At 56.6% G+C, this 41,533-nt stretch carries 39 protein-coding genes and 1 pseudogene; 17 read left to right on the top strand and 23 right to left on the bottom strand.

Translation table 11 applies throughout. The features are described from left to right. Positions 1–170: 170 nt before the first annotated feature. Entirely contained in the window at positions 171–638 is a 468-nt protein-coding gene (locus JSY17_RS24950) for a TlpA disulfide reductase family protein (RefSeq protein ID WP_117167907.1), read from the bottom strand. A 118-nt stretch (positions 639–756) separates the two neighbouring features. Here JSY17_RS24950 and arsC point away from each other — a divergent pair, with 118 nt between their 5' ends. The 4 genes from arsC to JSY17_RS24930 all read left to right on the top strand — a co-directional run bounded on the left by arsC (position 757) and on the right by JSY17_RS24930 (position 2,927). Next, complete coding sequence (gene arsC / locus JSY17_RS24945) at positions 757–1,110, top strand: arsenate reductase (glutaredoxin) (protein WP_206403291.1); 354 nt, start codon at positions 757–759, stop codon at positions 1,108–1,110. After that, positions 1,107–1,712, top strand: a complete 606-nt coding sequence (wrbA, locus tag JSY17_RS24940) for an NAD(P)H:quinone oxidoreductase (RefSeq protein WP_117167905.1) — start codon at positions 1,107–1,109, stop codon at positions 1,710–1,712. The genes arsC and wrbA overlap by 4 nt, the downstream gene beginning before the upstream one ends. Then, positions 1,705–2,121 (top strand): DUF2069 domain-containing protein, encoded by a 417-nt coding sequence (locus JSY17_RS24935; RefSeq protein WP_206403290.1) that lies wholly within the window; start codon positions 1,705–1,707, stop codon positions 2,119–2,121. The genes wrbA and JSY17_RS24935 overlap by 8 nt, the downstream gene beginning before the upstream one ends. A 134-nt stretch (positions 2,122–2,255) precedes the next feature. Then, positions 2,256–2,927 carry a DNA-3-methyladenine glycosylase I gene (locus JSY17_RS24930; RefSeq protein WP_206403289.1) on the top strand — a complete coding sequence of 224 codons (672 nt, stop codon included), beginning with the start codon at positions 2,256–2,258 and terminating at the stop codon, positions 2,925–2,927. Between the two features lie 6 nt (positions 2,928–2,933). Here the strand turns inward: JSY17_RS24930 and ttcA are convergent, their stop codons facing one another. After that, a complete protein-coding gene (gene ttcA, locus JSY17_RS24925; protein WP_025261351.1) occupies positions 2,934–3,758 on the bottom strand; it encodes a tRNA 2-thiocytidine(32) synthetase TtcA in 825 nt (274 codons plus the stop codon). Positions 3,759–3,985: 227 nt separating this feature from the next. Here ttcA and JSY17_RS24920 point away from each other — a divergent pair, with 227 nt between their 5' ends. Both JSY17_RS24920 and JSY17_RS24915 read left to right on the top strand, forming a co-directional pair. Beyond that, a complete protein-coding gene (locus tag JSY17_RS24920) occupies positions 3,986–4,585 on the top strand; it encodes a Yip1 family protein (protein ID WP_117167902.1) in 600 nt (199 codons plus the stop codon). A 122-nt stretch (positions 4,586–4,707) separates the two neighbouring features. Next, complete coding sequence (locus JSY17_RS24915; protein WP_201015401.1) at positions 4,708–5,202, top strand: SprT family zinc-dependent metalloprotease; 495 nt, start codon at positions 4,708–4,710, stop codon at positions 5,200–5,202. Positions 5,203–5,274: 72 nt separating this feature from the next. On the opposite strand, the gene JSY17_RS24910 is transcribed toward JSY17_RS24915, so the two are convergent. The 4 genes from JSY17_RS24910 to JSY17_RS24895 all read right to left on the bottom strand — a co-directional run bounded on the left by JSY17_RS24910 (position 5,275) and on the right by JSY17_RS24895 (position 9,306). Then, a complete protein-coding gene (locus JSY17_RS24910; protein ID WP_117181079.1) occupies positions 5,275–6,618 on the bottom strand; it encodes a dicarboxylate/amino acid:cation symporter in 1,344 nt (447 codons plus the stop codon). 309 nt (positions 6,619–6,927) lie between these two features. Next, on the bottom strand, positions 6,928–8,271 hold the full coding sequence (locus tag JSY17_RS24905) for an ATP-binding protein (RefSeq protein ID WP_117181078.1): 1,344 nt from the start codon (positions 8,269–8,271) through the stop codon (positions 6,928–6,930). Continuing rightward, positions 8,268–8,945: a response regulator gene (locus JSY17_RS24900; protein ID WP_117166158.1), complete on the bottom strand. Its 678-nt coding sequence runs from the start codon at positions 8,943–8,945 to the stop codon at positions 8,268–8,270. Before JSY17_RS24900 ends, JSY17_RS24905 begins: the two co-directional genes overlap by 4 nt. 10 nt (positions 8,946–8,955) lie before the next feature. Further along, a complete protein-coding gene (locus tag JSY17_RS24895; RefSeq protein ID WP_117185130.1) occupies positions 8,956–9,306 on the bottom strand; it encodes a hypothetical protein in 351 nt (116 codons plus the stop codon). A gap of 176 nt (positions 9,307–9,482) precedes the next feature. On the opposite strand from JSY17_RS24895, the gene JSY17_RS24890 reads away from it, so the two are divergent. Together JSY17_RS24890 and JSY17_RS24885 are read left to right on the top strand one after the other, a co-directional pair. Continuing rightward, complete coding sequence (locus JSY17_RS24890) at positions 9,483–10,271, top strand: dienelactone hydrolase family protein (RefSeq protein WP_122370671.1); 789 nt, start codon at positions 9,483–9,485, stop codon at positions 10,269–10,271. 126 nt (positions 10,272–10,397) lie between these two features. Beyond that, positions 10,398–11,123: a 4'-phosphopantetheinyl transferase family protein gene (locus tag JSY17_RS24885; protein ID WP_205417921.1), complete on the top strand. Its 726-nt coding sequence runs from the start codon at positions 10,398–10,400 to the stop codon at positions 11,121–11,123. A gap of 1 nt (position 11,124) precedes the next feature. On the opposite strand, the gene fhuF is transcribed toward JSY17_RS24885, so the two are convergent. From fhuF to JSY17_RS24870, 3 genes are read right to left on the bottom strand one after another with little or no spacing between them, the layout of a single operon-like run. Continuing rightward, entirely contained in the window at positions 11,125–11,850 is a 726-nt protein-coding gene (gene fhuF / locus JSY17_RS24880; protein WP_117181074.1) for a siderophore-iron reductase FhuF, read from the bottom strand. Beyond that, on the bottom strand, positions 11,808–13,418 hold the full coding sequence (locus JSY17_RS24875) for an ATP-binding protein (RefSeq protein ID WP_117181073.1): 1,611 nt from the start codon (positions 13,416–13,418) through the stop codon (positions 11,808–11,810). Before JSY17_RS24875 ends, fhuF begins: the two co-directional genes overlap by 43 nt. A gap of 3 nt (positions 13,419–13,421) precedes the next feature. Beyond that, entirely contained in the window at positions 13,422–14,159 is a 738-nt protein-coding gene (locus JSY17_RS24870) for a response regulator (RefSeq protein ID WP_206403293.1), read from the bottom strand. A gap of 681 nt (positions 14,160–14,840) precedes the next feature. On the opposite strand from JSY17_RS24870, the gene JSY17_RS24865 reads away from it, so the two are divergent. Together JSY17_RS24865 and JSY17_RS24860 are read left to right on the top strand one after the other, a co-directional pair. Further along, complete coding sequence (locus JSY17_RS24865; RefSeq protein ID WP_117181071.1) at positions 14,841–17,753, top strand: ribonucleoside-diphosphate reductase subunit alpha; 2,913 nt, start codon at positions 14,841–14,843, stop codon at positions 17,751–17,753. A gap of 184 nt (positions 17,754–17,937) precedes the next feature. Next, entirely contained in the window at positions 17,938–19,185 is a 1,248-nt protein-coding gene (locus JSY17_RS24860; RefSeq protein ID WP_117166150.1) for a ribonucleotide-diphosphate reductase subunit beta, read from the top strand. 178 nt (positions 19,186–19,363) lie between these two features. On the opposite strand, the gene JSY17_RS24855 is transcribed toward JSY17_RS24860, so the two are convergent. From JSY17_RS24855 to speB, 6 genes are all read right to left on the bottom strand, one after another. Next, on the bottom strand, positions 19,364–20,971 hold the full coding sequence (locus JSY17_RS24855; protein ID WP_206403288.1) for a 5-guanidino-2-oxopentanoate decarboxylase: 1,608 nt from the start codon (positions 20,969–20,971) through the stop codon (positions 19,364–19,366). Next, positions 20,968–22,485: an amino acid ABC transporter permease/ATP-binding protein gene (locus tag JSY17_RS24850; protein ID WP_206403287.1), complete on the bottom strand. Its 1,518-nt coding sequence runs from the start codon at positions 22,483–22,485 to the stop codon at positions 20,968–20,970. Before JSY17_RS24850 ends, JSY17_RS24855 begins: the two co-directional genes overlap by 4 nt. Before the next feature lie 144 nt (positions 22,486–22,629). Then, positions 22,630–23,427, bottom strand: a complete 798-nt coding sequence (locus JSY17_RS24845; RefSeq protein ID WP_206403286.1) for a transporter substrate-binding domain-containing protein — start codon at positions 23,425–23,427, stop codon at positions 22,630–22,632. A 32-nt stretch (positions 23,428–23,459) separates the two neighbouring features. Further along, positions 23,460–24,497: an isopenicillin N synthase family dioxygenase gene (locus tag JSY17_RS24840; RefSeq protein ID WP_122370669.1), complete on the bottom strand. Its 1,038-nt coding sequence runs from the start codon at positions 24,495–24,497 to the stop codon at positions 23,460–23,462. Beyond that, positions 24,494–25,354, bottom strand: a complete 861-nt coding sequence (locus tag JSY17_RS24835; protein WP_206403285.1) for a sugar phosphate isomerase/epimerase family protein — start codon at positions 25,352–25,354, stop codon at positions 24,494–24,496. The genes JSY17_RS24840 and JSY17_RS24835 overlap by 4 nt, the downstream gene beginning before the upstream one ends. A gap of 165 nt (positions 25,355–25,519) precedes the next feature. Next, positions 25,520–26,479 carry an agmatinase gene (speB, locus tag JSY17_RS24830; protein WP_117185291.1) on the bottom strand — a complete coding sequence of 320 codons (960 nt, stop codon included), beginning with the start codon at positions 26,477–26,479 and terminating at the stop codon, positions 25,520–25,522. A gap of 189 nt (positions 26,480–26,668) precedes the next feature. Between speB and JSY17_RS24825 the strand changes: the two genes are divergently transcribed. From JSY17_RS24825 to JSY17_RS24815, 3 genes are all read left to right on the top strand, one after another. Then, positions 26,669–27,559 carry a LysR family transcriptional regulator gene (locus JSY17_RS24825; RefSeq protein ID WP_206403284.1) on the top strand — a complete coding sequence of 297 codons (891 nt, stop codon included), beginning with the start codon at positions 26,669–26,671 and terminating at the stop codon, positions 27,557–27,559. Positions 27,560–27,971: 412 nt separating this feature from the next. Next, positions 27,972–28,775, top strand: coding sequence for a hypothetical protein (locus JSY17_RS24820; protein ID WP_206403282.1), 804 nt, complete (start codon positions 27,972–27,974; stop codon positions 28,773–28,775). 46 nt (positions 28,776–28,821) lie between these two features. Next, positions 28,822–29,700 carry a DUF1848 domain-containing protein gene (locus JSY17_RS24815; RefSeq protein WP_232849643.1) on the top strand — a complete coding sequence of 293 codons (879 nt, stop codon included), beginning with the start codon at positions 28,822–28,824 and terminating at the stop codon, positions 29,698–29,700. Between the two features lie 138 nt (positions 29,701–29,838). Here the strand turns inward: JSY17_RS24815 and JSY17_RS24810 are convergent, their stop codons facing one another. From JSY17_RS24810 to JSY17_RS24790, 5 genes are all read right to left on the bottom strand, one after another. Next, positions 29,839–30,915 (bottom strand): DUF262 domain-containing protein, encoded by a 1,077-nt coding sequence (locus tag JSY17_RS24810; RefSeq protein WP_206403278.1) that lies wholly within the window; start codon positions 30,913–30,915, stop codon positions 29,839–29,841. Further along, positions 30,912–31,652 carry an FRG domain-containing protein gene (locus tag JSY17_RS24805; RefSeq protein WP_206403277.1) on the bottom strand — a complete coding sequence of 247 codons (741 nt, stop codon included), beginning with the start codon at positions 31,650–31,652 and terminating at the stop codon, positions 30,912–30,914. The genes JSY17_RS24810 and JSY17_RS24805 overlap by 4 nt, the downstream gene beginning before the upstream one ends. A gap of 109 nt (positions 31,653–31,761) precedes the next feature. Then, positions 31,762–32,190, bottom strand: coding sequence for a very short patch repair endonuclease (locus JSY17_RS24800; RefSeq protein WP_206403275.1), 429 nt, complete (start codon positions 32,188–32,190; stop codon positions 31,762–31,764). Between the two features lie 5 nt (positions 32,191–32,195). Next, positions 32,196–33,296, bottom strand: coding sequence for a DUF3883 domain-containing protein (locus JSY17_RS24795; RefSeq protein ID WP_206403273.1), 1,101 nt, complete (start codon positions 33,294–33,296; stop codon positions 32,196–32,198). Positions 33,297–33,298: 2 nt separating this feature from the next. After that, the gene (locus JSY17_RS24790; protein WP_206403272.1) at positions 33,299–34,759 is read right to left on the bottom strand and encodes a DNA cytosine methyltransferase; all 1,461 of its coding nucleotides are present in this window, start codon (positions 34,757–34,759) and stop codon (positions 33,299–33,301) included. 528 nt (positions 34,760–35,287) lie between these two features. Between JSY17_RS24790 and JSY17_RS24785 the strand changes: the two genes are divergently transcribed. After that, on the top strand, positions 35,288–35,854 hold the full coding sequence (locus JSY17_RS24785; protein ID WP_206403271.1) for a BRO-N domain-containing protein: 567 nt from the start codon (positions 35,288–35,290) through the stop codon (positions 35,852–35,854). Positions 35,855–36,049: 195 nt separating this feature from the next. Here the strand turns inward: JSY17_RS24785 and JSY17_RS24780 are convergent, their stop codons facing one another. Next, entirely contained in the window at positions 36,050–37,084 is a 1,035-nt protein-coding gene (locus JSY17_RS24780; protein ID WP_408636126.1) for a methyl-accepting chemotaxis protein, read from the bottom strand. A gap of 249 nt (positions 37,085–37,333) precedes the next feature. Further along, positions 37,334–37,603 (bottom strand): annotated as a pseudogene (locus JSY17_RS26200) (PAS domain-containing protein); the annotation flags it as partial. Between the two features lie 377 nt (positions 37,604–37,980). Here JSY17_RS26200 and JSY17_RS24775 point away from each other — a divergent pair. Both JSY17_RS24775 and JSY17_RS24770 read left to right on the top strand, forming a co-directional pair. Next, complete coding sequence (locus tag JSY17_RS24775; RefSeq protein WP_206403270.1) at positions 37,981–38,373, top strand: topoisomerase DNA-binding C4 zinc finger domain-containing protein; 393 nt, start codon at positions 37,981–37,983, stop codon at positions 38,371–38,373. Between the two features lie 78 nt (positions 38,374–38,451). Beyond that, positions 38,452–39,039 (top strand): DcrB/PsbP domain-containing protein, encoded by a 588-nt coding sequence (locus JSY17_RS24770; protein WP_206403269.1) that lies wholly within the window; start codon positions 38,452–38,454, stop codon positions 39,037–39,039. 64 nt (positions 39,040–39,103) lie between these two features. Here the strand turns inward: JSY17_RS24770 and JSY17_RS24765 are convergent, their stop codons facing one another. Beyond that, positions 39,104–40,012 carry a LysR family transcriptional regulator gene (locus JSY17_RS24765; RefSeq protein ID WP_206403268.1) on the bottom strand — a complete coding sequence of 303 codons (909 nt, stop codon included), beginning with the start codon at positions 40,010–40,012 and terminating at the stop codon, positions 39,104–39,106. A 111-nt stretch (positions 40,013–40,123) separates the two neighbouring features. Between JSY17_RS24765 and JSY17_RS24760 the strand changes: the two genes are divergently transcribed. Next, positions 40,124–41,329 carry an MFS transporter gene (locus tag JSY17_RS24760; protein WP_117181054.1) on the top strand — a complete coding sequence of 402 codons (1,206 nt, stop codon included), beginning with the start codon at positions 40,124–40,126 and terminating at the stop codon, positions 41,327–41,329. The last annotated feature ends 204 nt before the right edge of the window (positions 41,330–41,533 follow it).

The following is a 41,533-nucleotide window of genomic DNA, read 5'->3' as shown; positions in this document are numbered from 1 at the left end:
CCCACTGCGTTTCTGGCCTGCGGACTGATCCCGCCCTGCTGGGTTGATCACTTGGGGGGAGGCAGCTTGCGGCCGACAACGGTGACGTCGCCAGCACGCTGCCTCCCACAATCATCTGACGGACTTGCAACACTTGATGCAGACAGAGCCAATGAATTCGCTCCTGCGCGTCAACCCTCGCCGCGCAACGCCTTGAGTTTGTCGGTCACGCCCTGCGCGCTCTGCTCACCCAGCAACTGCGCACGCATCTTGCCTTTGTCGTCGATGATGTAGGTCACCGGAAGTGCTTCGGAAGGCGGCAGGTTGTAGCGTTCGGCCGGGTCCTGGGCCAGGACGGTGAATTTGATTCCCAGGGCATTGGAAGCATTTTTCAGGTCATCACCCTGCAGATTGTCGAAATTGACACCCAGCACGCTGACCTTCTTGTCCTTGAGCTGCTCGGACAAGTGATTGAACTCGGGAATCTCGGTACGGCACGGGCCACACCATTCGGCCCAGTAGTTAATCACCAGCCAATGGTTGTCGATGCGCTCGCTGGACACCTTCTGGCCGTTCTGGTCAACACCCAGATCCGCACCACAACCGCTCAACAGCAAACTGCCGACAAACATCGCTACCGCTGCCAATCGCCTCGCCATCTGTGCTTCCTTCCTCGACTTTCTCTATAAACGGTTCACCGATATGCGCCCGATCATGTCGACCAACGCAATCACGCAGGTAGAATACGCGCCACTCTAGGCAAGATGCGACCTGCAAATGACTGATCTGAAGCTTTATCACAACCCGCGCTGCTCGAAATCCCGCGGCGCGCTGGAACTGCTGCAGGCCCGTGGCCTGACTCCCGACGTCGTTCTGTACCTCGAAACCCCGCCGGACGCTGCACAATTGCGCGACCTGCTGGCAAAGCTGGGAATTGGCCCGCGGCAATTGCTGCGCAGCGGCGAAGATGACTACAAGGCCCTGAATCTGGCAGACCCGAGCCTGAGCGACGAGCAACTGATCGCTGCCATGGTCTCGCACCCCAAACTGATCGAGCGGCCGATTCTGGTCGCAGGCGACAAGGCAGTGATCGGTCGCCCTCCGGAAAACATACTGGAGCTATTGCCATGAGCACGCCCTACATTCTGGTTCTGTTCTACAGCCGCAACGGTTCCACCAGCGAGATGGCCCGCCAGATCGCACGCGGCATCGAAATGGGTGGCATGGAAGCACGGCTGCGCACCGTACCCGCCATTTCCGCCGACTGCGAAGCCACCGCACCGCAGATTCCGGAAAACGGTGCCCTGTATGCCACGCTGGACGACCTGAAGAACTGCTCCGGCCTGGCGCTGGGCAGCCCGACCCGCTTCGGCAACATGGCTGCGCCGCTCAAGTACTTTCTGGACGGCACCAGCAACCTGTGGCTGACCGGTGCCCTGGTGGGCAAACCGGCCAGCGTGTTCACCTCCACCGCCAGCCTGCATGGCGGCCAGGAAACCACGCTGATGTCGATGCTGTTGCCCTTGCTGCACCACGGCATGCTGGTCATGGGGCTGCCTTACAGCGAAGCCGCCTTGCTGGAAACCGCCGGTGGCGGCACGCCTTATGGGGCCAGCCATCATGCCGGGGCTGACGGCAAGCGGCCGCTGGATCGCCATGAAACCGAACTGTGCCGTGCCCTTGGCCAGCGTCTGGCGAAAACCGCGCTGCAACTGGAGACGCCGCGTGGCTAAAAAGCCCAGAGTGCTGCCACCCAGAGAATGGCTGGAACCACGGGTACGCATCAGCCGGGTCGCGAGCCTGATCTGCTTTCTGGGCATGATCGCCCTGCTGTCGGTGTATTACCTGTTTATCGCCGACCTGCATGGTGCCCGCCCCCCGGTGATCCTGGCCATCGAACTGCTGCCCCTGCTGTTGCTGGCACCCGGCATGTTGCAAGGTAAACCGCGCGGGCATTCCTGGACCTGTTTTGTCATCAACCTGTATTTCATCAAAGGCGCCATTGCCGCCTTCGACCCGAACCGCTGGCTGTTCGGCGTGTTGGAAATGCTTGCCAGCGTGGCGGTATTCATCAGCGCATTGCTGTATGTTCGCTGGCGATCGCAACTTGACCGCACCGACCAGATAATGCCGATCAGTTAAGGTCATAAATCACTTTGTGGGAGGCAGCTTGCTGGCGACTTCAGCGTACAAACGCAGAATATTTGCCGGTTTCGCCAGCAAGCTGCCTCCTACAAATTTGTGTGTGACTGATCCCACCTGCTAATGGAGAACCGATGCACGATTACAAATGGTTGAACGAATACTGTCTGAACCGTTTCGGCTCCGCCAAGGCACTGGAGGCGCTGTTGCCGGTGCCGCATACGCCGAAGCAACTGATGACTTTCGGCGATGATCGCTATCTGTCGACCATGGCCCTGCGGGTGTTTCGGGCTGGCCTGAAGCACAGTCTGGTAGATGCCAAATGGCCTGCGTTCGAGGAAGTATTCTTTCGCTTCGATCCGGAAAAAGTCGTGCTGATGGGGGCCGACCATCTGGAGCGGCTGATGCAGGACACTCGCATCATTCGCCATCTGGGCAAGCTCAAGAGCGTGCCGCGCAATGCGCAATTGATTCTGGATATCGCCCAGGAACACGGCAGTTTCGCCAGATTCATCGCCGACTGGCCGGTCGATGACATCACCGGCCTGTGGCAATACCTGGCCAAACACGGCAATCAGATGGGCGGGCTCTCAGCGCCGCGCTTCCTGCGCATGGTGGGCAAGGACACCTTTATCCCGAGCCAGGATGTGGTGGCTGCCCTGAACGCGCAGAACATCGTCGATAAAGTACCGACCAGCAAGCGCGATCAGGCAATAGTGCAGGATGCGTTCAATCAGTGGCATGCCCAGAGCGGGCGGCCGATGTGCCAGCTCTCGGCGATGCTGGCCTTCACCGTCAACCACTGATTCCGGTCAGATATTCACCACATTGACGAACCGTGAGGCTGCGGTTTCGTCCATGCGCAGGCTGGTGAAGTCGAACAGGTTGCGGTCGGCCAGTTGCGAGGGGTGAACGTTCTGCAAGGCGCGGAAGATGCTTTCGGTACGGCCGGGCGTCTTGCGCTCCCACTCGATGAGCATTTCCTTGACCACCTGGCGCTGCAGGTTTTCCTGGGAGCCGCACAGGTTGCACGGGATGATCGGGAATTCCTTGAAATCCGAATACGCCTGAATGTCCTTCTCATGGCAGTAAGCCAGTGGACGGATCACCACGTTGCGGCCATCGTCGGAACGCAGCTTGGGCGGCATGGCCTTGAGCGAACCGTTGAAGAACATGTTGAGAAAGAAGGTTTCGACGATATCGTCGCGGTGATGCCCCAGCGCCATTTTGGTAGCACCGATTTCATCGGCGAAGGTATACAAGGTGCCACGACGCAGGCGCGAGCACAGCGAGCACGTGGTCTTGCCTTCCGGAACCAGCTCCTTGACCACCGAATAGGTGTCCTTTTCGACGATGTGGTACTCGATGCCCAGGGTGGCCAGATAGGCCGGCAGCACATGCTCCGGGAAACCGGGCTGCTTCTGGTCCATGTTCACGGCAACGATCTCGAACTTGATCGGCGCGACCTTCTGCAGGTGCATCAGTACGTCGAGCATGGTGTAGCTGTCCTTGCCACCGGATAGACAGACCATCACCTTGTCGCCATCTTCAATCATGTTGAAGTCGGTAACCGCTTCGCCGGCCAGCCGACGCAGGCGTTTCTGCAGTTTGTTCTGATTGACTGAAAGGGTGCCCATGATGCTGGTGGTATCCGCTGGTGACTTCGGGGAAAAGGCGGCCATTTTACGCACAACCTGCGGATGGTTAAACCATTGGCTTATCGAACACCGCTATTAACAGCCCCCGACAAATCGCCAAACACTCTAAGCCTGCCATTCCCGGCCCGGGCATGCTTTCTATACTGCGTGATGAGGTCGCATTTCAGGCTTGTGGCCTTCAATCCACAAGATGGAGGAGTCACCCTATGATCCATCACGTATGGGGACTGTTCACGCATCCCGATCGGGAATGGAAGCAGATACGTGGCGAAGAAGAAAGCATTGGCCACATGTACCTCACTCACACCCTGATCCTGGCCGCGATTCCTGCAGTTTCCGCTTATATCGGCACGACCCAGATCGGCTGGGCCATCGGAGATCGGCCGTCGGTGATGCTTACCCATGGCAGCGCGCTGGGAATGACGCTCATGTCATACATTTCCATGCTGCTGGGCGTGGCGGTGATGGGTGGTTTCATTCACTGGATGGCCCGCACCTACGACGCCACGCCAACCCTGGCCCAGTGTGTCGCGTTCGCGACCTATACGGCCACGCCCCTGTTCATCGGCGGACTGGCAGCGCTGTATCCCCATATGTGGCTGGGGATGCTGGTGGGAACTGCGGCCATTTGCTACACGGTTTACCTGCTCTATGTCGGCCTGCCGACCTTCATGGACATTCCCGAAGAAGAAGGCTTCATGTTTTCCAGCTCCGTCCTGGCCGTGGGTCTGGTGGTGCTGGTGGCGATCATGGCCTTTACCGTGGTGCTATGGGGCGTCGGAGTCGGCCCGCAATACACCAGTTGAACCAACGTACGGCGAGCAGTGTGCTCATGCTGCCCGCCGTGCCGACCGACCATCCGGCAGTCGGGGTTGTCAGCACGCCCCCGCATTACGGCATACTTGGCGCATCTGGAGAGCCACACAGCATGCCCGAGCAACTCAATTCCCGCGTAGAAACCTGTTACCAGCAAGCCGAAGCCTTTTTCAAACGCACCTTCAAACGCCCGGTCGTCAGCCTCAAGCTGCGCGGCCAGAAAGCCGGTGTCGCCCACCTGCACGAGAACATGCTGCGCTTCAACCCGAAGCTGTACCGGGAAAATACCGAAGACTTCCTGCGCCAGACAGTGCCCCACGAAGTCGCCCACATGATTGCCCATCAGCTGTTCGGGGACCGCATCCAGCCCCATGGCGAAGAATGGCAACTGATCATGCGTGGCGTATACGAACTGCCGCCCAACCGCTGCCATACCTACGCCATCGAACGACGCAGCGTGACCCGCTATATCTATCGCTGCCCCTGCGCCGACAGCGACTTCCCGTTCTCGGCCCAGCGCCACAACATGGTTTCCAAGGGCCGCCGCTACCTGTGCCGCCGCTGCCGCCAGACGCTGGTTTTCAGCGGGGAGACCCGGGTGGAGTAATACCCCGCCCGGCAAAAACAGCGCCCATAAAAAAACCCATCCGAAGATGGGTTTTTTATCATTCAGCGCGTGTCAGACAGTCTTGCCAGTGTCGACAGGAGCCGGGCCTTCAGCGACACCCAGGTCATCTTCATGACGGGTTTCGACGATTGCCGAACCACCGGAAGCCAGCTCAGCCTGCAGCTTGTCGTTGTCCAGCTCGCCAACCCACTTGGCAACAACCAGAGTCGCGACAGCGTTACCGACCAGGTTGGTCAGGGCGCGGGCTTCGGACATGAAGCGGTCGATACCCAGGATCAGCGCCAGACCGGCAACCGGCAGGTGGCCGACGGCCGACAGGGTTGCAGCCAGAACGATGAAGCCACTACCGGTCACGCCAGCAGCACCTTTGGAGGACAGCAGCAGCACCAGCAACAGGGTGATCTGGTGAGTGATGTCCATCTCGGTGTTGGTCGCCTGAGCGATGAACACGGCAGCCATGGTCAGGTAGATCGAGGTACCGTCCAGGTTGAAGGAGTAACCGGTTGGAATCACCAGACCGACGACCGACTTCTGTGCACCCAGGCGCTCCATCTTGATCAGCATGCGTGGCAGTGCCGATTCGGAAGAGGAAGTACCCAGTACGATCAGCAGCTCTTCACGGATGTAGCGGATCACCTTGGAGATGGTGAAACCGTGCGCACGGCAGATGGCGCCCAGTACCAGCATCACGAACAGGAAGCAGGTGATGTAGAAGCAGATCATCAACTGACCGAGCTGCACCAGAGTACCCACACCGTAGGCGCCGATGGTGAAGGCCATGGCACCGAACGCACCGATAGGCGCCAGCTTCATGATCATGTTGATGATGTTGAACATCACATGAGCGAAGCGATCGATGAAGTCCAGGATCGGACGGCCGTAGGCACCCAGGCGATGCAGGGCGAAGCCGAAGATCACCGAGAACATCAGCACTTGCAGGATGTCGCCGTTGGCGAAGGCGCCGACGATGGTGTTCGGAATCACGTTGAGGATAAAGCCGACGATGCTCTGGTCTTTACCGGCAGTGACATAGGCAGCGATCTTGGAAGCATCCAGAGTGCTGACGTCGATATTCATGCCAACACCTGGCTTGACGACGTTGACCACTACCAGACCGATGACCAGGGCCAGGGTCGAGACGATCTCGAAGTACAACAGTGCGTAGCCACCGGTCTTGCCGACCGATTTCATGTTCTGCATGCCCGCGATACCGCTGACGACCGTACAGAAGATGATGGGGGCGATGACCATTTTGATCAGTTTGATGAACCCGTCACCCAGCGGCTTCAATGCCTTGCCGGTATCGGGGTAGAAGTGGCCGATCAGGATACCGATAACAATCGCTACGATTACCTGAAAGTACAGAGTTTTGTAGAAGGGCTGACGAGTCGTCATTGTTGTTATCCTCAAGGGCGTCGTCGGCATCTCACCTGATGCACGCGAGCCTATAAAGCACTAACCCTCCTGCACTGGAGGGATTTGTTGTGTCGAGTTTGCGCAGGGCAGTTCTCTACGACGACAAGTAGCAAGCCGCGTGCCACTCCCGGAAAAAATCTCCCTGAGCCCGACTTACAAGGCGTCGCTGTATAAACAGTAGTATGAAAAGGCCATGATGGTGGCGGTTTTCCGCCGATCGAGAATAAAAAAACCGAAAGGGTGGCGGGTATCCGCCTACTCAAATACTGAGTGGGAGGCGGAGCACCGTCACGCCAGAAAATGAATCCTGAACACCGCACCGCCCAGCGGCGAATCGCCCAGTGTCAGTCGCGCGCTGTAGCTTTCGATGATGTCCTTGACCACCGCCAGCCCGATGCCCTGCCCCGGATTCTGTCGGTCCAGTCGCTCGCCGCGCTCCAGAATGCGGGCTCGCTGGCGCAGGGGAATGCCGGGGCCGTCGTCCTCGACGCACAATTCGTCACCCGTTGCAGATGACTGAAAACTGACTCTGACTTCCCCGAGACAGAGCCGGTAAGCGTTCTCCAGCAGATTGCCGAGCATTTCCAGCAAGGCGCCCTCCTCCATCGGCACCTGACAGTGCTCGGGCAGGTCCAGCGTGACCTTGACCTGCTTGTCGCGGTAAACCTTGTCCAGAGTGTTGCACAGGCTTTCGACCACCGGGCGCAGCATCACGTGATGCCGGACCAGACCGCTCTTGCGCAGGCTGGCGCGCTGCAACTGATAACCGATCTGCTGACTCATGCGCTCGATCTGCGATTGCAGGACCCGCGCCTGCTCCACGTCTTCGGGACGCTTGGCGATGTTCTCGCTGACACCCTGCAGCACTGCCAGCGGCGTTTTCAGGCTATGGGCCAGGTCGTCCAGAGAATCGCGATAGCGAATGCGCTGCTCGCGCTCACTGCGCAGCAGACGGTTCAAAGAGTCGGTAAGGCGCAGCAGTTCACTGGGGTGTTCTTCACTCAGGCTGTCACGGGCACCGGCTTCCACCTGATCCAGTTCCTGACTCAGGCCCTTGAGCGCACGCAGGCCCCAGGTCAGCCCCAGCCACAAAAGCCCCAGCAACACCAGCAAGGCACCGCCGAAGCCCAGGTAAAGTTTTTTCCGCAGATCGGCAATGGTTTCCTGATAATCGCGCAAAGGTTGCACGGCCACGATACTGAACGCCGCATTGCGACCGCCCAACAGACGGATCTCGGCGTCATAGACGAAATACTCGTCGCCGTTGGCTTCCTTGATCTTGGAAAACAGACTGCCCTGCCCGTCATAGTGCGGGCGGTATTTGATGTTTTCACCTTCAGTGCCCAGCGAACGCCAGACCAGTTGTCCCTGAAGGTTATAGATGTAGCCCAGCAAGCGACTGCCGGGCAGATTGAACTGCTCGCTGGGCAGCAGCGATGGCATCAGCAGGCGTCCGTCTTCGACACGTGCCGCCGAGATCATGGTGGTTACATCCGCCGCCAGACGCTGCTCGATTGCGCCGCGCAATGCCAGACTGAATGCGCCCTGCAAGGCGGGCAGCATCAGCAACATGAAAATCACCGCCAGGGTTGCGGCGGCCAGCATCAGACGCAGGCGCAGCGAACGAATCATGTACAGCGCTCGGTGAACAGATACCCCATGCCACGCACCGTATCGATAGGTTTGAACGCCACGGCACCTTCCAGCTTGCGCCGCAGGCGACCGACCAGCACTTCGATCACATTCGGATCGCGCTCATCGTCGTCGGGATACAACTGCTCCATCAGGCGCTCCTTGGGCACCACCTGCTGATGATGAAGCATCAGGTATTCGAGAATCCGATATTCATAGGCCGTCAGCGACAATGGCTGCTCGGCCAGCGCGGCCTGCTTGCGGTTGAGGTCCAGCAGCAACGGGCCGGCAGTGATGGTCGACTGAATGAAACCGCTGGAACGCCGCAGCAGGGCGTTGAGTCGCGCTTCCAGTTCCTCGAACTGAAACGGCTTGACCACATAATCGTCCGCACCGGCGGCCAGGCCTTCGACCTTGTCCTGCCAGTTGCCGCGGGCGGTGAGGATCAGGATCGGAAACGCCTTGCCCTGGGCACGCAACTGGCGAATGAGATCCAGGCCGCCAATGCCCGGCAAGCCGAGATCGATCACGGCCAGATCGTGATTGAACTGGCCGACCTGATACAGCGCCTCTTCGGCATTGGCCACGGCTTCCACCACATGACCGGCTTCGGTCAGGCGGGTCCACAAGTGATGGCGCAGCAGTGCTTCATCCTCGACCACCAACAACTTCATGTAGCTCCCCCTAAGACAGATAATGAAACGACATCGCCGAATCGGTACTCGACAGCCTGGCGCTCAAGGGCAAACGCTGTGTGACATCATATCCGCCCAGCAGGACTTGCCGGCTGACAGATACGCCATTGTAGGTGCCCGAGAGACTGCCATAAATAGCCGGCGAATAAAGCGCCCCCGTTGCACCGCCCAGAGACTCCTGCTGCCCCATGCCATGACTCCAGCCGTTGGCATCGTCGAGTCGTTCACTGGTCTTGCCGAACTCGATACGCGCCGGCTCCAGTCGACCGTCACCGGCCTGTGCCGCAGCACTGCCACCCAGAAAAGCCAACGCCAGGAACAACTTGTTGAGGTTCAACATACGGACTCCTTTTGCGCTCGGGGACGCTGTCAAAGTACGATTTCACAGTAGCCCCCGGGGCCTGAACTGTTACTGAACGCGCTCTGAACCTGCGCTGAACACAAATGCAGGATAAAAAGACCGAATCGTCTAAGCTGTGCCCTTTAATTCCCTCCCCCTGCTAGAAGGAACTGAACATGCGTGTGTGGATTGCGTTGATCATGATGAGCCTGACCGGCCTGACCCAGGCAGCGGTCAAGACCGAACAGATCGACTACCAGAGTGCCGACGGCACCAGACTGGTGGGTTACTACGCCTACGACGACGCAATCAAGGGCCAGCGCCCCGGCGTTCTGGTGGTTCACGAATGGTGGGGGCTGAACGACTACGCCAAGCGTCGCGCCCGTGATCTGGCAGCTCTGGGTTACAGCGCCATGGCCATCGACATGTACGGCGAAGGCAAGAACACCGAACACCCCAAGGATGCCATGGCGTTCATGCAGGCTGCACTCAAGGACAGCGACGCTGCCAACAAGCGTTTCGATGCAGGCCTTGAACAATTGAAGAAACAGCCGCAGACCAACCCCGCCAAGATCGCTGCCATCGGCTACTGCTTCGGCGGCAAGATCGTGCTCGATGCGGCACGTCGCGGCGAACCGCTGGCGGGCGTGGTGAGCTTCCATGGCGCGCTGGTCACCAACACCCCGGCAAAACCGGGCATCAAGGTTCCGATGCTGGTCGAGCATGGTGCCAAGGACAGCATGGTCACGCCCGAAAACGTTGCTGCCTTCAAGAAGGAAATGGACGACGCCAAGGCCGACTACAAATTCGTCAGCATCGACGGCGCGAAACACGGCTTCACCAACCCCGACGCCGACCGCCTGAGCCACGGCGACCATGGCGGCCCGGACATCGGTTACGACAAGGCTGCCGACCAGAGTTCCTGGGCAGACATGCAGGCGTTCTTCAAGAAAATATTTGGTTGATCCCTGTGGGAGACAGCTTGCTGGCGACGTGGCCTGTACATCAGATCACGCACCATCGCCAGCAAGCCGCCTCCTGCACATCCTGCATTTCCAGGCCCAGCTTGAACATCCGGAACAATGCCGCACATGACTCGCCCCTCGACACACCCCACCTGCTGCTCCGAACCCACCCGACACTGGCCACTGCCACAGGCGGTGCCGGGGGCGGTATTGGTCAGCAGTCATTTCGATCCGCAAAAACTGGCCGAAGGTGATTTTCAGCGCTGCGCTATCGCACCACCTGCCAGCATCCAGCGCTCGGTCGCCAAGCGTCAGGCAGAGTTCCTCGCCGGTCGGCTCTGTGCCCGCGAAGCCCTGCGCCAGCTCGACGAACGTCTGTACGTGCCCACCATCGGCGAAGATCGTGCGCCGATCTGGCCCGGCGATATCAGCGGCTCCATCACCCACAGCACCGGCTGGGCCGCCGCCATCGTTGCGCAAAGACAGCAATGGCGCGGACTGGGGCTGGATACCGAAAACCTGTTGAGTACCGAGCGCGCCACACGACTGGCCGGGGAAATCCTCACTGCCGATGAACTGGCCGCCATGGCCGCAGGGCCGGAAGAAGACATCGCGCTACGTGTCACTCTGACCTTCTCGATCAAGGAAGCGTTGTTCAAGGCGCTCTACCCCATCGTGCAAAAGCGCTTCTATTTTGAAGACGCGCAACTGCTGGAATGGTCGCAGGACGGCAGCGTGCGTCTGCGCCTGTTGATGGACCTGTCCAGTGAATGGCACAGCGGCAAGGAGCTGGAAGGCCAGTTCAGCCTGAACGATGAGCACTTGTTGAGTCTGGTAAGTATCCCGGCCTGAATCAGCCCGGCAACGGGCAATGCTCACAGCGCCCGACCCACTCCACCTGATAACTCAGGCAGCAGGTACGGCGTCGACGACGCTGTCCGACATGAGTCACCGCCCGAAATAGCGGATTGCGCCTGCCGTCCGGGCGCAATCGCACAGCCAGCAAAGCCTGCCCGGCCTCCAGCGACACTTCGCTGCATTCACCCAGTTGCACCAGACAACGCTCCAGATAATCGCCGGCGCTGCACCACAACACGCTGCTGGAAAGGCCGCCATACGTGCTCAGTGCATCAATGAAGGGTTGCAGGTTATCGTCCAGCAGACCGGCGAAACGCTCGAAAGGATCGACCGGCAACACCTGATACACAGCGCCCTCGCCCAACAATTTCAATCCCGTCGGCACGCCCCGTTCATCCAGCGCCAACGCCACCTGATCAAGATGCAAGGGCCAGTGCCAGCGGTAAACCAGGCTGGCCACCACCGGCGGCGCAATCACCTGCATGAAGTAATACTTGGCCCACTGCGACACCAGCACCGGCAAGTGATCGGCCATCAGCTGCGGCCCGTAAAGCCCGCTCAGCAGCGCATCCAGGGATTTTCTCTGCAGCAGGTCCGGCAATGTCCTGACCGGCCCGGGATGATCCGCCGCCAGCAGTGTCTGCCCGAACCGCTGCAGCGGGCCTGCAAACAATGCACTCATCGCGGTTCCTGAGTGCGCGGCCAGACCAGGGTGAAACAGGCACCGCCCAGGCCGGGGCTACGGTCAATGGAGGCCCGGCCTTCGTGCCAGTTGATGATTCGCCGCACAATGGACAACCCCAACCCGTGCCCGCCGGAAGCCCGGGTGCGGCTGTCATCCAGTCGCATGAAAGGCGTGAAGATCTGCTCCCAGGCACTTTCCGGCACACCGGGGCCATCGTCTTCGACATCGAGACGGCAGCACCCCGGTTCCAGTCGATAGCTGATGCTGACCTGGGATTCGGCATGGCGCATGGCGTTGCTCACCAGATTCTGCACGGCACGGTGCAAGTAGCGCGGCTCGGCATCGACCCATGCCGATTCGCCCTCTCCGAGAATCACGCATTCCCCGCGCCCCACCCGGACATTGGCGCGCAGAGGTGCCAGTTCGGCGATCACCTGATTGATCAGCAGATCCAGATCGATACGCTGGAAATTCAGAGTCGGCGCACCCTGCTCCAGTCGCGCATAGGTCAGCATCTCGTCCACCAGCTTGTCGAGATCCTGAATATCGTTGTCCATGCCGTTCATGTACTTGTTGCGCGCCTCCGGAGTGGTGGCGTCGCGGATCATCTCCAGGCCGAAACGCAGGCGCGATACCGGAGTGCGCAGTTCATGGGACACCGCACGCACCAGTTCCCGCTGGATCATCAGCGAGCGCTGCAAGTGCTCGGCCATGCTGTTGAACGCGGTCGCCAGACGCCCGATGGAATCGGAGCCCTCGGCCGGCACCCGGGTTTGCAGACTGCCTTTGGCGATCAGGCTCGCAGCAGCCTCCAGCGCCTGGACCCGTCGTTCAAGAGGCCGCACCAGCAGGTAAACCACCACGCCGATAAAGCACAGCCCCAACAACGCAATCAGCACCAGCAGTTGCGGCGGATAAGGGTTCATCTGGTACAGCGGGCCGATTTCCAGTACCCAGTTGGTGTCGACGATCCCGGACAGTACACGGATGGAATCGCCGCCCTTGCCCAGCGCCATGACCGTATCGCCTTCATAGACCCGCCGCCGCTGATCGTCGTCCAGATCGGCCTGATCCAGGGCAAGCAGTTTCAGGTCGAAGCCGAAGCCTTTGCTCACCTGCAAGGCCTGCAACCGGGCCGGTTGTTCATCGACCGGCAGGCGCACCAGTTCGTCGATCAATAAATAGATGGTCGCCCGCGCCAGTTGCTCGGTGATCTGCTGCACCTCGCCGGTCAGCAACAGATGTTCGTTATCACTGAGCTGACGATAGACCCTGGCCGCATGCGGGCCGATCTGCTCGACCACCACCTGCCCGCGCTGCAGACGGCTGCGGGCGCTGCTGTCCAGATTCGCCTGTTCGACGCTCTGCAGGCTCAGAGGAATGCCCAACAAACGCTCCCATACCGCCAGCGCACGGCGGCGCTCGATGTCGTTCAAGGGGATCAGGTTATCGGCCATCACCGTAAAAGTGCCGTGGGCCAGGCGTTCGCGGTATTGCCCGCTACGCTCCTGATTGAGCAGGTGCAGCGCCAGCACACCCAGCAACGCCACCAGTATCAGCACGCCCAGCATGCCGCCATAGATGCGCAGGAAAATGGAATTCATGGGTCAGCCGCTAAAGACAAAGCTGTTCATGTCCTGCGCCGCTTCGGGCACGAACAGATAGCCCTTGCTGCGCACTGTCTTGATCAGACGCGGATGAATCGGATCGTCGCCAATGCGCGGGCGGATGCGCGAGATGCGCACATCGATGGAACGGTCCTGACCGTCATAGCCGATGCCGCGCAAGGCCGTGAAGATCTCCTCCCGCGACAGCGTGCGCCCGGCATTGGCCACCAGCAGCCACAGCAGATCGAACTCGGCACCGGTCAACTCGATGCTCTGGTCCCGAAGCCAGGCCTCGCGCAAAGCGTTGTCCACCACCAGCGGGCCGAACACCAGACGGCGCAATTCGGCGGCTGGCACTTGCGGTGCTTCACTGCGTCGCAGCAAGGCATGGATACGCGCCAGCAACACCCTGGGATGAACCGGCTTGCAGACGAAGTCGTCAGCACCGGTGTCCAGGCCCTGGATCTGGTCGGAGTCGTCGGTACGTGCGGTGAGCATCAGGATCGGCCCGTCATAACGATCACGCACCTTGCGACAGATGCTCAGGCCGTCTTCGCCGGGAAGCATCAGGTCGAGGATCACCAGATCAGGCTGCTCGTCGATGATGCGCGCTGCCGCCAGAGCACCATTGCCCTCGATGGTGACACTCAGGCCGTTGCTCTGCAGATAATCACAGGTCAGCTCGGCCAGTCGCTGGTCGTCTTCGACGATCAGCACCTGCCAGTTTTCTTGCTCCACAGCGGCCTCCTGATTGTTGTTATGCAAGGCGGTTTCCATCGCGTCGGTGCGAGCGATTGTAGCAAGCGCGCAGACAAGCACACGACATGCCAAGGCGGCCTTGCATGATACGTTTTTTGTGATAGGGTTCGCGCCCGCAAAAATCCGCTTCGGGTCGCACCTCAATGTAAAAAACGATGACAAACGGTCCGACTCAGTAGTTATGCGGCCTACACGCAATATGGGCGATTCATACACAAACTACGCACAAGCTTATCCACAGGCTGTACGTTGCAATTGATATCCCAAACGCATTATCTTGTAGCCCGATCCGAAGCGACACCCTACATGTAGGGTTTTGTAGAGAAACCCCAACACGACTCAATCGAGAAATTCAAGCATTTTTCTTGAGCCTGCAGGGTTGAACTTTAAGACGTGTTCACAGCCCAACCGACGGTGCCAGTATCTGGCCATCCGGTACACGTATTGCAACATCAAACGAGCAATCTTCATCAGATTTCAAAGGGAGCGGAGCCATTGAGCCGTTCCCCTTTCGACTTCAAAGCCCGGGAGTGCCGATCAGACACTCCCAGCTCCGTTTTGAAGTCCCTTGCAGTCGCCCCCTTTGGCGACTGAATGCCTCAAGACGGATCGGTGGGTGGCCTTGCTGCCCCAACAAACTTAAAGAACGTGGAGACACCCATGCACACAGACACAACTCGCGAGAACTCGCCGACCAACGCGCCGCAATCGAGCCAGGGCCAACAGGACCTGGCTGCGACCGCGCCTGGTCAGTTGCGCGTGATCAAGCGTAACGGCACTGTCGTTGCGTACACCGATGACAAGATCACCGTCGCTATCACCAAAGCGTTTCTCGCAGTTGAGGGCGGCAACGCTGCCGCCTCGTCGCGTATCCACGACACCGTTGCACGTCTGACCGAGCAGGTCACCGCGACCTTCAAGCGTCGCATGCCGTCGGGCGGCACCATCCACATCGAAGAAATCCAGGATCAGGTCGAACTGGCCCTGATGCGTGCCGGCGAGCAGAAAGTCGCTCGCGACTACGTCATCTATCGTGACTCCCGCGCCAAGGAACGTGCTGGCCGCGCTCCGGAAACCGAAGTCCAGGCACACCCTTCGATCCGCATCACTCGCGCCGACGGCAGCCTGACGCCGCTGGACATGGGTCGTCTGAACACCATCGTCACCGAAGCCTGCGAAGGCCTGGCTGAAGTCGACTCCAGCCTGATCCAGACCGAAACCCTGAAAAACCTGTACGACGGCGTTGCCCTCAAGGACGTCAACACCGCACTGGTGATGACTGCCCGTACCCTGGTCGAGCGTGAGCCGAACTACTCGTTCGTCACCGCCCGCCTGCTGATGGACACCCTGCGTGCCGAAGCCCTGAGCTTCCTGGAAGTCGCCGACAGCGCCACTCACCACGAAATGGCCGACCTGTACGCCAAGGCCCTGCCTGCCTACATCGCCACCGGTATCCAGTACGAACTGCTCAACCCTGTGCTGGCCGACTTCGACCTGGTGAAACTGGGCAAGGCCATCAACCACGAGCGCGATCAGCAGTTCACTTACCTGGGCCTGCAGACCCTGTACGACCGTTACTTCATCCACAAGGATGGCGTGCGTTTCGAACTGCCGCAGATCTTCTTCATGCGCGTGGCCATGGGCCTGGCGATCGAAGAGAAAGCCAAGGAAGATCGCGCCATCGAGTTCTACAACCTGCTGTCGTCCTTCGACTACATGTCGTCGACCCCGACCCTGTTCAACGCCGGTACCCTGCGTCCACAGCTGTCCAGCTGCTACCTGACCACCGTGCCGGATGACCTGTCGGGCATCTACCACGCGATCCACGACAACGCCATGCTGTCCAAATTCGCAGGCGGCCTGGGCAACGACTGGACGCCGGTTCGTGCGCTGGGCTCCTACATCAAGGGCACCAACGGCAAGTCCCAGGGCGTCGTGCCTTTCCTGAAAGTGGTCAACGACACCGCCGTTGCGGTCAACCAGGGCGGCAAGCGCAAGGGCGCTGTCTGTGCCTACCTGGAAACCTGGCACATGGACATTGAAGAGTTCATCGAGCTGCGCAAGAACACCGGTGACGACCGTCGTCGTACCCACGACATGAACACCGCCAACTGGATCCCCGACCTGTTCATGAAGCGCGTCTTCGACGACGGCAAGTGGACCCTGTTCTCGCCATCGGAAGTGCCGGACCTGCACGACCTGACCGGCAAGGCCTTCGAAGAGCGCTACGAGTACTACGAAGCCCTGACCGAATACCCGGGCAAGATCAAACTGTTCAAGACCATCCAGGCCAAGGATCTGTGGCGCAAGATGCTCTCGATGCTGTTCGAGACCGGCCACCCATGGCTGACCTTCAAGGACCCGTGCAACCTGCGCAGCCCGCAGCAGCACGTGGGCGTGGTCCACAGCTCGAACCTGTGCACCGAGATCACCCTGAACACCAACAAGGACGAGATCGCGGTCTGCAACCTGGGCTCGATCAACCTGCCGAACCACATCGTCAACGGCAAACTGGACACCGACAAGCTCAAGCGCACCGTCGACGTCGCCGTGCGCATGCTCGACAACGTGATCGACATCAACTACTACTCGGTCCCGCAAGCCAAGAACTCCAACCTGCGCCACCGTCCGGTCGGCCTGGGCATCATGGGCTTCCAGGACGCACTGTACCTGCAGCACATCCCGTACGGTTCGCAAGCAGCCGTCGAGTTCGCCGACACTTCCATGGAAGCGGTCAGCTACTACGCCATCCAGGCTTCCTGTGATCTGGCCGACGAGCGCGGCGCCTACGAGACGTTCCAGGGCTCGCTGTGGTCCAAAGGCATCCTGCCGCTGGATTCGCAACAGATCCTGATCGAAGCCCGTGGCCAGAAGTACATCGATGTCGACCTGAAGGAAACCCTGGACTGGGCACCGGTACGTGCCCGTGTGCAGAAAGGTATCCGTAACTCGAACATCATGGCCATCGCACCGACCGCGACCATCGCCAACATCACCGGCGTATCGCAGTCGATCGAACCGACCTATCAGAACCTGTACGTGAAATCGAACCTGTCGGGCGAATTCACCGTGATCAACCCGTACCTGGTTCGCGACCTCAAGGCTCGCGACCTGTGGGACTCGGTCATGATCAACGACCTGAAGTACTACGACGGTTCCGTACAGCAGATCGAGCGCATTCCGCAGGAGCTCAAGGAGCTTTACGCCACCGCGTTCGAAGTGGAAACCAAGTGGATCGTCGACGCCGCCAGCCGCCGTCAGAAGTGGATCGATCAGGCTCAGTCCCTGAACCTGTACATCGCTGGCGCTTCGGGCAAGAAACTGGACGTGACCTACCGCATGGCCTGGTACCGTGGTCTGAAAACCACCTACTACCTCCGTGCCCTGGCCGCGACCAGCACCGAGAAGTCGACCATCAACACCGGCAAGCTCAACGCCGTATCGAGCGGCGGCCACGGCCCGGACGACTCCGCGATCACCGCGCCACGTCCAGCCGAAGCAGCACCGGCCGGCCCGGCACCAGTGCCAAAAGCCTGCGCCATTGACGAGCCGGATTGCGAGGCTTGCCAGTAAGGCAATCCGGTCTTCGCGAATAATTCGCTCCTACACAGGCTGTAGGAGCGAATTCATTCGCGAAAGGGCCAACGAGCCCACACTTTCATGTTTTTTGCGTGCAGCAAACGATACGCAAGCAACACACCTCATAGATCCAACAGGCCAGTCCACGAGACTGCCTCTCACGCAGGAGATGTACACCATGCTGAGCTGGGACGAATTCGACAAAGACGAAGGCGAAGTAGCCGCCAAACCCAACCAGGCTGCACAGGTTCAGGAAGCCACAATGGACCGTCTGGACAGCGCCGGTGGTGCTGCCGCTCTGGAAGCTCGCGCCATTACCGCCAGCGATTCCGCGGCACTGATCCGCGCGAAGAAAGCGCTGGACGCTCTGGACGTTGCCGAAGGTCTGGCTGAGCTGGAAGGTGCTTCGGCCCGTGTCGCTGTCGATGAAAAGCGCATGATCAACTGCCGCGCCGACCTCAACCAGCTCGTGCCTTTCAAATATGACTGGGCCTGGCAGAAGTACCTGGACGGCTGCGCAAACCACTGGATGCCGCAAGAAGTCAACATGACCGCCGACATCGCCCTCTGGAAAAACCCGGAAGGCCTGACCGACGACGAGCGCCGCATCGTGATGCGCAACCTGGGCTTCTTCTCCACCGCCGACTCGCTGGTTGCCAACAACCTCGTGCTGGCCGTGTACCGCCTGATCACCAACCCCGAATGCCGCCAGTACATCCTGCGCCAGGCCTTCGAGGAAGCGATCCACACCCACGCCTACCAGTACTGCATCGAATCGCTGGCCATGGATGAAGGCGAGATCTTCAACATGTACCACGAGATTCCATCGGTCGCCAAAAAGGCAGCCTGGGGCCTGAAATACACCCGCTCGATCTCCGATCCGAAGTTCGAGACCGGCACCGTCGAAACCGACAAGGAACTGCTGCGCAACCTGATCGCCTACTACTGCGTTCTGGAAGGCATCTTCTTCTATTGCGGCTTCACCCAGATCCTGTCCATGGGCCGCCGCAACAAGATGACCGGCGTCGCCGAGCAGTTCCAGTACATCCTGCGCGACGAGTCCATGCACCTGAACTTCGGTATCGACGTGATCAACCAGATCAAGATCGAAAACCCGCACCTGTGGGATGCCGAGATGAAGGAAGAAGCCACGCAGATGATCCTGCAAGGCACCCAGCTGGAAATCGAATACGCCCGCGACACCATGCCTCGTGGCGTACTGGGCATGAACGCAGCGATGATGGAGGACTACCTCAAATTCATCGCCAACCGTCGCCTGTCGCAGATCGGCCTGAAAGAAGAATACCCGGGCACCAACAACCCGTTCCCATGGATGAGCGAAATCATGGACTTGAAGAAAGAGAAAAACTTCTTCGAGACTCGGGTTATCGAGTATCAGACTGGCGGTGCGTTGAGCTGGGATTGATTGGCTTGCACAGCTGAAATCCAAAAAGGGCTGCCACATGGCAGCCCTTTTTTTTCGACTGAAAAACCTCCAGCAAGCCGGCCTCTTCGCGAATGAATTGGCTCTGTCTGCATTAAGTGTTGCAAGTCCGTCAGAAGACCGTGGGAGGCAGCTTGCTGGCGACTTCAAATGAATTCGCTTACGAGGGTGGCGCAAACGGTGGCGCTTCGTTGATTTCAATGATCAGCGGGCGGTCATTCGGGGCTTCGCGTAAAAGCGTTTGCAGATGTGCGTGGTCGCGGGCGCGCTCTGCGGCGCAGCCGAAGCCGCGGGCAATGGCGAGGAAGTCCGGCGTGTAGATATCCACCCCCAGAGGCATGATGTCCCGGCGCTCCATATAGCGCTTGATCTCGCCATACCCCTGGTTGTTCCACAGCAATACGATGATCGCGATGCGCGCTTCCACGGCGCTGGCCAGTTCCGGCAGCGTGAACTGAATGCCGCCGTCGCCCATCAGACTGATGACAGTTCGTTCAGGCTCTGCCAGTTTTGCACCCAGAGCCGCAGGCAAGCCGTAGCCCAACGTGCCATAACCGGTGGAGGCGTTGAACCAGCGGCGCGGGCCGTCCAGTTCCACCAGATGATTGCCGCTGTACACCGTCTGGGTCGAATCCCCGACAAAACGTGCCTCGGGCAACACCTCCAGCACACACTCGAACAGCCGCCGGTAATGCGCCCAGCCGCTGAAACCTTCGCTCAATTGTTCGCGCACCGCAGCCGCACGTTTCGCTCCCGGACTGTCAGGGCTTGCCGCACGGGCTGGCAACTCGGCCAGCAAGGCGCGCATCGCCTGACAGGCATCGCTGAGGATGGCCAGGCTCGGTACATGGTTGCGAGTCAATTGTTCGGCGTCGATATCGATCCGGATCAACTCACCCCCAATCCGGAAATTGCCATCGAACACCACGTCGTAATCGGTCTCCCCCAGTTCAGTACCAATCGCCAGCACCACATCGGCCTCCAGCGCCAGTTGCCGCACCGGCACCAGCGACTGATTGCTGCCCAGCAATAAAGGATGATCGCCCGGCAGCAGGCCTTTGGCATTGATGGTCAAGGCCGTGGGCGCATCGAGACGTGCTGCCAGCTCACGAGCCTCGTCCATGGCCGCGACGCAACCGCCGCCCAGCAGCAAGAGCGGATGCCGGGCAGCGCGCAGGCGCTCTGCAGCCGCCTGAATGACCGACAGATCCGGCGACGGGCGCGCGATGACCTGACGAGGCAAAAGCGCCAGGTGGTCGGCAGGCGCAGTGATGATGTCCAACGGCAACTCGATATGTACCGGTCTCGGACGCTGGCTGTCGAACACCACAAAGGCACGCAGCAGCACCGTAGGCAGTTCATCAACGCTCATCAGGGTATGGCTGAAAGCACTGACCCCGGCGACCATCGCGCGCTGGTTCGGCAGCTCATGCAGATACCCGTTGCCCTGCCCCAGCCGCGCGCGCTCGTTGACGCTGGAAATCACCAGCATCGGAATCGAGTCAGCGTAGGCCTGGCCCATGGCGGTGAGAATATTGGTCATCCCCGGCCCGGTGATGATGAAGCATACGCCGGGCTTGCCGCTGACCCGCGCATAGCCGTCCGCCATGAAACCCGCGCCCTGCTCATGACGCGGTGTGACATGGCGGATGCCGCTATCCGGCAGGCCACGATACAGTTCGATGGTATGCACGCCAGGAATGCCGAACACCGTATCGACACCCCAGGCCTGCAATTGCCTGACGAGGAATTCGCCGCAGGTGCTCATGCCATGACCTCCTGTTCCAGACCAATGAAGCGGCGCACCCGGGGATCACCCTCGTTGCGGATCGATCCAGGCGAAGCGTCGGTCACCACATGGCCGTTTTCCATAAACACGATGCGGTCGGAGATCGACAGCGCAAAATCCATTTCATGGGTCACGATCAACATGGTCATGCCCTCCCCGGCCAGATCACGAATCACATTGAGCACTTCACCCACCAGTTCCGGGTCCAGCGCCGAAGTGGGTTCGTCGAACAGCATGATGTCCGGCTCCATGGCCAGAGCACGGGCAATTGCCACCCGCTGTTGCTGACCGCCGGACAACTGATGCGGGTACTTGTCGGCATGTGCCAGCAGCCCGACCCGATCCAGCAGCGCATGCCCCTTGCGACGCAGTTCGTCAGCACCGGCCAGGCCGTGATAGCGCGGCGCAAGGATGACGTTGTCGAGAATCGTGCGATGCGGAAACAGGTTGAAGTTCTGGAACACCATACCAATGCGCCGGATACCCTGGCGAATGGCCGGAGCATCGTCACGCTTGCCGGCCTTGATGAAGTCATTGCCGAACAGCACGATCTCGCCACGATCAATGCTTTCCAGGCTGTTGATGGTGCGGATCAGCGACGTCTTGCCCGAGCCGGAAGGGCCGATGATGGAGATCACCTCACCGGGCTTGACCACCAGGTCGATGCCCTTGAGAACTTCGTGATTGCCATAGCGTTTGTGGATGCCGCGCAGCAACAAGGCATCGGGTTGTCCTGGCGTCGGCTCGTTACGTTTCTTGCCGACAGCCGTCGGTTGGCGCAAGGCCTGGGCCTGGGCGGCATCGAGGGTCTGGGCGTTCTTGCGTGACAGGTCCAGATGACGCTCGGCCCACTGCAGCAGCCAGCCGAACAGCGTGACGATCAACACGTAATAAATGGCCACAGCCGCCAGGGTTTCCAGCACCAGAAAGTTCTGCGCATACAGACGCTGGCCAACCAGCAGCAACTCGCTCAGGGAAATCACCGACACCAGTGAAGTGAGCTTGACGATGGTCACGTATTCGTTGGTCAGCGTCGGCAAGGAAATGCGAATGGCCTGGGGAATGATCACCAGCCGCTGTGCGCCCAGGCCGCGAATACCCAGTGCCTTGGCGGCCTCCCGCTGCCCCTTGAGCACCGACAGCAAGCCGCCACGATGAATCTCGGCCATGTAGGCGGTTTCGGTCAGTACCAGGGCGATAAGACCGGAATAGAAAGGTTGTGAAAGCACGCTGCCGGTCGCAGGAAACAACTGCGGCAGGTTGTAGACAAACACCAGCAGCACCAACAGCGGAATGCTGCGAAACAGCCAGATATACAGACTCGCCGGCATGCGCAGCCAGGCATGGCCGGACAGTTTGGCACTGGCCAGCACAAAGCCCAGCACCAGCCCGATGCCCCAGGACAAGGTGCTCAACTGAACCACGGTCAGGCAGGCTTTCCAGAAGGCGGAGACAGAAAACAGCGAGAAGAAATAGGCCCAATCGAATGCCATGATGACCTCGGTGAATCAGATGAATACAAAGGGAGCAGGAGGCAGCTTGCTGGCGACTGCCGCTGAAATCGCCAGCAAACGGCCTCCCACAGGGGCCAGTGAAATCAACATATCGATGTCGTCTGGCCCGGTAGAAATGGCGTGTTACGCCGGGTCCAGGTTGTACTTCTTGAGCAACTGGCTGTACTCGTCGCTCTGTTTGTAGGCTTCAACCGCCGTGCGCAGTTTCTCCAGCAGTTCGGTGTTGCCCTTCTTCACGTAGACGCCCAGGGTCTGGGCATACAGCGACTGCTGCGAACTGATGACGATGCGGCCACGGGCCTTGTCGATGATCATCTGCGCAGCGGCAGAGATTTCCAGGTGGGCCTGGATGTTGCCGGACATCAGCGCCTGTGACGCTTCAGCCGTGGTGGGGAATTCGCTGATCAGGATTTCGCCCTTGTTCTGCTTCGCGCAATAGTCGCTGGACACCGCCTTGAGCTGGTTGATCCAGTTGGTGCCTTGCTGCAGACCGACTTTCAGGCCGCACAAATCCTCAGGCTGCTGCGGTTTGGCGGCGCTGTCGCTGCGCACCATGATCGCTGCGCCGACCTTTGCGTAGGGGATGGCTTCCGCCTGTTTGGTGCGTTCCTCAGTGATGTACATGCCCGAAATGATGGTGTCGAAGCGGTTGGCATTCAGGCCCAGGATCAGGTTCGGAAAGCGCGTGTCGACGAACTCGACCTTCAGGCTACCGATCTGCTTTGCCAGCGCGGCAGACACTTCCGGGTCGAAACCCACAACCTTGTCGCCGTCATAGGACTCGAACGGCGGATAGGAAATTTCCATACCGACCTTGAGCGTGCCGGGCGTGGCAGTCGGTGCTGCATGAACGCTGCCTGCGAACAACAGGGACAGGCCAAGCAGAGAAGTGGCAAGGCGCGAAAGCGTGGTGTTTTGCATAGTTGTCATTCCAGGTTGAGGGAAAAGGCAGATCACAAAGTCACGCTCTGATTTTTCAGGTGCCCGAAGCTTGAAGGCTTTCTGGCGCGTTCCGGCAAGGCAATCTGCCCGCTGGCCACGCGCTGGCGAAGGTATTGATACGTCTGCAAGGCCTGGGCCCACATGTGCTCGCCAATGGCGATGGGCTCATAACTCTGTTCAGTTGCAGCAAACTGCGGCAACGGTTTGATAAGGGTGTGGTAGTCGCAGGCATAGAACAGCGGGAACGAATAGCGCTCCTGCCTGACCTTGCGCACCCGGTGTGCGGTGGCGACAAAAGCACCGGCGGTCATCACTTCCAGCATGTCGCCGATGTTCACCACAAAGGCATCGCCCAAGGGTGGTGCATCGATCCACTCGCCCTGCTCGTTCATCACCTCCAGGCCCGGCTGATCGGCCTTGAGAATGGTGAAGCACTCGTAATCGGTGTGCGCGCCGATGCCGGGAGCGTCCTGCGCTTCACCATCGTAGGGGTAATGGATCAGGCGCAGCTTCGAGGGCGGGAAACAGGCCATCTCATCAAAGGCATGCTCATCCAGCCCAAGGGCCAGGGCAAAGCCGCGAAACAACTGATGCCCTAACGCGAAAACGGCTTTGTAGTACGCCTGCACCGACGCCTGAAAACCCGGCAGACCCGGCCAGTCGTTGGGACCCAGCAGCGGCGTACCGGCGAGCACCAGCGGGTGGTCGGCGGGCACCTCGAAACCGATATCGAAAGCTTCCTTGCGGTCCGGCTTGCCGGTGCCATACACCTCCTCGCCTTCAGGCACGAAACCCTTGTGGGTCTGGGACGTACCGATGTAATGACGCATCTTGGCGTCCAGCGGCTGGGCGAAATACTGCTCGGCGGCGCGGTGCAGATTGTCGACCAGCTCGGGGGCGATGCCATGACCGGTGATATAGAGAAACCCGACATGCCGGGCTGCATCGCCGAGGGCCTGGGCCACGGCCTGACGGTCCTCCAGGCGCTCGCTGAACAGGCCGTGAATATCGACCACGGGAATCCGGGTGAAAGCAGAACGTTCACTCATGGCTGCTGGCTCTCTGGACGGTTGGAGAAAGTATTGAAGTGCTCGCGCTCGGTGCGGCCCATCCAGGCATTGAGGCCCCACAGATCGGCCACCGGCACATCGGTGAAAGGCAGATGATGCAGATAACCATCGGGACCGAACTCGGGCGTCAGGGTGGTGCCGGTAAAACCACGGGCCTGCTGCGAACGCCAGATGGCCTCCCAATGCTGCTGATGAAACGCCAGCGCCGCCGAGTATTCCGGAGCCGCCGGATGCGGCACCTGTGGACCCTGGTCGTAACCGACCCGCGCCTGAATGTGATGCACGCGCTCGACAAAGGCACTCAAATCGTCGGCCGGGTCGTCCAGCAGCCGCTCGCAGGTAACCACCCAATGGCTGATGTCGCTGGTGAAACGCAGGTCCGGCACTTGCTCGATCAGTTGCAGGGTCAGCCACGGATTGAACAACGAACGCGCCCGGTGCGTTTCGAAACTGCACAGCAAACCGCTGCGCGCCGCGATCTCCAGCGCCTCGCCAAAAAAATCCACCTGCTGCGCCAGCGGCCAGCGGTCATTACCGGCCAGCACATTGACAAAGCGTGGTTCCAGCTCGGCGGCCAGTTGCAACTTGTGCCTGAAATCCGCCAGATGCTCAGCCGGGGTGGCCGACTGCAACGGCAGTACCGGTGTGGAAGTGAACAGAATCGCGATATACGGCACCCGATTCTCACGCAAGAACGCCGCGAACGCCGCACGCTCGGCCTGTTGCTCGGGGATACGCGCCTCGAAGCCATCGAAACCGGCGGCACGGGCTTCATCCAGCGCCTGCTGCCAGGTGCCGCGATAGCCCCACAAGGTACGAAAGATTTCCAGCTTCATGGGCTGCTCCAGCGTCTGTCACTATTGGTCAGCTAAGGTGCACACAAACTTGTGGGAGGCAGCTTGCTGGCGAAAAGGCATCAACACCGGCAGATATGCTGCGTCTGTAGGTGAAGTCGCCAGCAAGCTGCCTCCCACCCAGTAATCCATGGTCCTCATGGGGCTTTACCGACGTACCACACCCGGCAACACACACAGCATTTCGTACAGCAGATTGGCCCCCAGCAACGAGGTATTGCCAGTGGTGTCATAAGGCGGCGACACCTCCACCAGATCGCAACCGATCAGATCCAGCCCCTGACACCCGCGAATGATCTCCAGCGCCTGAATCGTGGTCAGCCCGCCGACTTCCGGCGTACCTGTGCCGGGTGCCCAGGCCGGGTCGATGCCGTCGATATCGAACGACAGATACACCGGCCCGCCGCCCACCTTCTCGCGCACTTCGGCCATCAGTGGGGCCAACGACTGATGCCAGCATTCCTCGGCCTGCACCACACGAAACCCCTGCTTGCGACTCCAGTTGAAATCCTCGGCGGTATAACCCTGCGCCCGCAAGCCGATCTGCACCACACGATCACTGTCCAGCAGGCCCTCTTCCTGAGCGCGGCGGAACGTGGTGCCGTGGGCGATCTTCTCGCCAAACATGTGATCGTTGACGTCGGCATGGGCATCGACATGCACCAGCCCGACCTTGCCGTGCTTCTTGTGAATGGCGCGCAGAATCGGCAGCGTCAGGGTGTGATCGCCGCCCAGGGTCAGCGGGACGATGCCATAGCCGAGAATCCGGTCGTAGGCCTCCTCGATGATCCGCACCGCATCGAGCAGGTTGAAGGTATTGATCGCCACATCACCAATGTCCGCCACATTCAACGAATCGAACGGCGCTGCGCCCGTGGCCATGTTGTAAGGACGAATCATCACCGACTCGGCCCGAATCTCCCGCGGCCCGAAACGGGTGCCGGAACGCAGCGACGTCCCGATATCCAGCGGAATACCCACAAACGCCGCATCCAGACGCTCAAGCTCTTCAGGGGCCTGCACATGGGGCAGGCGCAGCATCGTGGCGATCCCGCCGAAACGGGGCATCTCATTGCCTCCCAGGGGCTGGTGGAAAGTCTTGTCCACGGGTGGCCTCACCTTGTTCACATTGAAAGTGAGGCCATTCTGGCCAGCCACGCCACACGGACACATCGCTGCCAGCAAATAATTACTTCAGAGATTTCTAAACTATCGCCAGATACACTGCCCTGATGCACCAGCCGACTCCCCCAGCAGGAGGCAGCTTGCTGGCGACAACCATCCACAGGAGCCCCCATGTCCTCAGCCCTGCCCGACCTCAAACTGCTGCGCATCTTCGCCAGCGTGGTGCGCCATCAGGGCTTTGCCGCCGCACAACAGGAACTCAACCTCTCCACCTCCGCCATCAGCACCTACATGAGCCAGCTCGAAACCCAGCTCGGCCTGGTCCTGTGCCACCGAGGCCGAGGCGGGTTCAGCCTGACCAGCAAAGGCGAACTCTTCCATCAGGAAACCCTGCGCCTGCTGGCCGAACTCGAAGGCTTCGAGCGCTACAGCGCCGCCCTCAAGGGCGAACTGCGCGGCACCCTCAACCTCGGCGTGCTCGACACCACGGTCAGCGACCCGGCCCTGCCACTGGCCGACGTCATCGGTGCCTACAGCAAAGAACACCCCGCCGTACACCTGCACCTCTCGGTACTCAGCCCCGCGCAACTGCAACTGGGCCTGCAGGAAAACCGCATCGACCTCGCCATCGGCGCCTTCTCCATCCGCATGAACGGCCTCGTGTACCAGGGGCTGTACCGCGAACAACACTGGCTGTACTGCAGCGACCGCCACGAACTCTTCGACCAGCGCCGCATCCCCGCCGAAGTCATCACCCAGCAACGCATGGTAGGACGCGGCTACTGGAGCCAGGCCGAACTCGCCCGCCACGGCTTCAAACACAGCGCAGCAACTGTGGAATCGATGGAAGCGCAACTGATACTCGTACTGTCCGGGGCATATATCGGGTACTTGCCGGAGCATTACGCACAGTTCTGGGTGGATCAGAAACGGCTGAAGGTGTTGCTGCCGACAACGTTCGGGTATCAGGCACCGTTTTCACTGGCGCTGAGGCGAGGGAGATCTAAGGAGCCGCTGATCAAGAGTTTTCGGGATCGGTTGAAGGGGTGTTTTGAAGAGTAGGAACAATCGGGGGGCGAAGCCAAAACGAGTTCCCGTGGGAGGGGGCTTGACCCGCGACAGCGCCAGATGACATTTGCCTATCTGTATGAAGTGCAGAAGCTATAAGCATCCCGTTTTTTGTGAGGACATCAGAACCTATAAATCCATACGGCGAACTTTCAAGCTAGCGCCTACCGTTACCTTTCGACGCGGCTTGACATCCCCCACCACGCGAGTTGAACCATCGGCTTGCGAAGCAAAGATATAGGTTCCTTAGTATAAAAATACAGAGCAACGGAATCTTTTAGGCCAACCACACTTAACAATCAAACCATTTACAACTCATCCTAACTTGACTCAACACATGGCAATGAGACATCATCACGTTATACAGGCTAAACCTAGCAGGTTGCTAAAAGGAGCTAGAGGTTTTATGGATGATATTATAGCCAATTTATTCAGTAAGCTTGACGAAAGTAAATGGTCTAACTGTTCCGAGCGGACACCTAATTCAAAAAATTGTGTAGAGTGTCTTCATAAACAGTATTTTGACGAAAATGAGATAAACTACAGCTGTGTTGAAAAACGTAAACTATATGTTATACGATATTTGCCAGTACATACAGCTGAAAATAGAGCTGGTTTTAAGAGCATCCCTTCGGATGTAATCGAAAAAATTTTAGATTACAATCATATCCGCATCCTCTCCATTGGCGGAGGGCCTGGAAGTGATATTTATGCAGCCCTGGATTTTCTTAGCTCTAAAGTTGATGAGAACTACAAACATAAAGTGTACATCACTAGAATTGACATTGAGCCATTGTGGGATAAAATTGCGACACATGTGATTAATGCCGCTAGTGACGATTTTGAAGTCAGTATCAAAACTCTACACGAAGATGTGATAGATGGTTTAGACAGAGTTAAAGGCAAGGAATTTGATATAATAGTATGCTCATATCTGATCTCAGAGCTTAACAATGTAAATCTTGAAAAACTAGGCCAAAAACTAAGAGCACTAATGTGGAATGGAGGTGTCATTGTAGTAAATGATCGTTCACAAGCAGAAGTAGAAGAAAAAGCTCGCACTGTGTTTAGAGCTGCTAATATAGAATACTCAAAAGTTTTTAATACTGATTGGGCAGGTTTCTGCTATCCTGAAGAAATTGTTAAAAAAGTAGGACCTAAATTGAATATGCGGTCTACTGCTTTTTGGGGGGTCAAGTGTGATAATTAGTGCAAGTCGCAGAACAGACATTCCTGCCTTCTACTCTGAATGGTTTATGAATCGTGTGCGGGCTGGCTTTTTACTCACGCGAAACCCATTTAATTATAATCAAATACGCCGAATTTCAATGCTACCACAGGATATAGAAGCAATTGTATTCTGGACGCGCAACCCAACAAACTTGCTCCCCTATTTACCCGAACTGGATAGCCAGGAGTTTAATTACTATTTTCAATACACGATAACTGGGTATCCGCGCTCTATTGAGCGATCAGTACCAAGCCCCCAAAAAGCTATCAATACATTCAGAAACCTGAGCGAATTGGTAGGCTCTCATCGTGTAGTTTGGAGATATGATCCAATTTTACTCTCAAACCTAATTACTCTCGAGGAGCACAAGCGATTATTCAAGAAAATTGCAGAACTTCTTGCAGGCAGTACACGAAGGGTAGTAATTAGTTTTTCTGACTTTTACAAAAAGACAGAAAAAAACTTGCGCGATATTGATGGCTTGATTTATTCAGACATCACGCTAGAGAGAGAAAAACTGTATGAACTGTCTAATTTCATGTCAAAAATTGCTTCAGGATATGACATGGAAATATTCAGCTGTGCGGAAGAAGTTGATATAAATAGCATTGAGCACGGAAAATGTATCGATGAAAACCTTATACAGCAGTCGTTTGGCCTATCATTAAGTGGCGAAAAAGATAAGGGGCAGCGAGAAGCATGTGGCTGTATAAAAAGCATCGACATCGGAGTGTACAATACCTGCCTACACGGCTGTTCTTATTGCTATGCAACATTCAACCAGGAACGTGTGATTTCAAACAAACGTTCCCATGATCCTTTAAGCCCTTTTTTAATTGGCGGAGTAGAAGGTATTGATCCTAACTTAATATCCCCCTCCCCTCCTCAAGGATCATTATTTTAACAAGGTTTCTCTTCCTTATCTCCTTAACCGTTTCTAACTATTAAGAAAGCCAGGGCATATTCACTGGCTTTTCCACAGAGAATAAACCCATTCTCTTAGCAACAAAAACACCTCTGCTGCCTGCCACACAACCTTGCATCAAATCTCAATATTACTAAGCCCTAGTTCCCGTGCAAGAATTCCAAAACGCTCTTTTATATTTGATGAATCGTTCGTTCCCTGCTGAGAAAGCCTGTCATACTCTAACAACTCATATGATGAACCAGCATAATCCACAGCAGCTTTAACTCTATTCTCTTTAATTTTTTCACGGAAATCCAGGAGCTTACGTCGAGTAATTTTATCGACTTCCCCCATTTTTATAGCAGCTCTAAAAACCAGATAATAAACAACCATATTGCCTTGAGCTTGAAGAAGCTCATCTTTTTCCATAAAAACTTGAGACATAGCATTCACTACGCTCATTGCAGCCTTTTTCAGCTCATTTACATGCAATGTGTGGGCACTATGATACTGCCGAGCAAAAGCGTCTAAATAAACTTTCTTAGTATCAATTAAACGACCGCCATCCCTTAAACTTTCTTCTACTAGCAACATACGAACAGCTACTTCACGATGCTTGTAACGATTATTATTGAAACGAACCCTTCTAACAAAAATGTCTGATGTGGCAAGTTCCCTAATCGCTGCTACTAAGTCCCCACCTATTGCATTTCTCTTTTCAGCCGCATTTAAAGGAGCAGCCTCATTAAGCCTGGAGAACATATCCTCGATTAAGTCTTCATCATCCGTGCTAAGACCTACAACTGGTAGAACAAAAGAATCAAATGCAATACGTATCTTGGGAAACTCTTTAGCTACATCCTCATAAGTTAGATTAGCCAAATGAATTGAAGGGTCTCTTTGATATTCAAAATCTTCTGAAATCGAAAAATCGCCATCAATAAAATCCCAAATAGTTTGCAGCCTTTGACGCCCATCAACTACCGCATACCCATAACCCGTAGCAGACTTTTGCTCTCTTGAAAACTCATGAAAATAGAGTTTGGGCACATCATAATCATTTAAAATAGAATCTATAAGTAGCTGTTTTTTCTCCAGCGTCCATACGCCCCCCATTCGTTGATAATGCGGGTCAAGTTGTATTTGGTCCTTTTCAGAATATAAAAACATGATAGTAGTATTTTTCAAAGAAAACGTTTCAATAAAGCTCATTGCACCCCCTCCTTGATAATCAACCCCACACTGGCCAATTCTGGAAACATTTGGAATCGCCCAAACCCCAACATTTCCAACTGCTTAAGTATGAGTGGCTTTGCCTCTTTGGGAATTTTATACTGAATAACATGCGACGAATCCCCCACTTTTTCTATAGGGATATTTTCATGATGATGTATAGTAAATACACCCAACTGAGCTTGTATTCGAGCATTATTTCGAGTGGCAATAGTTGCAACCGGCAACAACTGAATCCGTTTATTCTGAGCTAAGCTATCTACTGAATAGTTTTCAAGTTCTTGATCATCAAAGGATGGAATATATCCATCCTCATCTTTATTATTTATATGGGCATGCTTATTGAGCTCTGATGGTCGGAGTAGCCAAAGAGCAGCATCGCAGTTTTCGCGGGTTTCATGACCCTCCACTGCAAAATACAGCCCAACCAATGGACTTTCACTCCAATCAAGCAATCTAGTAGGAACACCGTAGTGCTGCATAAGAAAAAGCCAATCAAACGACTCTCCGGGGTGTCGTTCGATTAGCATTGCTGCACTTTGTTTGAATCTTTTTAAAAGAGTGGCTTCCGAAGGAGGACTTTTCAATCTGACATAGCCTGGCAGCAACGGCCAATCAAGATTAGCCTGCCCCCTGTACCATATTGCTCCCTTATAACCATCATTATCTTCATTTAGCGCTTCGAGCAATGATTGTACTGACGTGATCTCTCTCATGGCTGTGAGCGCCTCCCTTCTGTTGTATGTGAGCCCACATACAAGCTACTATTTCGCCATCACTCTGTCTACCTTTTATACGCCCCACTAGCAGAAAATTAAAGAGTTACTAATCACAAGAATTACAATCATTAGCACCGAGCACCTTCTGCAGCCGGTTAACTAAACTTTCTTTGTCCCGAAGCTCACACTCCCAGACTATCACCACAGTCCACCCATATGATGAAAGCTCGCTTTCAACACGAGCGTCCCGTTCGCGATTTTTCTGAAATTTTTTAGTCCAGAAATCAGGTCTTGTTTTAGGTGTATACGCATATTTACAACCTTCATGTCGATGCCAAAAACACCCATGAACAAAGATGCATATGTTCAGACGTGCAAAAACAAGATCAGGAGTACCCGGCAAGTTTTTTTGAGAAATTCGAAAACGATAACCTAATCGATGACAAATAGAGCGAATAGCAATTTCAGGGCGTGTATTACGCCCCTTTATACTTTGCATACATCTCCGGCGTTGCTCAGGGCTCAGAACATCCATACTGATTAACCCAGAGAAAAAATCTCAACATTAATTTCTGGCCCAAACGAGATCGTCTCCGGAGATACAGAGACAGTATCTACACGCACACCATCCAAAACAGGGTCTAATCGATCCAATACGCTTTTTGCAAACAAGTTTAACGGTGCAGAAATTCGTAACTTAGCGCTCTTACCATCGATTGCATAAATCCTATACAACCTGTACTCATCCAAATCTCGCATGTGCAAAAGTTCATTAATTGAAACATGCAGTTTTTGATTAAAAGATCCAGAAGTCGCTTTCACATCTATGTAAACGGACTCATTAATAACAAAGTCATAAGCTTCAATGGCATTTTCATTAGAAGCCCATTTATACCCCTCAATCATTCCACTAGATAGCTGACATCCTAGATAATAGTCAACAAACTCTTCTCCTATTGCGCCAGTAGAGTCCGCTCTGTCACGTGCCCGCCTCAAATCATCTTTGGAGATTTTTCTCTTCGCACTCCACCTTTGTAGTGCTTGAACGCCAGAAATACCACCTTGAGATGCATCTTCAAACGCCCCATCAATATCCATCACGCGAGCGGCATGAGTAGCATCAATATCGGAAACATTAACAAGCGCTTCCAATTCAGTCAGATTGAAAGCCTTCATTGATTCGCCATTCATAGCGACTGTGATAGAAGAGTGAAATTCAAAATCTTCCTGATGATGTGAAGAAACCAATATTAACTTTAGCTCATCAAATACAGGCTCTCCACCAAAGATGAGAATCCCATAGTCACCCTCTCGCAATCTATTATATCGATCAGGCGCATCTATTGGATTACCGATAAACTCTCCATTTAGTCGCCAGTTTTTATAAGCTGCCCCTTTTACAATTTTACGCGCCAAAGAGTGTTTGGGAGCAGCCCCAGGACCGTAAATGCTAAGATCTACCAAAAAAGATGTCTTTCCTTTTTGAGCTGAAATGTTCGGCAAATCAGGATAAAGCTTATCAATAAAAACATTAGCATTTAAATTGATTGACTTTTGATTTCCAGAATTCATTTCCTTGAAATGCCAAGAAAACAAGGTAAGATCAGACTTCGTCAAACGCTTGATCGCAATCTTGCTCATATTTATTCCTTAATATTCCGCATAATTTCACTTGCTAAAGCGAATGACAGTAGAGGAGGTACAGCGTTACCTACCTGCTTGAATGCAGGATTCATACTTCCTGAAAATGTGAATCCATCTGGAAAGGACTGGAGACGCGCAGCCTCACGAACAGATATAGTTCGAGCTTGAAAACTATCATAATGAATATGAGAATAGCCATCTTTTCCTAAATGAGCCATCAATGTACGGGCTGGTTTATCCGCCTCCATTTTACGCCATTTATTTGGAAATTTAGTTGGATCATAGGGAGGAACATACAACTTATAAAGCTCTTTGTACTGCTCACTCCCCTCTTCGAGTATTTCTCCCATAATGCGTTTTTTTGCAAGAGCCTCATTAAAAAGGTCTACAGCATGATTGAACGCTTCCGGATACTGATCCCCAGGATTCATACGCGCAAAAATTGGATAATCACGTGGTAAAGAGCGAGTCACATGCCCATACACAACTCCATGACTTTCAAATCCAGGCCAGTTGCGCATGAGTTCAGAGTACTTCGAGTTGGGCGCATCAGCAGGATAGAAGCTTTCCTCTCTAGGGCTTCTCGCGCCCTTCTTTACCCCCTCCTCCAAATGCTTAGTGATTTTTGGCAAATCACACAAAGCAGAGTGTGCTGTTACTGCTGGCTCACAGGTTTCAGGAGATGCAGCTGGAGGCTGAATAAAATAATGATCACTACTTAATAAATCAGAATTTATATTCTTCAATGCCACCTTACGACTATTATCGTATCCGCGGGGCAAATCAATCCAATTAGTTGGTTTTGGAAAGCTGACTTTCTTATTAAGCTCCTTTGAATACGCAATAAGAAACATACGCTCCCGCATTTCGGGCACGCCATAATAAACTGCGTTCAACAATGTATAACCACAATCATACCCTAAGTCATCTAGGGTTTCGCACACCTCTTCAGCAATATTATGCCCCCCATAATTTAATACGTCAGGGACATTTTCCATCAAAATAGCGATAGGCTTTAACTCACGAACAAAATGAAGATAGCGAAGATAAAGATTTCCTCTAGGATCTTGTTTAAATGCCTGTGGATGCTCTGCTACCTCTCGCAACTTTGCTCGGCCTACACGCGCAAATGCTTGGCAAGGAGGCCCACCAACAATAACATCAATAGCTCTGTCCGCTGGCCCAGGGAACCCCATATCATGAATAAAAGACTGGGGTTCTATCTGGGTAATATCATGAGCTTGTGCATGCTTTTCAAACTCTTCTGGCGGCAGATTTTTATGAAAATTCAGCGCATGTGAGCGTGCTGCATGAGCATCAAACTCAACTGCAGCAACATTTTTAAACCCGGCTCGATCGAAGCCCAGAGATATGCCGCCACAACCAGCAAATAAATCGAGAACCCTGGGAGCCTCGCCGCTGTGTATACGTGCAATTTTTTCTTTGTGGATGTCTCTCATAAAAATCGTGAACGGCCTGGATCAAAACGGTTGAGTATATAGAATCGACGCCTGCCCAGCACCCATTGGCCACTCCCATCTGGGCAACAGGGTGATGGCAAAAAGCGATTCATGTTCAGCTATGAGGAGTCAATTTTCTACCTAAGCTTCCAGTCGCTCCGTAGGCATGGTGGCTCAGGGACTTACGTTTAAAGCCTAATGAATCCGATGAGCCAGCGAAAAGGCTAGGCTAGCAGCAAGAAATTTCAGAATCGCCCTACAATTTCACATCTTGTCTATCGAATCAACGATGCCTACCCTATCGCCGCGCCTAAGAAACGCTCCCCACACAGCGGCTGGACCGCTCCCGAGATATGCGGCTTTTTTGTACCTGCGGCCTTCGGCTGCGCGTCTGAAAAAATGTGTGATGTCGGGAGTGGGCTAATACAAGACCCGAAAGGGGAATACGTCCGGCCCTCTGTGTGGGGTTTCTTAACTCCCGGCGCCTTGCCCTAAGAAAGCTGAATCACACAAGGTATAAAAATGAAGATGCAGAACACACAAGACGAATCGCGAAGGCAACCGGTCCTCGAACCTTTCCACCCCACCACCTTCCTCCGCCACAACCGCCAACTCCGCGCCCTGCTCCTCGAAACCCAACCCTGGTTCTCTGCCCGTGACCTGAGCAAGCTCATCGCCTGGCCGCTGAACGAGCGCACCACCAGCAAACTCGACCCGGACCAGCGCCGTACGCTGTGGCTGGAGAGCCACGGTCGTACTGAAGAAGCGTTGATGATCAGTGAATCAGGGGTGTATGCATTGCTGGTGCATCATTACCATCCCGAACATCGCAGTCTGCGGCACTGGCTGACCAATGAGGTGGTCGCGGCGTTGCGCGATGAGCAGGTGCCGCCGGTGGAGAGCATGCCGAGTCTGAGTCTGCTGCAATGGCCGGGCATGTCGTTGAGCATGTTGCATTGGCAGAGCGAGCCGTGGATTCGGTTGCGGGATGTGCCGCAGGTGTTGCCGGTTTCCGGGCAGGGGTTTGAGGAGCCTGCGGGGCGGTCGGGTGGGTCGTGGTTTCAGGGGGCTGCTAGGTTTTTTTCGGGGGTTTGAGTTGGCTTGATTCCCTGATCCTGATGGTCAGGCCTTGCCATTACGGTATGAGTTTATTCGCGAAGTGATCGGTACAGTTGATAGCGGTTATCGTCTGTTCGATTGTTTTCGCGAATAAATTCGCTCTGTCCTCGTTAAATGTTATGGGAGGGGCGGCAGCGGTCCAGTCGCCAGCAAGCTGCCTCCCACAGTCGGTTATCGATTGAACCGCTCCGCCAGACTGTGCAGGTACTCGGCCATTTCTTCCAGCTCCTTGCTGATCTGCGAGCCTTGTTGCGCCTGACCGGCGCTCTGGTCGCAGAGTTGCGCGATGCGGGTGATCTGCTGGCTGATGTTTTCCGCCACGTGGGTCTGTTCTTCCGAGGCGGAGGCCATTTGCTGGCTCATGCCGGTAATCCGGGTGACGGACTGGCTGATGCCGTCGAGGGCCTTTTGCACGGCTTCGACGCTGGCGACGCTTTCCTGGGAGATCTGTTCGCCCTTGCTGGCGGTCTGCACGGCGCGGTCGGCACCGTCGCGCAGGGAGGTGATGATTTGCTGGATCTGCTCGGTCGAGGACTGGGTACGAGAAGCCAGCGAGCGGACTTCATCGGCGACCACCGCAAAACCACGCCCCTGTTCGCCAGCACGGGCGGCTTCGATGGCGGCGTTGAGGGCCAGCAGGTTGGTCTGCTGGGCGATGGCGGTAATCACGTCGACAACGCTGCCGATGGATTGCGTAGCGCTGGCCAGTTCTCCGACGGCGGTGCCGATTTCGGTTACCGAGTTGGCCATGTGCCGGATCGCCAGCAGGCTGTCATCGGCCAGATTGCGTCCTTGTTGCGCCAGTTTGTCGGCCTCTTCGGCGGCATGGGCGGTGCTCTGGACGTTATGGGTAACTTCCTGAATGGTCGCCGCCATCTGGTTGATGGCCGTCGCCGACTGGTCGGTTTCGCTGCGTTGCTGATCGAGGGAGCGCGCCTGCTGATGCGACAGTTGCGCCGATTGCCCGGCGTGGCGTCTGACGTTTTCGCCGGTATCCACCAGACGGGTCAAGGCGGTTTGCAGGCGGGCTTCTTCGCTGAGCAGGGCCAGGTCGAGTTGCGCCTGCGGGCCGCGATTGTCGCTGTAGGTCAGGGCCACCAGGGCGCTGGTAAAGGCCTTGGGGTGGTCGTCGAGGGTTTTCTGGATGCTGCGCCGCTGACGGACCTCCAGGTAGCCACCCAGGGCGACCAGTACCACCAGGATCATGGCGAAGGATGCATTGTCGTCCAGCAGGTACACGCCGACCATCAGGGCCAGCGCACAGAGCACCATCGGCAGTTGCCGAAGCAGGTGATACCTGGCACTGCTCACTTTGGAAACCGGGGGTTTGCCTGCACGCAGCCGTGCATAGAGCGCTTCGGCACGACGTACCTGATCGCGGGTCGGAAGCGAGCGCACCGATTCATAACCGACAATCCGGCCGTTTTCGTATACGGCGGTCACGTAGGCGCTGACCCAGTAGAAGTCACCCTGCTTGGAACGGTTCTTGACCACGCCCATCCAGGGTTTGCCCTGCTTGATGGTTTCCCACATGTGGGCGAATACCGAAGGCGGCATGTCCGGGTGGCGGACCAGGTTGTGCGGCTGGCCGATCAGCTCTTCACGTGTGAAACCGCTGAGTGCGACGAAGGCATCGTTGCAGTACGTGATGTGGCTATTGAGGTCGGTAGTGGAAATCAAACGCTCAGAAGCGGGAAAGGTTCTCTCGTTCTGAGTGACAGGCATGTTTACACGCATCTAGAAGACCTCTCCCTGATAGAATCTTCACAAATACCGGGTACCTTGAAGGTTTAGCACAGTCTTTCAAAGTGACAACCGGAATCGCATTGGCATATTTATCGGCCCTCTCGAGGGAGCCTTTAATTAGTGTTTTTCAACCTTTTCAAACGCTTGGAGCTTTCTTTTTCATAAGTGCCCTTTCAAGCGTGCAGAAGTAGAAGCTTTGGCGTTCAAAAGAGTCACTTACTTGCACCGCTCCCTTTGATTGAACAAGTGCTGCGCACGGATTTGAAAGGCCAGAAAACCTTTGCTTCAGCCTCTTGATCTCTGCACCATGAGCGCCCGATTCCAGCGGTTCGCCCCGCACGCCCACAGGCTACGCCATGCCACGCCCAGCTTCTTCACGCCTTGAAACCCTTGTTCGTATTGCCGGGAAACTGCCCGGATGGCTGGGCAGACGCCTGATGTCGTGGCTGGCAGGACGCCAGGGTCGCGACGTGCCGCAATCTCCTGCGACGGCAACAGCCGATACGCTGCAACCCCTTGAAGCACTGGAAAAAATACCGGCGACTCCGGTTATTGCAGTACGTGAAACTGTTAAAAAAGCCGCACCTCCCACGCCGCTCATAAAACCTGTAGCGCCCAATTGCCCGCATTGTAAAAAGACCATGATCATGAAAGTAGCCCGCAGCGGGCGTAATGCCGGCGGAGACTTCTGGGGATGTAAGGATTATCCAAAGTGCCGGGGCATGCGGGGTATATTCAGAACCTCATGAACAGGCAAAACCTTTAACTTTGTGTATGTTTTTAAACAACTTTTTAAACTTCCGGACATTGATCAACGAGGACATCCAATGCAGTCGTTCAGTCTTGAAGCCGTGGCGCTGTGCGTTGCATTGGTCGGTTGCCAAGGCATCGCAAGCGCTCAGGCGGCAACAAAACCCGCCGCCGAGAAGCAGGCTGTGGCCAGTCAGAAGGCTTCGTTGCTGGACGGCAAGCTGGCGTTCACCCTGCCGCCCGGTTATGTGAAAGGCGAGATGCCTGAAATCGATGCGAAGGCCATTGCTCAAGGCGTCAGTGGCGCGCTTTACACCCATCAGGCGCAGAAGCGGGTGTTGATCGTCACGGAAACGCCGATCCCGATGGATATGCAGGCCAGCGACAACGACCGTCTGGTGCTCGATGGGCTGGTGGCCGGGACATTGACTCAGCAGCGCTCCAGTTATACGGATTTCAAGGAGCTGGGCGAGAAGACGATCGTCAAGAAGAACGGTTTGGGTATTCGTCAGATCGATGCCTCGGCAACCATGAGCGGCGCCAAGGTGTTGAGCACCACCCTGGTGGCGGCGTCCGGGAGCCGGTCGGCGATTCTGAATGTGATTTCCAGTGCCAAGAATGCGCTGGAGCATGAGCAGATGGTGAAGGTGGTTGTGGGGGAGTAAGAAGAGAGCGGCAAGCTACAAGCTTCAAGTCAAAAGCTTGCGGCTTGCGGCTTGCCCCCTGCCCCTATTTCAACCGCAACGCCTGCGAAAGCAGCTCGATCAACGCCTGCACTTTCGGCAAGGCTTCGCGGCTGCGGGGCCAGACCAGGTGCAGCGCCAGGCCTTCGGTGCTGAGGTGCGGGAGGATCTCCACCAGTTCGCCGCGCTGCAGTTGTTCTTCGATCAGCCAGGTGGCCAGTTGGGCGATACCGCAGCCGCTGGCGGCGGCGAGCACCAGTGCTTCGCCATTGCCGACCACGATCCGGCCTTCGATGGCGCGGCTTTGCGGCTGGCCTTCGGCATCCACAAACAACCACGAACTGGTACTGCCATCGTTCCTGCCGAACAGGATGCAGTCGTGCCCGCTCAGGTCTTCGGCGCTGAGCGGGATGCCGCGTCGCTCCAGGTAGGCCGGTGCCGCGCAGAAGATCAGCCGTTCGGTGCCCAGGTAGCGATGCCCGACGCCCGCGGGCCAGACCTGCGGACCACCGATGCGGACCGTCAGGTCGATACCCTCTTCCAGCAGATCGACGAAGCGGTCGGTAAAGGTGATGCGCGGACGCAGTTTGGGGTACTGCCCGGCAAACGCCAGGATCAAGGGCAGCACATACGAGCGCCCGAACGAGGCTGGCAGGTCGATGCGCAACTGTCCGGCCGGTTCCGAGCGCTGGGCCAGCAAGGCGGTTTCGGCTTCTTCCAGTTCGGCCAGCATGCGCAGGCAGACCGCATGGTAGGCAGCGCCTTCTTCGGTCAGCGACAGACTGCGTGTGGTGCGCTCGAACAGGCGCATGCCCAGGCGGCTCTCCAGCCGGGCCACGCTTTTGCTGACGGCAGAGTTGGTCAGGCTCAGACGCTCGGCTGCCGCGGTAAAGCTGCCTGCATTGGCAACGGCCACAAAGGTGGTGATGCCTTTGAGTCGATCGGGAGAGAACACACCCGGCCTCCAATTATGGAAATATTTTCAATAGTGCCTCGAAAAATCACCAAGGATAAGAATTTCTTTCCGCAATAAACTGACACATTCCTTGAATTCCGGTTAGGTGTCATGTCGTATTCCGAATCTGCTTCCAATGCCGCCAGCAGCGGCGCACGTTCCACAGGCACAGGTCTGTCCATTGCCATTCTGGCGCTTGCAGGCTTTGTGATCGTTACCACCGAGTTTCTGATTATCGGTCTGTTGCCAGCACTGGCACGGGATCTGGGCGTTTCGATCTCGGTGGCCGGTTTGCTGGTCACGCTGTTTGCCTTCACGGTGATGCTCTTCGGCCCGCCGTTGACCGCCATGCTTTCGCACCTGGACCGCAAACGCATGTTCATCGCGATTCTGCTGATCTTTGCCGCCTCCAATGCCCTGGCAGCGGTATCGAGCAATATCTGGGTGCTGGCCGTCGCGCGTTTCATTCCGGCGCTGGCGCTGCCTGTGTTCTGGGGAACGGCCAGTGAAACCGCCAGTCTGCTGGCCGGTCCCGAAAAAGCTGGCAAGGCTGTGGCGCAGGTGTATCTGGGGATTTCCGCCGCCATGCTGCTGGGGATTCCGCTAGGAACGGTGTTTGCCGACGCCGTGGGCTGGCGCGGTGCGTTCTGGGCGCTGACGGTGCTTTCCGGGCTGATGGCCTTGCTGCTGGCCCTGTCGATGCCGCATCTGGCGCCTACCGAGAAAGTCGGGCTGGCACAACAGGCCAGAATCCTGCGCGACCGGCATTTCATGATGAACCTGCTGTTGTCGATCCTGCTGTTCACGGCAATGTTCGCGGCTTACACCTATCTGGCCGACACGCTTGAGCGTATCGCCCACATTGCGCCGGCTCAGGTCGGATGGTGGCTGATGGGCTTTGGTGCCGTGGGTTTGATCGGTAATGGTCTGGGTGGACGTTATGTCGACCGCAGCCCGCTGGGCTCGACCATGGCGTTTGCCCTGCTGCTGGCGCTGGGCATGAGTGCCAGCGTGCCCATGGCCGGTTCGTTACCGTTGCTGGCGGTGGTGCTGGTGGTATGGGGCATCGCGCATACGGCGCTGTTTCCGATCTGTCAGATCCGGGTGATGAAGGCCGCACCTCAGGCCCAGGCACTGGCGGGCACCTTGAATGTGTCGGCGGCCAACGCCGGAATCGGGCTGGGCTCGATCATCGGTGGCGCGACCATCGAGCATCTTGGGCTGGAGTCGGTGGGTCATGTCGCAGCCGGGGTCGCGCTGCTCGCCATTGCGGTGGCCTGGCTGACGTTGCTGCAGGCTCGTCGGGCGAAGGGCTGACGGGTTTCGGGCCGGATTTTTCGCGAATGAATTGGCTCTGTCCTCGTTAAGTTTTGTGGTGCCTCTGATGCGGCGCAGTTAATGTCGTGGGGGGGGGGGGGGGGGGGGGACACGGGGAGTTGCCGCCCAAGCCGACCCCCACCACCACCAAAGGGGATGGACAAACAAAATAAGAACAAGCCCAAAACAAATCTAAAACACAAA

It is taken from the genome of Pseudomonas capsici, from assembly GCF_017165765.1.
Lineage (GTDB): Bacteria > Pseudomonadota > Gammaproteobacteria > Pseudomonadales > Pseudomonadaceae > Aquipseudomonas > Aquipseudomonas capsici.
Note: the sequence above shows the minus strand (reverse complement) of the source record. Positions and strands in the feature narration are given on the sequence as shown.

Coding starts and splice junctions, on each gene's coding strand:
- JSY17_RS24950 (WP_117167907.1), bottom strand. CDS start 638: ATGGCGAGGCGATTGGCAGCGGTAGCGATGTTTGTCGGCAGTTTGCTG.
- arsC (WP_206403291.1), top strand. CDS start 757: ATGACTGATCTGAAGCTTTATCACAACCCGCGCTGCTCGAAATCCCGC.
- wrbA (WP_117167905.1), top strand. CDS start 1,107: ATGAGCACGCCCTACATTCTGGTTCTGTTCTACAGCCGCAACGGTTCC.
- JSY17_RS24930 (WP_206403289.1), top strand. CDS start 2,256: ATGCACGATTACAAATGGTTGAACGAATACTGTCTGAACCGTTTCGGC.
- ttcA (WP_025261351.1), bottom strand. CDS start 3,758: ATGGGCACCCTTTCAGTCAATCAGAACAAACTGCAGAAACGCCTGCGT.
- JSY17_RS24920 (WP_117167902.1), top strand. CDS start 3,986: ATGATCCATCACGTATGGGGACTGTTCACGCATCCCGATCGGGAATGG.
- JSY17_RS24915 (WP_201015401.1), top strand. CDS start 4,708: ATGCCCGAGCAACTCAATTCCCGCGTAGAAACCTGTTACCAGCAAGCC.
- JSY17_RS24910 (WP_117181079.1), bottom strand. CDS start 6,618: ATGACGACTCGTCAGCCCTTCTACAAAACTCTGTACTTTCAGGTAATC.
- JSY17_RS24905 (WP_117181078.1), bottom strand. CDS start 8,271: ATGATTCGTTCGCTGCGCCTGCGTCTGATGCTGGCCGCCGCAACCCTG.
- JSY17_RS24900 (WP_117166158.1), bottom strand. CDS start 8,945: ATGAAGTTGTTGGTGGTCGAGGATGAAGCACTGCTGCGCCATCACTTG.
- JSY17_RS24895 (WP_117185130.1), bottom strand. CDS start 9,306: ATGTTGAACCTCAACAAGTTGTTCCTGGCGTTGGCTTTTCTGGGTGGC.
- JSY17_RS24890 (WP_122370671.1), top strand. CDS start 9,483: ATGCGTGTGTGGATTGCGTTGATCATGATGAGCCTGACCGGCCTGACC.
- JSY17_RS24885 (WP_205417921.1), top strand. CDS start 10,398: ATGACTCGCCCCTCGACACACCCCACCTGCTGCTCCGAACCCACCCGA.
- JSY17_RS24875 (WP_117181073.1), bottom strand. CDS start 13,418: ATGAATTCCATTTTCCTGCGCATCTATGGCGGCATGCTGGGCGTGCTG.
- JSY17_RS24865 (WP_117181071.1), top strand. CDS start 14,841: ATGCACACAGACACAACTCGCGAGAACTCGCCGACCAACGCGCCGCAA.
- JSY17_RS24860 (WP_117166150.1), top strand. CDS start 17,938: ATGCTGAGCTGGGACGAATTCGACAAAGACGAAGGCGAAGTAGCCGCC.
- JSY17_RS24855 (WP_206403288.1), bottom strand. CDS start 20,971: ATGAGCACCTGCGGCGAATTCCTCGTCAGGCAATTGCAGGCCTGGGGT.
- JSY17_RS24850 (WP_206403287.1), bottom strand. CDS start 22,485: ATGGCATTCGATTGGGCCTATTTCTTCTCGCTGTTTTCTGTCTCCGCC.
- JSY17_RS24845 (WP_206403286.1), bottom strand. CDS start 23,427: ATGCAAAACACCACGCTTTCGCGCCTTGCCACTTCTCTGCTTGGCCTG.
- JSY17_RS24840 (WP_122370669.1), bottom strand. CDS start 24,497: ATGAGTGAACGTTCTGCTTTCACCCGGATTCCCGTGGTCGATATTCAC.
- JSY17_RS24835 (WP_206403285.1), bottom strand. CDS start 25,354: ATGAAGCTGGAAATCTTTCGTACCTTGTGGGGCTATCGCGGCACCTGG.
- JSY17_RS24825 (WP_206403284.1), top strand. CDS start 26,669: ATGTCCTCAGCCCTGCCCGACCTCAAACTGCTGCGCATCTTCGCCAGC.
- JSY17_RS24820 (WP_206403282.1), top strand. CDS start 27,972: ATGGATGATATTATAGCCAATTTATTCAGTAAGCTTGACGAAAGTAAA.
- JSY17_RS24815 (WP_232849643.1), top strand. CDS start 28,822: ATGAATCGTGTGCGGGCTGGCTTTTTACTCACGCGAAACCCATTTAAT.
- JSY17_RS24810 (WP_206403278.1), bottom strand. CDS start 30,915: ATGAGCTTTATTGAAACGTTTTCTTTGAAAAATACTACTATCATGTTT.
- JSY17_RS24805 (WP_206403277.1), bottom strand. CDS start 31,652: ATGAGAGAGATCACGTCAGTACAATCATTGCTCGAAGCGCTAAATGAA.
- JSY17_RS24800 (WP_206403275.1), bottom strand. CDS start 32,190: ATGGATGTTCTGAGCCCTGAGCAACGCCGGAGATGTATGCAAAGTATA.
- JSY17_RS24795 (WP_206403273.1), bottom strand. CDS start 33,296: ATGAGCAAGATTGCGATCAAGCGTTTGACGAAGTCTGATCTTACCTTG.
- JSY17_RS24790 (WP_206403272.1), bottom strand. CDS start 34,759: ATGAGAGACATCCACAAAGAAAAAATTGCACGTATACACAGCGGCGAG.
- JSY17_RS24785 (WP_206403271.1), top strand. CDS start 35,288: ATGCAGAACACACAAGACGAATCGCGAAGGCAACCGGTCCTCGAACCT.
- JSY17_RS24780 (WP_408636126.1), bottom strand. CDS start 37,084: ATGATCCTGGTGGTACTGGTCGCCCTGGGTGGCTACCTGGAGGTCCGT.
- JSY17_RS24775 (WP_206403270.1), top strand. CDS start 37,981: ATGCCACGCCCAGCTTCTTCACGCCTTGAAACCCTTGTTCGTATTGCC.
- JSY17_RS24770 (WP_206403269.1), top strand. CDS start 38,452: ATGCAGTCGTTCAGTCTTGAAGCCGTGGCGCTGTGCGTTGCATTGGTC.
- JSY17_RS24760 (WP_117181054.1), top strand. CDS start 40,124: ATGTCGTATTCCGAATCTGCTTCCAATGCCGCCAGCAGCGGCGCACGT.